This is a genomic window from Paenibacillus sp. J22R3 (genome assembly GCF_056269305.1).
This window is the reverse complement of sequence record NZ_JBWDNS010000002.1, coordinates 922,745-980,415: the sequence shown is the minus strand read 5'-3', so window position 1 is coordinate 980,415 and position 57,671 is coordinate 922,745. Positions and strand designations below refer to the sequence as shown.

Genomic DNA, 57,671 nt, shown 5'->3' with positions numbered 1-57,671 from the left:
TTATCCTGATATTTCGCAAGTGCCTGCAATGCCATGCCCGTAATATCTGGATCTGCCTCCGTACCGGAAAGTGCAAATCCGCCATCCTTCAGCTGCCGAGACAAGATTTCGTCGACGTACAACTCTCTTGTTGCCTTCGTCTTGGCCGTGCTATTGAATGGAATCGCATAATTCTTGCTGTCTAAGGCGATTAGCGCGAAGATCGGTCCGTTTATCCCCTGCCAAATGGTTTTATCGAAATCACCGAGCGGTGTCAGCAGATTGTAGCCACCTACATGGGTCGGATCCGCTCCGATGGCGGTTAGAGCCAGGATGACTCTGGAATATTCGGTATACTTCTTATCATGAAGATCGCCTTTCAGCGAAATCACGTAGCTCTCAACCGTCTTATAATAGTCGTCGAAATAACGTTGAGGGACTGGATATCCGGAACGAGCCAAACCAATGACAGCCCATTCTCCACCAACGGAGCCAACTTGAGGTTCTTGTACCGCCGCCAACAAGTAAGCCGCTGTATCCTGAATGGCATTGTCCACATCTTTGGCCGGTGAACCGTACACAGGTGTAATACTCAGTTGACCAACCATCAAGCATAAGATAACAATGGCGGATAATAATTTACTGCTTCTGTTCATAATTTCCCCTTCCTACTTCGCACAATTTCACTCCTCAATAGTAAGCAATTCATATCCTTTTCAATAAAATAGCCTTCGATTCATATAGAATCAAAGGCTGGCACTGTCCGCAGTCAAATGAATGACAACAAAAATAAGCACCGCCTCCATCATCCGTAGAGTCTGTGAACACACGTACACGTCAAGGCAGGTCTCCTGGCTTTGAGTCAACACTTCTCCATACCTTCCCGGTATTTCTACCAGTGGCTTTCATGGAGTTGCTCGTCATTAACAGTGGCGGGACCGCGCCGGATTTGCACCGGACTTCCCTTTTAAGCGATGTTTAGATGGCTAAACACGCACCTTGCTGTGGTTATTCAATTACAATGATCATATAGTGACCTACTGCGTTTGTCTATTATTCAATGTATTCTATCAATAAATGATTATGTATATTGCGTATATACGTTTTTGTCGTATAATCAGGATATAAGTCATATTATGTTAGGCGGGTGATCATTTGAAGTTCTCGATCACGAAATGCACCGAGTTGGCGCATGAAGCGAGAGGAGAAGTCGGGGAATGCATTCTATCCTTAGTTGATGAAGTATTGAATTTAAGACAACAAGTCGCAACTGGCCCAAGTTACCCAAAACTTGTCGGCAGTGCGGAGGTATCAGAGATACTGGGGATCGATCGACGCAATATGCATCATAAGAGGAAAACGAAGGGATTTCCTGATCCGGTCCTTGTCATTAAGAGCGGACCGCTTTGGATTGAAGATGTAATTATAGAGTTTAGAGATGAATCCGATGATCGCCGCAGGAAAGACGAAGATAAATAAAGGGAGCGGGCGGGGCATGAATTATTTTCTTTTCATTGTTGGGTCTACATTCGAGTATATTGGCACGCTGCTATTCTTGTTCACATTGTTTAGGTTTGGATTGGATAGAAGATTGATAATGAACGTATTATTAGTTTCCTTGTTAATGAGCCAAGCTTCTTACTTCTCGCGCTTAGATCCTGCTGTTGGTGATTTATCTTCTTATATACAGTTTGTCCTCTTTATACTGGTTCTTTGGATTTTGTTCCGAGTTCCTATTTTCCATTCCATTATCATGAATTTTGCGGGAATAGCCGCTTTATTTACAGTGCAGGGCTTAATTATTCTAGTAGCAAGTCAGGTTAGTGATACTTCATTCTCAACGATAACCAGCAATCATGCTACTGCGACAGCTGTACAAATTATCACTTGTTTAGCCAACATAGCGATTGCCAGGACCGTATACATAAAGAACTGGGGATTCGACTTTGTTCCAACTTCACGGCGAGTATATGTCGAAATTAGAGGCACTAATGCAATTCTATTAGCGATAATAGCATTCGCAATCGTATTAGCAGCCATCTTGGCAGTTGTATTCCGTAATAATTATGATGAATACGTGATTGCCGCGAGTATTGTCTTTGTACTAACTCTTCCTTTATTCCTATACTTTACACTTAGAAAGGATACAGAAGATGCTGCGTAAAATAGCCACTGACCTAAATGTACGCATGAAGGCAAATGGCGTAGCTAATACGCCATCAGTCGACGTTATCGTCTACTCATTGAGCATTATTTGGAACACTGTGTCTATTACCGCATTTTCTTTGCTAATAGGACTTTTTACTGGCGAAATTGGAAGAACTGGATTATTATTAATAGTATTCGCGACTATTCGCCTATTAACAGGCGGTTACCACTTAAAGTCTGGTTGGCTATGTATTTTTGTCTCTACACTTGCTATGTCAGTAATGCCGCATATTTTCCTGTCAGATTATTGGACTTACATCCTCACGGCAGTTGCGCTGCTAAGTGTGCTAATCTTCGCGCCGGCGAACTATGACAAGTACGCCCGGCTTTCCCCAAAATATTATCCATTGTTAAAAATTATATCCGCAGCGCTCGTTGCGACTAACTTCCTATTTGTTTCTGACCTCCTTGCAGTCGCTTTTATGGTACAAGCGTTGTTATTGCCTTTTAAGGAAAGGGGGTGAAACAAAAGATGAAAAAACTAGCATATCGTGGTGTGGCTGCTATTGTAATTGGGGTGGCATCGGTATTCGTTCTCGTGGGTTCTTACGCATTCATCAATAAACCTGAAATCCCTGCGGAACTTAGAAAGTAGTACATCGGAGGGATGTTGAAACATGCATCGCCCATATCATGTAGTTAATCGTCGCAAAGACGGGAGTTTCGATATTGTCGAAATAGACCTAAACGATGTCCGATTTGTGGGCAGTCTAAATGGCGAAAAGTATCTCCAGACGCATGAAGGAACCTATTACTACATAAAAAGTCCGGAGGAACAGGAAAAGTTTTTTAGTTTGCAGGGTTTTGTGAAAATCGACCGTTGTTTCATGGCTCAAAAAGACAAAATTGAGTTTTACGATGAAGATACGCATCAAGTCTTTTTCGAGAAAGAGCCCGTTGGAAAAGACGCCCTCCGCGCACCCGTCTCTAGAGCGCATTATAAAGAAATGAGAGACATCAAGCGGAGAGGCAGCTCACCTGCGAAAAATGGTCTTCTTAGCAATCGCAATCCTTTGACGGACTGAATAAACAAAGCTAAACTGTATCTCCTTTAACCGGGGGATGCAGTTTTTTAACATAAACAAGGTGCTGGGTTATTCTTTCGACCAGATTGCCGATAATTTCTGCAGCACCTTTGTAGAGCCGCTGTTCAAACCATAATAAAGTAAAAACAAAAAAACCCTTACGGCTGTAAGGGTTTCAGGTTATAAGTTTGGTGGAGCCTAGGGGGATCGAACCCCTGACCTCTTGCATGCCATGCAAGCGCTCTCCCAGCTGAGCTAAGGCCCCGTGTTAAATCAGTGACAAATGTTATCTTAACACGAGCTTGAATACGCTGTCAACGCATTTACTTTCAGAATGCTTGTATTCCTTTTGCCGAATAAATGAACATATAGACGAAAAGAAGCTTCGGTCACCCGAAACTTCTTTTCTCTACATCCTACTTACTACTCTCCGTTATGATATACTCTACCAGCTCATCCAGCGGAACAGTTGCCAGACCAATCGCCGTATCCGTGCAGCCATAGTAGATATAGAGCAGCCCATCCTTCACTACATTTGCTGTCGGGAATACAACATTCGGAATGAACAGGCCGAATTTCTCATAATACTCTTCCGGCTCCATAATAAAGCCCGGTGCGCGCGCGACAACTTTCTCCGGATGCTCCAGGTCAAGCAGCATTGCGCCAACACGATAGATATGATCCGGACCTACGCCATGATAGAGCGTCAACCAGCCTTTATCGGTCTTAATCGGCGGCGTGGAGCCTCCGATCTTCTTAAACTCCCATTCCTGCTCCACTTGCGCAATTAAGATCGGATCTTCCCAATGAATCATATCCTCGGAATAGGAAATCCACATGGCCGGCTTCTCAGTGCCATATTCTTCGCCGATGTACTCTTCCGGGCGACGAAGAAGAGCGTATTTACCGCCGATCTTCTCAGGGAATAGAATATTATCGCGATCATTGATCTCAAGCGGAGTGGTATCACATAAGAACTCCCAGTTGATCAGGTCCTTGGAGGTTGCAATGGACGAACGAGTCAGCCAATCCTCCGGTTTGCCCCAGCCGTTCGGGTACTCCGGCTTAGAATTGTTCGGAAGACCGACGCCTGTTGGGTAGTAGCTCATCGAGCACGGACGAAGCGCGTAGTTCATATAGAACGTATCGCCGAACTTCACGACACGCGGATCTTGAATGCTGCCGTAGGGGAAGCCAAACTGCTCCGGGTGAATAACAGGCGTGTCTTGCACATGACGGAAGTTGATACCATCATCGCTTTCGAGTAAACCTAAGAAACATTGGAACGGATCCAGACTGCCCGCAGTCCGCTCAATCATATAGAATTTATCGCCTTCGATAATAACAGCCGGGTTAAATACCGTCGCTTTGCGCCAATCGTACAGACCTGGCGTGACGATAGGGTTTGCTGCGCAGCGCGTAATCTTCATCCTGGATCAACCTCTTTCATGATGAGCTGAATGCGAATTCGCTTCTTCGTGCAATCATTCGCAAATGTCACCCCACTATATCACGCCGCCACTACCATGTGAACCGGTTTCGGGCAAGTTCAAACCAAAACAAACCCTATTCAAACATTTTTCCCCCTATCGCTTTCGATTAAAGTCTTATTCGCTCTCCTTCCATAATCGGGTGATCGCTGTCCAGTATGATCGGCTGCTGCTCGAATATCCCGCCTCGAATGGCGCTTGTCGTATCATTCTCATCAATCACTTCGATGGGAATACGCACCACATGATAAGCATTACCGAGCGGACCTTGTTTCTCCTCGTAGGAGTAGATATAGGTGCCGCTTCCGTCCTTGTGAACGGCTGCATTAGGAATGATCATTTCATCACTCGAGTTGTTTTTGGTCAGAATCACCTGAACTCGCTCCCCCCCGCGAAGCGACTTCTCCTGCACCGTGACGCCAATCGTATTCGTCGCCGAACCCTCTGTTGCTTCACCCTGAGCAACATCGCCAGCATGATCAGTTGCTTGTACCGTTCCTTTGATTTCGGCGATAACTCCTGTCAGCACCACACTCTCCTTGCCGAGCTTCAATAGTTCAAGCTTCTCTCCCACTTGCAGCAACGCGCCAAGATCAGACGGAACGGACAGCTCGAACCGGTAACCCTTCGCCGCATTCGAAATGCGAATATCCGGAGATCCATCGCCCTTCAACCCCACTTCGGCGTGGACATCTGTGACGATCCCATTGTAAGGTGCCGTAATTCGGCTGTTCGCTGCAGCGGAAGCTTGAAGCAGCTCGATCGCGAGCTTCTGATCGGCGATATCAAGCTTGGCCGTTTCAATCGCAAGCTTGGCTGCGAGCTTCGCAGAAGCATCATCAGAACTGCTGGCCTGAATGAAATTCTGCTGAAGTCCCTCGATCGACAGCTCCAGTTTCTTCAGCACGGATTGCCCCGCGGCGATTTGCTGCTTCGCTTCTGTATCGTCATATTCAACAAGCGTTTGCCCTTCGTGAACCGCCTCACCCTTCTTCACTCGTACGCTGGTGACCGTCCAGCCAGCTGGATTCGTGAGTTCTCTTTCGTCATAGGGGACCAAAGTCGCTGTACCTTCATAGACATGTGACAGCTGTCCTTTGGCAGCCTCAATCGTGTAGACCTTAGTTAACGACAACGACTGGAGCGTATTGCCGGCCAATGTTAAGCCTGCCAACAGGACTAGAAACAAGCCTGCTATCAGGCGGATTTTACGCTTCCGAGCTCGCGTGTTCTCTTCTTCCATAACCTCACTCCTGAACTATCCTTTAATGCCCGACAATTGAATGCCTTCGATGAAATAGGACTCTGCATAAAGAAAGAGCAGGATCATCGGCGTCATATACAGCGCGGAAGCGGCAAATCCGATCCCCCTCGCCTCTTGGTCGATTTGGGCGAGATAGAGGGACAACGGCTGTTTCACGGCATCCTGAAGGAAGATTAGCGGCTGCTCGATCATATTCCAATAATCGACGAACAGCAGAACGGTCAGCGCCGCTAACCCCGGCTGAACAAGCGGTAGTATGATGCGCGTGAAAATAATCCAATGGCCGCCGCCGTCCATTTTGGCCGCTTCCACGTAAGCACCGGGAATATGCGTCATGAACTGACGCATCATGAAGACGCCGAAGGCGCCGAAGATGCCCGGCAGGATAATCGCTGCATCGCTGTTCATCAGCCCAAGCTGATTCACCACCAAATAATTCGGAACCAGCGTAACCTGGAAGGGCATAAGCATGGTCATGACATAGAGCATGAATAGTTTCTCACGCCCGGGAAAACGAAGCTTCGCGAATGCATAAGCGGCAAGCGTCGATACCACTGTCTGACCGGCGATGATTGGCACAACAAGCGCAGTCGAATTCCAGAACATATGGAGAAACTTTGGCGCCAGAATGAGCACCTGCGCATATTGGCTGAACGACAGCCAATCCGGAAGCAGCTTCAAATTGACGAATTGTCGCTGTCCGCCGAGCGCCGTATCCGTCATTTTGCCGATGAGATCATAATTCAGTCCGATTTCCTGCTCCGTCATCAGCGAATTCGTAAACGTCAGCACAATCGGAATCAGCATCATGATTGCTGCCGCTGCAAGCAGCATACTCAGCAAGGCTCGCGGGAATTTCATTAACATCTTCATGGCTACCTCCCGCCTGCCTCATTCCATGAACGACCGGAAACGTCGCTCTACTTGCAGCAATCCCGTAACCAGCACCACAATGCAGCCCACCATCAGCGCCGCGGCAGCCGTCAGCTTCTGGATATCCAGCTCGAAGAACATGTTGTTCATATAATGCTGCAGCATGTAGATGCGATCAAATGGATAATTTCCTGCGAGCAAGTAGGTTTCTCGGAAGATTTTGAACGAATTGATGATTGAGATCAGCACAACGAAGATCATAGTCGGCGTCAAGTAAACAAGAGTTATATGGAACAACTGTCTGAGCCTCCCTGCACCTTCGATCCGTGCCGTCTCGTAATAATCCTTCGGGATCGATTGAAGCCCCGCCAGAAACAAGATCATATCGTAGCCGATGTTTTTCCACATGTACATCATCACGAGCACACTCATCGACCATTTGGACTGCATCCAATCGATTCGCTCGACATGTAAGACGTGCAGCCAAGCGTTCAGCGTGCCATTCCAATCCAAGAAAATTTGGCAGACCAACACAATGGAAGCAACCGGAACGACCAGCGGCAGAACAAAGGCTGTTTGGAGCCAGCTGCGAAGCCCAACCTGCCGATTCAGCACCAGCGCCAGCGTCAAGGACACCACGAGCAAGAGCGGGACGCCGATTCCGGTAAAGAGCAGCGTATTGGACGCAGCCTTGCGGAAGGAGCCGCTGGCAAGCAGCTCCTTGTAGTTGCCCAAACCAACGAATTTCCCGCCAAGCGCTTGATCCGTGAATGATTCATAAACCCCAATTATGAAAGGAATGACATAGAATATCGCAAAACCGGCCAGGCTCGGTGCCAAGAATAGCAGGGCTCTCCAGCCATCGCCACCGCGGATTCTCTTCAAGAGCTGCCTATTCATTCAGATAGGTTGTCACTTTGTTCTGAATAAGCTTGGCCACATCCTCGGCGGATTTCTGTCCGCTGAAATAAGCGGTCGCCGTTTCAACAATGACCTTGCCTACCTCGCCGCCCACCTTGGTAGAATCGCGTTCGACCGGATGAACCGCTCCGTTCACGTATGCCTCAAGCTTAGCCAGTTTCGTATGATCTACGTCGAAAGTTAATCCATGTAGAGGGCCTTCTTTATAAGCCTGCACGGTGCCTTCCTTCTTCAATTGTTCAATCTGCTTCGCAAACATCTGCTTGTTGATTGGGAATCCCGCTGATGTTGGCCGCGTTGGCACCGCATCAGACATCATGAATTTCACGAAATCCCAAGCTTCCTTCTTCACAGCTGAGCTTTCATTAATCGCAACATTCCGGTAGGTTTCAAAATACCCGCCGACTTTCGTATCCTGCGCATGCGGTTTGGCATACAAGCTCGTATTCTCGCCGACTTCGCGCAGAGAAACGAGATAATCCCATGGCGAGTTGATTTGAATGTCTTGGAAATAGGAATCCCTGCGGCCTTGCGAATCGATTAATCCGTCATCGAACATGCCCTTGACCTGTTTCATAAGTCCCGTGAAAGTTGATGAATCGAAGGATGCGCTCTTCTCGGCTGTATCGACGAACAAGGAATAGTTGTCATTAACCATGTTGGCAAGCATATATTCCGGACCGCCATAAACCAGCGCCGTGGAATAGCCGCCCTTGGAAGTCATTTGTTTGGCGGTTTGAATAAAGTCGTTCCATGACCATGATTGATCATCGAATTTGACGCCTGTCTGAGCGATGGCGCTGTCGTCGCCTGCAAAACCTTTGAGGAAGAAACTGAGCGGCATGCTGTAGAGCCCTTCGCCAATGCGCACATTATCGAGCACATTGCTGAAGTAATCCCCCTTCTTGAACGTCTGATCCGCCTCCATTATCGGAACCAGATCAGCCAGCAAATGATGGCTTGCATAGTTGTCGATAGGCAGTAAATCCGTTTGAATCAGATCGGCACCTTTACCCGCCAACAATTCGGTGTTCGTCGTGGTCACATATTTCTCCATAGCAGCTTCCAGATGCGAGTCATCTACACCGACGTCCTGCAGTTTAATGGTGATATTCGGATGCAGTGCTTCGTATTTCTTCTTGGCTTCCTTAAACCTGTCGTCAGGGAAGAAGGTCGAGAATACGATTGTTTTCTTGGCCTTGTCGTTGTCATTGGTATTCCCTCCGGCATTCCCATTGTTAGTACCGCCTTCGTTACCGACATTCGTCGTATCACCGGCGGTCCCTGTATCCTGAACAGTTCCGCCCGGCTTATTGTCTGTTTGTGCGTTAGTGCCGCTGCATGCAGCCAGATTGAAGATTAACAGCAAGCTGGCGAGCCCGTGGATTCCTTTGTTCATATCCAGTTCCCCTTCCCTTTCCCGCCGAATCCCATGTAGCTGATCATTCGACGACTTCTATACTTTAAGCCATCGATGTCACCAACACTTCTTCAACTTGTAAACAAGTTGTCACCAAGAAGGGCATACGCGTTCACGCCAAAAAAGCATCTTGTCTTAGGCAACTGCATCTCAGCTTGGATGCGTACCTTGGGCAAGATGCTTCGTTAAACCCGTCCTCATTGAAATTGAATGATTAAAGGCCCGCTGTCTTGTGTTTCGATAGCAGGTGCTGCCTGCGTTGCAGATGTTTCATATGGCTTTCGTCCTTGTACGAGCAATCTGCTGCCATCCGGACTCCAGCCCATTTCTATGGGCACCAGACCCCGATAGATCGTCTGTTCTTGCAGCACGTTATTGCCTTGCAGCTTAGCTGCTTTGATGGCGACCTGATCTGTCGTGAACGCGATCCATTTGCGATCGCTCGACAGCGCGAAGCTGCCGACACGATCATGCAGCACGTTGATCTCAGCAGTACGCAGATCATACACAAACAGGGTGTCATCCGTTCCGACGAATGCTGTTTGTTCGTTACTCAGCCATGCCGGCCGCGTATCGTGGCTGATTCTGTGCTCATACCTTTGTTCAAAGTGATCGCCCTGCCACGAGCCAATCAGAAGTCCAGAATAACCATTCTCTTCCTTCATGATACAAACGTTCCGGCCATCACCCGATATCATAACCGATTGGATGCTGTAGGAACGATTCCAGTCCGGAATCGAATAATGCTTCTGCGTGCCAAGCTTCGTATCATAGACACCGATATAATCGCCGCTGTCATCTATACCAACATACGAAACATAGTTGTCCGTACCTGACCACATCAATCGCCCTGTCCCAAGTCTCGAGAACTGCACGGTCTGAACCAGCTTCTTCCGTTGATCCGTTAATAATGAGATGATCCATAGCGACAAGCCATCCCTCGTCGATGAATACCCTGAAACATAGCCGCCACCTGGTGATAGGCCATCGGCCTGAATCGAAGCATCGTCCGTAAGCATAGGCAGCTTCTCTGATTCTGAATAAGGCGGAGCAAAACGTTCATGCGCGAGCCCAATGGTAGAGACATGATCAACGGTTTGAGGGCCGCTCCATCCGTAGCTACTTTTCTCATTAGATAATGGGAGTCGGTAGATCGTCTTCACAACAAACGGCTGGCTGTCAGGTAAGCCAGCATCCTCTTCCCCCGAATCCGGAATAATGATCGTTTCGGATTTAAGATCACGCATACAGCCCGTCAACAGGACTGCCAACAGGATGAATGCACAGCCAATGGACATTATTCGTAAGTTCATTCCGTTGCATCCTCCTCTGTCAGGTGCTGCGGCAAATTCACATAAACAACCGTTTCCCCGTTCTTACTGATCATATCGATGCTTCCGTTCATCTCGTGGACAATGGACTGGGCTATGCTGAGACCGAGCCCCACGCTGCCCGCTTCCTTCTGCTTGCTGTCCCCAAGGAAGAACGGTTCGAAGATGCGAGCCAACTGGTCTGTGGGAATGGTCTCTCCTTGATTCACGATAGCAAGACGTATGAATCCTGAATCATCCAATACAGCGTTCATGCCAATTTCCGAATGCGCGGAGCTGTACTTAATCGCATTGTCGAGCAAGTTAATGATCAACTGGCGGAGCTTGTCCGGCTGTGCCAGCACAACCAGACCTTCCCCGGCCTCTACGGCAATCGTCTTCTTGTATCGCTGTGCCTTAAATGTCATGGCTTCGCACACATCGCGTAGTGTGATACCCACGTCCACGCGCACCCGCTCCTGCCAACCTTCCTTCTCTTGCGAAACTTCCAGCAGCGAAAGCACCATACCGTGCAGCCGCTGGCTCTCCTCGACAATATGATCCATGCCTTTGCGGAAGAAAGCCTTATCGTTTTCACCATTCTCTCGAATCAATTCCGCATAACCCATTATTGAAGTAAGGGGCGTCTTCAGCTCATGGGTCACCTTGTCGAAGAAATGCTTTCGCTGCATATTGACCGTTTCCAGCCGATCCCGATCGCGCCCGATTCGTTCGATTTGGCTGCTGATTCGTCCGATCATCGCGTTGAAGTTGCCGGCAAGCAAGCCGATTTCGTCTCTGCGCTTGATCGACAGCCGGATCGCTAAATTCCCGTTCTTCACCTCTTCAGACGCTTTGGCCATTTTGACCAATGGTATGGTGATATGTCTCGAGAGCAAATACGAGAACAAGAACGCAGCGGTGAAGATCGCGAGCGCAAAGTAGAAGATTGCATCCAATATGCGTCCGCTCTGCTCATAGAGCAGGTTAAAGGATTTGGCATATCGCAGAATACCGACCTTTACGCCGTCGATCATTACGGGATAGGCATAAACGACGGATGCCGTGCCCTTGTCATACGAAATCGTATAGGCTGTCACACCTCGCAAAGCTTGTTTGAGATCATCCGTAGATACACTTTTGAAAGCGACCGGATTCGTGGAGTGCAGCAGTACGCCGTCAACCGTATAGGCGCTCACTTCGCTTGAGGTTGCGTAATGCAAATCACTTGCGATCTCCTCGGCAATTTGACCGAAATAGAGATCATTGTTCGTAAAATGATTGATCAAGAAAGCCTGACGCACATAGCCGTTACTATTCTTCTTGAGTCCAATCAGATCCTCGGTAATAATATTGCGATTACTCGTTTGGATGATTTGGGAGACCGTCTGATTAATGAGCACGAACGCGAAGCAGAAAATAAGAAAGAAGCCGACAATGAATTTAGCGCGGATCGATCGGAACATCTACGTCGTCCCTTTCTCGAATTTATAGCCGATGCCGAATACGGTCGTTATGTATTCATTCGCGTCCAGCTTCTTCCGCAGCCGCTGAATATGGTTATCGACCGTTCTCGTTTCTCCCGCGTACTCATAACCCCATACCAATTCCAGCAGCTCCTCTCGCGAGAAGATCCGTCCTCGATTGCCGCACAGCTTGATAAGCAAATCGAATTCCTTCGGCGTCAGATCGATGAGTTCTTCGCCCTTGCGGACGATTCGTTCACTCTTGACGATTACGACATCGTGGAACCGAAGTGGCTGCTCCTCTTCTGCTTCCTCCACGCGATTCGCATTCGCTAGTCGCCGAAGAATAGTACGGATGCGTGCGATGACTTCTCGCAGATCGAACGGCTTCGTAATATAATCGTCGGCTCCGAATTCCAGGCCGAGGATTTTGTCCGTAATATCTGATTTTGCCGTGATCATCACGATTGGGATGTTGGAATCTGCCGTGACGCGTTTGCATAGTTCCAGGCCGCTCTGATCAGGCAGCATCCAATCCAGTAGAAGCAGATCAGGGTTGAATTGCTCAAGCGCCTCGATGCCTGCTGCTCCGTTTGAGGCAATCCTAGTCAGGAAACCTTCTCTCGTTAATCCATATGCGAGCAAATCGGCAATCGCCGTCTCGTCCTCGATGATGAGAATTTTCGTTTTATCCATACTTGAAAGCCTCCTCTCTCCACGTTCACCTTACTATAGATGTAACGCTTTATCATCCTTTCTGTCAAACGGACAGCCCGCGCAGCTTCCTTTCCACCATGATGACAAAATAAAAATGCACCCTAATGGGTGCACCGCACTATCCCTTACCTAACACGATAGCGTTCTATAATATCCTGAATCGTCATCCCGTCCCGCTCCTTGCATAAGACAATTTCCTCAAGCCGCTGCAGCGACTGTTCCCTGGGGTATCGTCTTACAAGGCCGACATCCAACTGCTCGAACGGCAGCAAGCCGATCTCTGCATAATACTTCAGCGTGCTGTATCGCATGCCGGATAATTGAACAAGCTCGCTTATCGTGACTAGCTCGGATGACATAATCTTCTCTAAGCTTCTGCGTCTGGACATGGCTCTCTCCTCACGTCACAACAGCACCCGCACCTATGATGAGGATGCTTCCATCTCTTCGAGGGCTCTGCGAATCAATTTGATGTTCTTCCATTCCTCATGCTGCGTTTCATGCAGCTCTGAGAGCTTTCTCTTCAGCTCGCTTTGCTCATAACCTGAGAAATAAACCTTTAGCTGCTGCGAGGTCTCCATCATCATGGCCAGCATGGCGGTTTCTTTGGTCACCGGTCCGTCCTCCAACAGTTCTGCCCGAAGTCGCTGAATAACGGGATCCTTGTGCTCGGGAGTGGTGACATAACGATGATAGGGGAACATGTAGAGGAATTTCCGCTTCTCCATCGCAAGCGCGCCTTCGTCAAACAATGATTTCGTCAAGGACCCAAACATCGTTTGGCGCAGCCTATACCTCATGTAGAAGTAATGGATCCAGCCCTTTAATTTCTTAGGCCTGCGAGCATTCGACAAGCTATCCTCCAGAGGAATGAAATTCAGGTAGGAGTTGTCAACAGCATGATCGGCTATGCGGAGGTACCCTTTAGCGTCCACAAGAACACGCTCATTCAGCATTAGCTCAATAATGGCTGCACCGACCACGTACACCTCCAAATTGGTTCGATTGAAAGTATGCTTCCGATGTTCCCGGATATCTGAGGCTACGATAGCAAATTGCTCTGTAAGGCCATATTCTCGGTTCACGGAAATCCCCTCCGTCAATTTACTTACTACTTACTACTTATTACTTAGAACATACCATATCATACCAACGTCGTACACTCCTATCTGCGGATTGGACATAAAAAAACCTGCAAACCACTACGATCGTGGTTGCAGGCTTCCGATGCTCGTCCAAGCTATCTTAATTCAAAGGATGCTTGTTCAGCAGGCTATTCAATTCCTTCATAAACATGTCAATATCCTTGAACTGGCGGTATACCGACGCGAATCGGACATAAGCCACTTCGTCCACCGGATACAGCTGTGACATGACGAGCTCGCCGATTTCACGGCTCTCCACCTCGGCTTGTGCCGTCGTGCGAAGCTCTTTCTCCGCCTCGGACACGATAATTTCCAGCTGATCCACGGAGACGGGACGTTTCTCGCATGCACGGATAAGACCGCGCAAAATTTTGTCGCGACTGAATTCTTCCCGGCTGCCGTCTTTCTTGATGACGATCAAGGGCGTTTCTTCCACCATCTCAAAGGTCGTGAACCGCCGCGTGCATTTCTCGCATTCACGGCGACGGCGTATCGATTTATTTTCGTTAGCGGGTCTGGAATCGAGCACTTTCGTCCCAGCATAATCGCAATACGGACATTTCATCGTCTAAAGCTCCTCCGTCTACATGCATAGTGAATACGAAATAACACGTTATTAATCGTTTCCCAATCGTTACCTGTAATGAAAAATGGTCTAACGCACATAATACAGTTACCAACCGCAAGGAGGTGAACGACAAATGGCCAACAACGGTAGCAGTCAACTCGTTGTACCACAAGCAGGTGCTGCATTAGACCAAATGAAATATGAGGTCGCACAAGAGCTGGGTATCTCCCTTCCATCCGATGGATACTACGGTAACATCACAACGAAGGATGCCGGTTCTATCGGGGGTAGTATTACCCGTAAACTAGTGCAAATCGCCGAACAATCTCTTGCAGGTCGATAATCGAAGATTGTAATCTCCAAGCTTTGGCTGGTTGCCTGTGGGCTGCCGGCCAAAGTTATTTGTTGCTTTCCAATAAGTCCGGATAAAGGGTCTTGTACTTATTATAATAATAAATGACCCGCTGTATATAGTGCCTTGTTTCCCCGAAAGGCACCTGATCCACCGTTTCCAGCTTACCGTCCCAAGTTCCGTCCGCAAGCCACCTTCTCACGTTGCCGGGTCCTGCATTGTATGCAGCGATCACAGTATACATATTGCCATCGAACTGTTGATTTAATGCATTCAAATACCAAGCCCCGATTTCAATGCTTACATCTGCTCGATTGGAGATCGCTTCGGTTGATATTTTGCCAAAGCCGCCCTTCTGAATAATCCAGTTTGCTGTGTCCGGCATCAGCTGCATAACGCCTATAGCGCCTTTACGCGATACAACCCCAGTCTTATAATTGGTTTCTACTCTAATGATGGCGGCCACCAAATGTGGTTCAAGCTTATAATTATCCGCACTGATTACGATATCCTCCCGGAAGTGGACAGGATACATCCAGTGGCTCATCCACTCCGAACGAACAAACAGCAGTACGACAAAAGCTAACGTAATAATTAGAATGACTCTTCTTCGAAGTTTTCTCATCGTCATAGCTGCAATCCCTGCCCACGCCAAAACTGTTCCACTTGCTGCGCCGTTTCGGCTATCGTTCCACTGTTGTCAATGACGATATCCGCAAGCCGTCGTTTCTCTTCAATATCCATCTGCAGCGCCGTGCGCTCCTCAGCCTGTTCCCTCGTCAGCGAATTACGCTGCATCAGCCGTTCGATCTGAATCTCCTTCGGTACATATACGACCATCACAGCCTCATACAGCGATGCTTGTCCGGTTTCATATAATAAAGGGATATCCGCTACAATTAACTGATTCGAATCTTCCGCCGCATAGGCGTTGATTCGCTCCCACATTCGTCCTCGAATCGCAGGATGCAGAATGCCTTCGAGCTTCGTCAACCGTTCGCGATTGCCGAATACCAGCTTGCCGACCTCAGCTCGATTCATCGTGCCGTCTTCGTTCAAGACCGCTTGTCCGAATTCAGCAACAATCGCTGCCAGCGCAGGCTCGCCGGGGAGTACGACCTCCCTGGCAACCTGGTCGGCATCGATTAGCTTGGCGCCATGCGATACAAGCATGGCGCTGACGGTGCTTTTTCCACAAGCGATGCCGCCGGTTAATCCCAGTATCACTACGTTCACCTCAAGTTCTGTCCTTCACCTACATTAAACGCATAGCGCCCATTACAATCAGCATAATACCAGGCAGCACCGACAATGCACGCATGCCGCGCCAAGCTGCGAATCGGAAACCTAGCCGCATACCCGCAAGCAGGAAGACCCCGCTCGCCCCGGAAATGACCACCGCAGTCAATAGTGGATTGAAACCAACCATCGCTGCACCAAGGCCCGCTCCGAAGCTGTCGAGCGACAATGCGAATCCGAGAAGCACGGCCTCTGATGCCGAAATAATACCGGATCGATCCACGTCCGCCATTTGCGGCGTCCGCAGGATTTGAATCACAATGCCTAATCGCTTCAATTCCAGGATCACGATCGTGGATGCCGCCATCCGAATGTTGCCTGCCGCCATAACAGCGCCGGGACCATTATTCTCAGCGGAGGCGGATGATCCGGAGGCAGTTGCAGTGGATTCCTCGGAATCCGCCTCCGAGTCCCCTTCCGTTCTGCGCTTCCAATACTGGATGAGCGCCCATACGCCAATCAGCATCAGCAGGATTGCACCAATCCATTTGGCCACATCCGGCGACATATAACCGGTAAACAGCGCACCAATTTGCATGGACAGCCAAACAACTAATCCGGAACAAAAGGCGATAATGGCAATCGATGGCACCGGAATTCGGATGCGCCGAAGTCCGTACGTAACGCCAACGCCGAATCCATCCAAGCTAACGGCAAAAGCAAGCAGCAGCAATGATGCAGCATGAATGAGCAACTTGATGTCCCTCCCATGATGACGATAGCGCAGGTTCTGTGCACTCGCCTAGAAAACATGAATGGTACATCATATGCATGCCGCCCAGAGTCGTTCCTTATTTAGACAATGGCTTGACTACCTCACCGTTGCCCCGCTTCTTCGGAAGCGGCTGACATTTGAGGCATATATGCGTGCCTCTGCCGCCAACGACGGTCTTATCTATGCTTGCACCGCATTTGCGGCAAGGCTCGTTCTTGCGGCCGTAGATGAGCAGCTCATGCTGGAACATCCCCATTTCACCTTGGCCGTTCACATAGGACTTAATCGATGATCCGCCTGCATCTACCGCACGCGATAATGTCGCTCGAATCGCTTCATGAAGCTTCGTCCACTCGGCCGGCTTGATGGAATCCGCTGTCCGCTCGGGGTGAATGCCGGCCGTGAAGAGCGCCTCGTCCACATAAATATTGCCCAGCCCAACGATATATTCCTGGTTCAGCAGGAGCGGCTTGATCTTGGTCGTACGATGAGCCACTTCCTTCTTGAAAGCCTGCAGCGTAAATCCCTCATCAAGCGGTTCGATGCCCAGCTTGTTCAGTGGGGGAAGGGTTAAATCTTCACCCGGCGCAAACAGATGCATCGTGCCGAATTGGCGTACGTCTTTATAGCGCAGCTCCGTACCGTCTTCGAAATGAAAACGAACATGCGTGTGAAGTTCCACGGGTTCATCTGCTTCATAGACACCGTAACGGCCTTCCATACGAAGATGGGAGACCAGCACAAGGCCATCTAGCAGAATGCGCAGAAATTTCCCGCGGCGCTCTATGGACTCGATGGTATGACCCGCAAGTGCAGCAGCGAAGATCTCCGGCTCATGCGGTCGTTGTATAATACGCGGAAGCGACACGGTTACCCGCTCGATCCGCTTCCCCTTAATTAACTCGTTCAGCGTTCGCCGAACGGTTTCAACCTCCGGTAGTTCCGGCATTACATCGTTCCCTCCCAAGCCATGGTTCAGACCTCATTATACCTCAGCAAGGCCAAATCTCCTAGCCAAAAGCCTTCTTCCCTATAAGCCCCGCACCGAAAACTGCTTATAGTGAGTATGACTGCCAAATAAACTTGAGAATCCGACTTGTCCGTATAAGTACGGCCCATCCGTATCCTCAACTTGCAGCACTTTCTGTCCGCCGATAACGATGCTAAATTGAATGCCGAGAATAGCCAATTTGTAATGAAGAAAAAGCTCTAGAACGCCCCGCCGGCAATGTGCAGGGAGCGTACTAAAGCTTTCTCGATTTCAATGCTATTGTTGTAAATTTCTACTTCGCTTCATACCAGTTATCCCCGAAGCTGACGTCTGCTTTAAGCGGCACATCCAGCTTCAGCGCACCCTCCATGACCTCCGGTACAAGTGTCTTCATCAGCTCCAGCTCCTCGGCCGGCACTTCGAAGACGAGCTCATCGTGTACCTGCAGCAGCATGCGGCTGCGGAGACCGCGATCACGCAGCTCCTTATCCATGTTCACCATCGCCAGCTTGATGATGTCCGCCGCCGTACCTTGAATCGGCGTATTCATCGCTGTCCGTTCAGCGAATGAACGAAGGTTGAAATTCGATGCTTTGATTTCCGGCAAATAGCGGCGGCGCTCAAGCAGCGTCGTCACGAAACCATCCGTGCGGGCTTGAGCTACGATATTGTCCATGTAAGCCCGAACCCCTTGGAACACTTCAAAATATTGCTCGATAAACTTCGCTGCATCCTTGCGCGCGATGTTTAAGTTGTTCGATAGACCAAAGTCGCTGATGCCGTACACGATTCCGAAGTTAACCGCTTTGGCCTGACGGCGCATATTCGCATCGACTTGATCCGCAGTGACGCCGAAGACGTCCATCGCCGTCTTGGTGTGAATATCGGTATCCTCGATAAAAGCAGTCTTCATCTTCTCGTCCCCGGAAATATGCGCAAGTACCCGCAGCTCGATCTGCGAATAGTCGGCTGCGAGAATCGTCCAACCCGGCTCTGAAGGCACGAAAGCTTTGCGAATGCGGCGCCCTTCCTCTAAGCGAATCGGAATGTTCTGCAGATTCGGGAATTGGCTCGACAGTCGGCCGGTTGCAGCGATCGTCTGACGGTAGAAGGTATGCACCTTGCCCGTGTCGCGGCGAATCTCCTTAAGCAGACCTTCTACGTAAGTAGACTGCAGCTTCGCCAGCTGGCGATAAAGCAGAATGAGCTTCACGATTTCGTGGTAAGGCTCGAGCTTCTCCAGTACTTCTGCATCGGTCGAATAACCTGTTTTCGTTTTCTTCCATGCGGGAAGGCCCAGCTTCTCGAAGAGCACCTCTCCCAGCTGCTTCGGCGAGTTAATGTTGAACTCCATTCCGGCATGCATGTAGATATCGCTCATGTATTGCGAGATGTTCTTCTCCAGCTCTGCGCCAAGATCCTCAAGCACCGAAGCATTGACCTTGATGCCCTGCTTCTCCATACCTGCGAGCACGACAGCCAGCGGCTGCTCCAGCTCATAACAAAGCTTGCTCATGTGACCGGTTTCCAGCTCTTCGGTCAGCATCGGAACGAGTCTGCGGACGGCATCTGCTTTGGCAGCCAAATGGGCAGCCAGCACCTCTGAGGCCGGCACTTGGAACTTCGCGCCTTTTCCATAAACGGATTCATCCGTTTGAATGGCTGCCAGTCCATGACGCTGAATGAGCGCCGCTAACGTTTGGCTCGATTCGGTTGGATCCAGCAGATACGCTGCAAGCAGCGCATCGAAGGTCGTCCCGCACAGTTCAATACCAAGCCAAGACAGGACAAGCTCTGCCTTGTGCAGATCGTAGCCCTTCTTAGGCGCTTGCTCATCCTGGAGCCATTGGCGCACAGGAGCCGATATTCTCGCATCCATCAGCTCATCGTAAGTCACGACGACGACGCGTTCGCCGCTCGTCACAGCAAGTCCGATGAATCTGGCTTGATGCGGATTGTCGCCAATCGCTTCAATGTAGAAGCTCTCTGAGGTCGCGAGTATCTCCGACAACGCTCCGGCTGTCAACTCGCTCGCAGTTACAACCTCATAGTTAGCTTCTGCGAGTACAACCGTACCTCCCGCTTCCGGAAGCTGCAGCCGCTCAATCAGCGACTTGAACTCCAGCTTGCGGAACATGTCCCCAAGCGCGACTTCATCATAGCCGCTGTATACCAGCTCGTCCGCTTTGTTCTCAAGCGGCACTTCGCGATAGATCGTAGCGAGCTTCTTGCTCATAATGGCACTTTCCTGATGCTCTTCAACCTTTTCCTTCATCTTGCCTTTTATTTCGCTCGTATTGGCAAGTACGCCTTCCACGCTGCCGAACTCGTGCAGCAGCTTCAGCGCCGTTTTCTCCCCGACGCCCGGAATGCCCGGGATATTATCGGATGTATCGCCCATCAGACCCTTAAGGTCGATAATTTGCAGCGGCGTTAGACCGTAACGTTCTTGGATGCCGGACGGATTATAGCGCTCTACGTCCGTGACCCCTTTGCGCGTGAGCGCAATCGTGACATGATCGGAAGCCAGCTGCAGCATATCCTTGTCGCCGGATACGACTACCGTTTCAATGCCGCCCTCATCCGCCAATCGGCTGAGTGTCCCGATAATATCATCGGCCTCATACCCCGGCAGCTCGTATTGCGCAATTCCGAATGAGCGCAGCAGCTCTTTGAGCACAGGGAATTGCTCTGACAGCTCGGACGGTGTTTTCTCCCGACCGCCTTTATATTCCGCATAGCCTTCATGACGGAACGTGATCTTGCCCGCATCGAAGGCAACCAGCATATGCGTCGGCTTCTCTTCCTCCAGCAGTTTGAGCAGCATAGTTGTAAAACCGTACACCGCATTCGTATGCAGCCCCGACGAATTCGTAAGCGGCGGCATCGCGAAGAATGCTCTATAAATGATACTGTTACCATCAATCAATACCCATTTATCCATCCGACAAGCACACCTCACCTTATTATTCCTAGTGCTTATCATAGCATAAAGCGAACACACTTTCCCAGGCAGATTGCTGTGTGAAACCAAGTTTCAAATCATCATTCTGCCTCGGCACAGATTGCTGTGCGAAACCAAGTTTGTCGTCATCATTCTGCCTCGGCAGAGAATGCTGCGATGGCTCCACTAAATTAAAAGGTGGCATAAGGTTTCCCCTATGCCACCCTCTAACATTTTCGAATCCCTATTCCGCCATTATCTAACGAACCGTACAGGTCTTATTTCGCTCAAACTCTCGGCTCCTAGAATCTAACGAACTCCATAGGTCTTATTTGAGGTAGAGCGGCTCCAAACCACCTCAAAACCTTTAAATAAGACCTCTCTGATTCGTTAGAATTATTTTGGTGGCCAGTTGGGGACGAATGAAGCTCATTTTACGCGATACTCCCCCATTCCCATCATTAGGTTATGCAATAGAAGGCTGCGGTCTGCCAAGCAGGTACCCTTGCGCGTAGTGAACGCCAATGGACTTGATATATTGAAGCTCGCTCTCTTCCTCGATTCCTTCCGCAACCAGCGAGATGCCCATTTTGGCAGCCAGCTCCGTAAACGTTTGGACCAAATGGGCCTTCATGCCGTCCTGATGGATGCCATGAATAAGTGAGCGATCGATCTTGATATAATCCGGCTCCAGCTCTACGATGGACTGCAGCGACGAATAACCCGCCCCCGCATCGTCGATGGCAATCTGATAGCCTTGGGTACGGTAATGCTGCAGAATCTTCTTCGCCGCACCAAAATCCTCAATGGAGCTGCGCTCCGTAATTTCGAACACAACATGATGCGGAGACAGCCCATACTTCTCCAGCAGCAGCATGGTGCGCCCTGTTGTGAAGGAGGGGTCATTCATAATCTTAGCGGTAATATTGATGAATAGCTTCTGCCCGGCAGACAATCCTGCACTTCCTTCGATTGCACGCTCCCGAGCCAGTAGATCTAATGAGTAAGTCAACCCCTCCTCGGAGGCAAAATCAAACAGCTGCAGCGGTCCGTCAAACCAGCGTTTATCGGGTAAGCGAGAAAGCGCCTCATATCCGTATGCAGCCTCGGTCCCGCATTGCAGCGAGATAATCGGCTGATAGACCGGATGAATGAGCCGCTCCATGAGAATTTGCTCCAGCGCTCTGCGCTTCAAGCTGCGCTCCGTCGCGCCGGTTGGCTGTCCGTGGATAATCGCGCGTTTAATGCCATCATACAGCCGCTCCTCCTCTGACACGATGCCGCCATTCAAGAAGGAAACACCTGCATGGAGCTTTAGCTCCGGAATCGCACCGCCGAACTCAGCGGCCATAAACCGCTCTTCCCAGTCGAGCTTCAATCTGCTGCCTATCGTTAGCAGTTCCTCTTCCGGTGAACCGAACCGCGTAGGAGGGAGAGAAAGGCATACGAACAGATCATCGAGCAGCCATAGCTTCGAAAGTCCGGTTGTACTGACCGAATCTTGCTCCGTCATGACTTGTTCGGCGAAACACCGCCACTTTGCATCCAGCTTCACCTTTACGTCTTCTAGCTCGATCGCTTTGCCCTGCCAAGCAAAATATATAATGCCCATCTGATTGGTTTCTCTAGTTACTGTCACGTCATTCCCTCTCCCAGCTGCTCTCCGAATACATCGCTGGCAACATAGGCACTGCCGCGAATCCTTTTCGCCTGCTTCTTTACCCGCGCTGCCGCTTGTGAAATTATTGCTGTAGTTAATGGAATGGCCCCATTCCAGCTGAGAAGCGACAACGATAACGTGACGCCCTCTTGCTGCACCGCCACCCCGCTCCGGTCAACAACGCTCGGTACATGAGCAGTCCCATAATAAGATTTAACGCCGCTATCGAACCTTGCAAGCAGCAGACGACACAGCTTCTCCGACTCCAATCGATCAGTCAGCATGATGAAATCATCCCCGCCGATATGGCCGATAAAATCATCCCGTTTCCCGCCAACCTGCGCAACCTCTTGAAGTACGGACGCGAGAAACCGAATCAGCGCATCCCCTTGGCTGAACCCGAAGCAATCGTTAAACCATTTGAAATAATCCAAATCCGCATAAATAATCGTGAACGGTCTGCCCGCATCGATCCGTCGCTGCATTTCGCGCTGAATAGACGCATTGCCCGGCAGTCCCGTAAGCGGGTTCGCAGTCCGCGCTTCCTCGGTTCGCAGCTGTGTCATGCACTCCAGAATCGAGCGCACCGAAGCTGCCCCAACAAATTTGTCGCCGCGCGTAATAAGGACAAGATGATAGAGACGGGAGATATCCCTTGCCATTGCAAGTTGCACAACTTGCTCCACAGGCAGCTCTGCATCCACTACAAGCGCTTCCTTGTCCATAATTCTGGCAATCGCTCTATTCCAATAGAGCGGCAGACCAAACTGCCCTGCCAGCAGCTGATTCATATTTTCTTTCATCACAAGCCCGATCGGCCGGCCTTCTTGCACAACAACCGCACCTTGAATATGAGGATTGGATTCGAACATCCGAGAAAGGTCGGAAACGAGCGAACCCGGCGCAAATATAGGCACCGACTTAGCTAATGACCCGATCGTCACATACGATGGGATACTGCTAAAGTAAGTTTCCTGCTGTTGCTGTTGCTGCTGTTGCTGTTGCTCCTGCTCCTGCTCCTGCTGCTCATCCCGCTCCCCCGACCTGAAGCGGATCACCATCTCGTAGGCTTCCTTAATGGCTTCATACATACTAGCTTCAATGGAGCGGCCGTTCACCGCTGAAGGATAAGAAACAGCATGTCCTACTGCAAAATCCGGTTTCCCATCCAGCTCTTTCATATTCACGATCCGGTTTGCCTCGAAGGCTTTACATAATTTCATCTTCAACTCATTGATCCCGACTTGAAGCCTTAACTCCAGCTCCTTTGGTGCCTCCAAGCCGCAAGCTAAGAAATAAAACCGGTCGTCCCCCATCGTACTGTGCCAAATAAGCCCATCCTGTTCCATCACCCATTCATCCAAAACCAAGGCAACCGAGACAGGAGTACCCTGAAGCAGCTGCAAGGCAATCACACCAATGCCACCCTGATGCCAATTTTCCTGTAAACGATGCAGCATTGTTTTGTCTAATAATCCATAGCTGATTTCGTTCATATGAATCCCTCTTAGGCGTGAGTCTTTTTGACTATCCCTTATGTACCATTGTAGGAATAAAGTGTGATGGAAGTATTGTCCTATTGTTAACTGCACGTAAAAAAACCGCTGCCACGCCTTATGCGCAGCACCGGTTTTACCAAACTATTACAGATTTACATATTTAAATCCGGACGTTTGCCTGTCACGAGAAATACAACGCTTTCGCCGATATTCGTGGCATGATCGGCGATCCGCTCAATATAGCGGCCTACGAAGCTGATCAAGCTGCCTTGCGAGATGGTCTTCGGATTCTCAATCATGACGGCGAACAAATCACGGATAACTTCCGCGAACAGTGCATCCACTTGATCGTCGTCCTTTGCCATCTTGCAGGCGAGATTCACATTTTCCTGTACGTAGGATTGGATCGATTCGCGGATCATTTGACCGGCAATCTCAGCCATACGGGGCAGATCAACCAAAGGCTTCATGAGCGTCTGTCCTTCAAGACGTACAACGACCTTCGCGATATCGACGGTAAGATCGCCCATTCGCTCCAGATCAGCAGCCATCTTGAAGGCGATCAGAACGCGTCGCAAATCCTTCGCCACCGGTTGCTGCGTAGCAATCATACGAGCGCCGATCTCGTCAATGCTCTCTTCCAGCTGATTAAGCTTAATGTCCTCCGCAATAATGATTCGTGCCGCATCGACATCCACTTCCTCGAGCGCCTTCATCGCGCTGGCCAGTCCCAATTCGACGCGGTTCCCCATCTCAATCAGCTTCTGTCTCAGAAGCGCCAATCCCTCGTCCAGCTCTTTACGCTTGATCATCTTCGTCGCCTCCTGTGATGGATTACCCGAAACGTCCCGATATGTAATCATCGGTAGCTTTCTCGGACGGATTCGTGAAGATTTTGTCCGTTTGATCATACTCCACGACTTTGCCCATATAGAAGAACGCTGTCTTATCTGACACCCTTGCTGCTTGATGCATATTGTGAGTAACGATGACGATGCTGAAATCCTGCTTGAGCTCCGAAATCAATTCCTCTACCTTCGCAGTCGATACCGGATCGAGTGCTGATGCAGGCTCATCCATCAAGATGACTTTCGGTTTAACGGCAATCGAACGAGCGATACATAGACGCTGCTGTTGGCCGCCTGAAAGTGCAAGCGCTGAATTGTGAAGTCGATCTTTCGTTTCATCCCACAGAGCCGCTTTACGCAGGCAATCCTCAACGATTTCGTCTAGCTGCTTCTTGTTTCTCACCCCATGGTAACGCGGTCCGAACGCGATATTCTCATAGATGGACTTATGAAACGGGTTCGGGCGCTGCCAAACCATACCGATTTTCTGGCGCAGCAGAACAACATCGACACCGGCTTCATTCACATTCTCGCCGTCCATCCAGATCTCTCCGGACGTACGTACACCATCAATTGTATCATTCATTCGGTTCAAGCTGCGCAGAAATGTGGATTTACCGCAACCTGAAGGTCCGATTAATGCCGTTACTTCGCGCGGGGCGAATGCGAGCGATACGCCCTTGATTGCTTCCTTCTCTCCGTAGAATACACGAAGATCCTTGGCTACCAATCCTTCTGTTTGCATGTTCGTCACCCTTCCCTATTTGGTTGCTGTAAATCTACGATGCAAGTATCTGCCAAACCATCGTGCGGAGAAGTTGAACAATAGAACCATTAAGAGCAAGACAGCAGATGCACCAGCAGCAATTTCTGCTGCATCCGGAGCCAAGCCTTCACTGTTAATTTTCCAAATATGCACCGCCAGCGTCTCAGCCGGACGGAACGGATTCAGCGGCGAGAATGGGCTCAGCGGATTCCAATTGGTGAAATCCAGGCGCGGCGAGCTCATGCCGGCTGTGAAGAGCAGCGCAGCTGCTTCGCCGAATACACGGCCCGAAGCAAGAATCGTACCTGTTACAATCGTGGGCATTGCGATCGGAAGCATGACGGATGTGATCGTCTTCCAACGCGACAATCCAAGCGCCAAGCTGGCTTCCTTCTGCTCACGCGGTACGCCGCTGAGCGATTGCTCTGTAATCCGAACCATAAGCGGCAAGTTGAACACGGTCAGTGCTAATGCGCCGGAGAATAGGGAGAACCCGAAACCGAACAAGTTAACGATAACTAGAAGACCAAACAGACCAACTACGATGGACGGGAAGGACGAGAGCACCTCGACAACCAACCGAATGAAATCCGTCAGACGGCCCGGTTTCGCATACTCACTCATATAAATCCCGGCGCCAAGTCCGAGTGGAATCGTAATGATAAGTGTCAATACAAGCAAGAACAAGGAATTGAAGAGCTGTGGTCCAATGCCGCCTCCGGCCTTAATCGTTTGTGGTGCGGAGGTCAAGAAATGAAAGCTGATATGTCCTACTCCGCGGAAGAGGATAAAACCGAGCAATCCCGCCAAAATAAGAACGATAAGTGAAGCTACGGCGATAATAACACCTGTGGCGATACGATCTGCGGTTTTGGCGTTCATCGTTGGTTTCTCCTTTCCAAGAAGCGGACTATGAATACAAATACAAAGGTCATGCTGAGCAGTATAAGGGCGAGCGACCACAACACATTGTTGTGCGTAGAGCCCATAACCGTGTTACCCATATCGAGTGTAATGACACTCGTCAGCGTCGATGCTGATTCAAACAACGAATGCGGGATATGCGGCGAGTTACCGATGACCATTTGTACAGCCAATGCTTCGCCGAAGGCACGGGACATCCCAAGAACAACCCCCGTTAAGAGCGCTGGCAACGTAGTAGGAAGAACAGTCCGGTAAATCGTCTGCCAGCGAGTAGCACCAAGCGCGAAGGAAGCTTCCTTCAAACCGCGAGGCAATGCAGCCAGTGCATCCGTAGCAATCGTTGTTACCGTTGGCAAAATCATGAGCGAGAGCACGATGGCTCCCGCCGCAATTCCGATACCTTGGCCCGGGAATAACGCCCGGAGCGCGGGTACAACAATACTAAGACCAACAAATCCGAAAACAACCGATGGAATACCAGCGAGCAGCTCAATAACCGGCTGCAGCACTTTTTTACCGAGACCAGGCATAATTTGGGTCATGAACACGGCTGCGCAGATACCAAGAGGTGCTGCGAGCAAGGCCGCAAGAATAGAAGTACTGAATGATCCGAAGATGAATGGCAGTGCGCCATAAAGCGGAATATCACCTTCCGGATCCCATTTCAAGCCGCTAAGCAGCCCGCCGAGGCTAACGCCATCCATAATAAACGTAGTCAAACCACGGGAAGAAACGAAATAGACAATAGCAGCGATCGTGATGACGAGGACTAGAATACAAAGCGCTGTATAAACTTTACCTACCCATTCCTCCATGACATGCGGTTTCACGAATGTTCTAGTTGTCTTCCCCGTTTGAATCCGTTTCTTATTTGTACGAGCGGGCTGCTCCATGAATCTTCTCTCCTTCAACTAACATTCTCATGACAGGCAAGTAGAGGCGGAGTGTATCCACCTCTAATGACTGTGCTATTTGTTTAGGATTACTTATTTCGTGATATTGCCGTCAACATCGCGTTTCACTTGCATTTTATTCATTGGAATGTAACCAAGCTCTACAACATCACCGTTTTGAACTTCATCGCTAGTCATGTAATCAAGGAATGCTTTAGTTGCTGCATCCGGCTCGCCTTTCGTGTACATGTGCTCATAAGCCCATACCGGATAAGTTCCGGACACGATGTTTTCTTCTTTAGCTTCTACGCCTTCATATTTCACTGTTTTTACAGTGTCATCGATGTAGGAAAGGGCAAGGTAACCGATAGCGCCCGGTGTTTCTGCAACAAGCTTCTTAACTGTACCTGAGGAATCTTCTTGGATAGAGCCTTGAACATCTTCGGATTTCGTGCCAAGCGCGTATTTCTCAAACGTTTTACGTGTGCCTGAGCTGCCCGGACGGTTAACGATTGTGATTTTCTCATCTGCGCCGCCGACTTCTTTCCAGTTCTTCACTTTACCAGTGAAGATGTCAACAAGCTGTTGTTTAGTCAGGTTGTCTACTGCGATGTCTTTATTGATTACAGTTGCCATAGCTACAACTGCTACTTGATGGTCAACCAATTCTTTGGCTTTGTCTGCGTCAGCATCCGTGAACTTCTCTTCAGCGAAGATATCGGAGTTACCGATTGTTGCTTGACCGCCGGATACTTGAGTCAGCCCTGTACCGCTGCCGCCACCTTGAACTTGAACGGTAACGCCGGAGTATTTCGCGTCTTCCATGAACTTCTTGGACACTTGTTCAACCAGTGGTTGAAGTGCCGATGATCCCGTTGCAAGAATGGAACCGCTTAGTGCTTCACCTGCGCCTGCGTTATTCGTACCGCTATTTTGTGAGTTGGAGTTCGTGCTCTCCTCGTTCTTCGAGCCGCAAGCCGCCAAACCGATTGTCAACATCAGAGCTACAACAATTAGTAATGCCTTTTTCATTTCAGTTCTTTTCTCCTTCCGCTCCTGCGCGGTTATTTGTTTTACAAGACTTAGTATAGACGTCACGTATTAATCGTATATTTTCGAAGTGTTAACGGAATGCAAAAACTACATAGATGAATTGTATATAGTGAGTGGTTATTATAGAATAAATAAATAATAACTCGTTACTGGAGCGCATATATTATGAATATATTAAGATTGCAGATTTTGGTATTGATTGAGCGGCTCCGTAAGGTGACTGCCGTTGCCGATGAGCTCGGAATTAAGCAGCCAACCGTCAGCTTTCATATGAAGAAGCTTGAGGAAGAATGGGGAACGCCGCTCTTCGAGATGAAGACAGGGAAGGTCATGCTCACGGAATCCGGAAAACTGCTGTATCAGTATGCCGAAGGCATTGACCGTCTGTATCGCGAGGCACAGGAACGGTTCGCATCGTATCGCCAAGATGGGAAACATCAATATATAATCGGCTGTACGGATGCCGCTTCCTCTGTCCTATTCAGCGGAAATTGGTATCGGCTCGCTGCGGAAGCATCCACTTTACAGATCAACCTGGTCACCGGCGAAACCGACCGTTTATTCGAGCAGCTTCATGCAGGCAAGCTTGACCTTATTGTGTACGGACATTCGCCGCGTTATGAGCGTGAGCTGCAAAGCTGTCAATCGGAGCTGTTGCTTGAGGATCGGCTATCGCTATATACGACTAAGGCACATCCATTACTTGATGTGCGCGACAACAACACGTCCACGTTTCTGCTTCATGGTCAAGCTTATGTCAAGCTTGCAGATCCCTCCATTGAAGATGCGCTGAGTAACTGGTCCGCCAACGAACAACTTAAGCTCATCAGTCCACTGACTACGGATCGCATCGACTTAGCCTTGAACGCAGTTCGAGCCGGTTCTTTACTGGCCTTTCTCCCCAGCCTTGCAGCACCTCAATTGCCCGGAGGTCTTCTTCGACTTCCGCTGCCAGGTCAACCGCAAGCTTGGAAGCTGGTTGCCGCTTGGCGTTCCGATTATTGGAATCCATCGCAGCAGCAGCGCATGGTCTCTTTGCTTAAAGAGCTCCCTAAGCTGCAAAAAGCAGCCGATTCGAAGTAAAGATGCGCTTCGAATCGGCTGCTTTATGGGCATGCTATAGAGAATATTAGTGCTGCTTGATCATTAAGAATTAAGAGTTCAAATCAGGTCTTGAGCCTGTTACCAGGTATACAACCGATTCCCCAATGTTCGTTGCATGATCCGCAAAACGTTCGATGTAACGTCCTACGAAGCTAAGCAGATTGGCCTGGGAGATCGTTTTCGGATTTTCCATCATGAGCGAGAACAGCTCGCGGATGATCTGTGAATAAAGCGCATCGACCAGGTCATCGTCTTTGGCCATTTTATAAGCCATGTTGACATTCTCTTGTACGAACGATTGAATCGCTTCGTAAGTCATCATCTGTACGATCTGCGTCATGCGCGGCAAATCAATCAATGGTTTGATCAATACTTGCCCTTCCAATCTCAGCACGACTTTGGCTACGTCTACGGCCAGATCGGCCATGCGCTCAAGATCGGAGGCAATCCGGAAAGCGACCAGGATACGTCTTAAATCCTTAGCAACCGGCTGCTGAGTAGCAATTAGCATCGCACCCAGTTCCGAAATTTTCTCTTCGATCTTATTGATCGATTTGTCATCTTGAATGATTTGCTTTGCAGCAGGCACATCGATCGTTTCCAGTGCGTCCATCGCCTTCGCGATAACCGCTTCTACCCGTTGACCCATTTGTACGATCAGCTCGTTCAATTCCTCGAGTCCATGATCAAATTCTTTGCGCTTCGTCATCATCGCTTAAATGCTCTCCCTCTGTGGTTTAGGAATTAGCCGAAACGGCCGCTAATGTAATCTTCCGTACGTTGATCGCGTGGATTCGAGAACAGCTTCTCTGTCTCTGAGAACTCCACCACTTCACCGTTTAGGAAGAATACCGTCTGGTTGGAAACACGAGCCGCTTGATGCATGTTGTGTGTAACCATGACGATTGTATATTTATCTTTCAGCTCTTGTGCCAATTCTTCGATCTTCAGGGTCGAGATCGGATCAAGTGCAGAAGTCGCTTCGTCCATAAGCAGGATGTCAGGGTTGACGGCAATTGCACGCGCAATGCAGAGTCGCTGCTGTTGTCCGCCGGATAGGCTAAGCGCGGAACGCTTCAGGTAATCCTTTACTTCGTCCCACAAAACAGCGGAACGAAGGCTGGATTCCACGATTTCATCCAACTTTTGTTTGCTGCGAATGCCGTGCAAGCGCGGGCCGTACGCTACGTTATCATAAATGGATTTCGGGAATGGATTCGGCTGTTGGAATACCATGCCGACTTTCTTGCGCAGTGTCTCCACGTCCACTTCTTTCGAATAGATGTCCGCACCGCCGATTGTGATTTTGCCTTCGATTCTTGTGCCTGGAATCATGTCATTCATCCGGTTAAGCGTACGAAGCAGCGTTGATTTACCGCAGCCCGATGGTCCTATGAAAGCGGTGATCGCTTTCTCCGGAATATCCATCGATACGTCCTTCAAGGCGTGGAATTGACCATAATGTAAATTTAATTTATGAATATCGATCAAAGTCTGGGAAGCTGTTGATTGCATGGCATATTCCTCCGTATTGGGTGGACTGGTTAACCGTCCGATTCAGGCCTACCTTGAACTAGGATAGCGTGAATTTGTTTATCTAATATGTTCGTTTTGTAAACGCAGTATTAAAATTCACTCTTTCACTTGCAAATCTTGAATCAATTGCTTCATTTGCTCCGTTACACGCTGCGATTGCAAGTAGGCTTGGTTCGACAGCTTGCCGATCTCACTCGAGCTGTTGCTGCTGCCGGCAGCTGCATGGAACAGCTGTTGGAATACGTCCGCTGCTTCTTTTATGTACACTTGACTCGTATCTGCTTCCGTCTTGCCTAGACTGACCAAATGAACCGTTTCCTTGACCGCTTCCATAATGGAGCCAATCAGCCGATTAATATCCTCTGCGGATTCTTTCGTCTGCGTAGCCAATTTCCGAACCTCATCGGCCACAACCGCAAAGCCTCTCCCATGCTCACCGGCACGAGCCGCTTCGATCGCGGCATTAACCGCAAGTAAATTACATTGATCCGCAAGTCCGCGAATCAGCTTTGACACCTTATCAATCGATCCGGCACGATCTTGCAAATCGCTGATTTGACTTTCCTGAACATCTGTACGATTCGTCAGATTATGAAAGGCCTTCGACACTTTATCGAGCTCGTTCTTGCCTTTGAGCGTCAAATCCAGCATTTCTCTCGACATCGATTCGCCTAGCTGTGAAGCTTCCTGCACATGAACGATGGAACGGTCGATTTCTTCGATCATCACTTCCGCACCGTGGATCATGTTCACTTGTGCCTTCACACTTCGCTGCTGGAGTAATCGGGACATTTTCAGCAAATCCGCCATGGTCAGCATACCGATGAAACGATCATTCTCCGTTACTAGCACACAGTCGTACAACGTTTTCTCTTCACGACCTAACGCACGATCAAGCAGCTCCTGTATGGAAACGCCTTGATGCACGATGAGCGGCTGACGATCCATAAGCTTCGCAATGGAACGGCCGTAATACAGCTCTCTGCCGAATCGATGCGTCTGGATGATGGTAAGTTTATTTCGCATAACAAGTCCAATCGGTCGCTCCATGTCATCGCAAACCACAACACATTCATGATCCGGCGTTAACGCGAATTGCGAAATGACATCCTGGCAAGTGTGAGATACGTTCACGATTGCTGCTTCCCTAATGAAAGCTGTCAATAATGCATGATCTGAAGTCTTTACCTGAGCTTCTGCAGTCGGCATATTCGTAAGTAGTTCTTCAGTTGTCAGCCGTTCCAATACAGCAATAGTCATACATATCTCTCCTTTCAGTGAGGCAAGCTTGCGAAATTAACGGGATCTGCGCGCGTTCAGCCACAGCGGGACACGGAAGACAATATTAATGAGCAGGACGACGAAGACAAGTACGGCAGCAGCTTTCTCAGCGATTAGCTGTGCATCCGGGACGATGGCTTCAGACTGTACATACCAGAGGTGAACCGCAAGTGTAGCGCCGGGCGAGAACAAGCTGAAATCCCACATCTCACCGGAAGAAGAAACGCCGGCAGTCAGGATGATAACGGCACTCTCACCGAAGGCACGACCAGCAGTCAGACAGATACCGGTAATAATACCGTTCAATGCAACCGGAACAAGGACGCGGAAGATCGTTTGCAGATGAGTGCTTCCGAGGGCGAACGAAGCATGCTTCATCTCTTTCGGTACCGCACGAATCGCTTCTTCCGTTACCCGTGTCAGAACCGGCAGGTTCAAGAAGGCTAAGCTGACAGCACCGCCAATGATCGTAAGGCCAACATCAAATGCTTCAACAAACAACGCGATTCCAAACAGACCGAAAATAATCGAAGGTACGGAAGCAAGTCCTTCTACGCAAATCCGGATAAAAGCGATAAACTTCGTCGCTGGCGCGAACTCAGCCAAGTAGATACCGGCTGCCATCCCAAGCGGAATCGAAATCACCAGTGATATTGCAAGCACATAGAACGAGTTGAAGATTAACGGGCCGATACCGCCGCCCTCTTCCATCTCACTCGGAAGTCCGTACAAGAAGCCCCAATCGAGTTCCGGGAGTCCTTTTTGCAAAATCAAGAACAGCAGTCCACAAATGAATAGTATCGTGCACAACCCGATCGTCCATACAACGAAAGTAAACAGCCGGTTGCTCAGATGATTGAAACCTCTGCGTGCCGCAAACGGATTAGGAATAGAAGTCGTCCCTTTGCCTGTACTCATGTTATGATTTCACTCCTCTGCCTTGGAATAGCCTTACGATTACGATCATGAGGAGCGAGATAATGAGCAGGATAAAGCCCATCATATATAGCGCGTAGTTCCAAGTGGAATCAAACGGGACATTCGCGATTTGCATAACGATATTACTGGTCAATACAGCCGTCGGCTTGAACAGTGCATCCGCGAGCTGAGGGGTATTACCGATTACCATTACAACAGCCATCGTTTCACCGATTGCGCGTGCCATACCGAGAATAACTGCGTACATGATGCCGCTCTTCGCAGCAGGCAGTACGACTCTTACGATGGTTTGAAATCTAGTTGAACCCAGTGCATACGAAGCATCCCTGAATTTCTTCGGAACCGCTACGATGGAATCATCCGTGATCCGGCTGATGGTCGGCAATGTCATAATCGTGAGCACGATAGCCGCCGCTAGAATACCATCGCCCATATTCGTTCCTGTTACGGTACGGAGCATTGGGATAAGAACAGTCATACCAAGAAAACCGTAGACTACCGAAGGAATACCTACGAGCAAATCAAGTACAGGGCGCAGCATCGTCTTGAGCCATGCCGGCGTCATTTCGGATAAGAAGATTGCAATTATGACAGACAGCGGTACGGAAATCACCATTGTCAGCAGGGTTAAGGCGAATGTACCGAATATAAAGATAAATGCGCCGTATTGATCATTCTCAGGTACCCATTCAGTGGAGAAGAAGAAATCTTTCACGGAAACCGTCTCGAACGTAAGTACGCCCGTGCGGCCCATCAGGAACAAAATCGAGAATAGAATAACACATACGAAGACAGCACTTGCGATACAGATCATGCGAAACGTACGGTTATAGAACGAAAGCCGTGCTTTGCGGCTGAATTTGCGACCGGATGAATTCTCAAGGCTACGTCCCAATTCGCTGGATACAGGGATGTCCATCATGCTCATGACGCTGCTCTCCTTTCAAGTGTTCAAAGTTAGAGCCGGCCTCGCAATTGTTAATGCGATAAGCCGGCTCCGCTACATCTTATTTCATGGCCGAGATCGGGATAAATTTAAGCTTCTTAAGCGATCCGGTTTGGAACTTCTTGCTCTGTACGTAGTCGATGAATGCTTTAGTAGCGCCAGTTGGTTGGCCTTTTGTCATGTAGTAACCGTAGCCCCACACTTTGTAAGTACCGTTGATTACGTTAGCTTCTGTTGGAGCAACGTTGTTGATTTTAAGCCCAGTCATTTTGCTTGTCACATAGACAAGGTCGATATAACCGATTGCGTTTGGCGTCGTTTCGATGGCTGTTTTCATGTCACCGCTCGACTTCACTTCTTTATAGTTAGAACCTTTTGTCATGAAATCAGTACCATTTAGCGCCTTCATTTGGAAGTTAACGCGTGTACCGGAACCGAATGCACGGTTTACTACGATAATGTCCTTGTCTGCTCCGCCAACTTCTTTCCAGTTGGTAATTTTACCGGAGAAGATACCTTGCAGCTGCTCCGTGGACAAGCTGCTAATGCCAACGTTGCTGTTTGTGATTGCTGCGAATGGAATAACGGCTACTTTATTAGCAACTTGACCTGTGAAAGCTTTGAAACCCGGTACATCTTTCGTGGCATCCCAGTCAACAGCGCCGATGTCAGCAATACCTTTACGAACCGATTGAGGACCCGTGATGGAACCTGCAGCCGATGCGGAGATTCTAACTTTCGGGTTCAGCTTCTTGAACTCGTTAGCAGCTTGCAGTGTCAATGGCAGAAGTGCCGATGAACCATTGATTACGATGCGGCCGCTCAATTTGCTGGAAGCACTCGCAACGGATACGGAACCGAATGCGACTGTAAGTGCGATAAGGGCGAAGCTTAAACTTTTAAACCATTTTGTTTTCATCTGTGGAAGTTCTCCTCTCAATTTAGAACACTGGAATTGAATTAGTTCGTTACTTTCTTAAGGCCGCTCTCCGATTTCACATAAACTGCATCGTCCATCACGAAAGCAATTGGTGTTCCTGCTGCAGCTACAACTTCACTTACGTTGCCTTCTACTTTGCCAAGCGTTGTTACAGCGCCAGTTGCGATGTTTACTTCATAAGCGCTTGTAACGTCCGCGGAATCAGCAAGTACATAGATTTTGTCGCCGGCTTGTGTAGCTTGAAGGACGTCTTTATCGCCGATCAGCTTCGTTACGGTTTTGTCCAATGCTACGGCTACAAGGGAAGATGGCTTGTTGTCTTCAACGCTCACATAGAAAGCTTTGCTGCCGTCTGCTGCTGCGCCTACGAACACTTTGTCATCTGTTGTTGTTGTCAATTTCACGGGCTTGTTTGTACTTGCCGAGAAATCAAAGCTGTAAAGCTGCGGCTCCGTACCTGTGTTGTCGATTGCTACATCATCAGCATCAACCGGCTTATTAGCATCAGCAGTTACTGCACCCGGTTTGATAACCGTGTAGAAGAACTTCTTGCCGTCAGCGGAAACAGCCAGTCCGGATTTGTAATCGACTTTGTCATCCAATACTTTCGTAATGGAACCATCAGCAACGTTCATCTTAGCGACCACGGAGCCTTTGTCACCTTGCAGGAAGTAGATTGCGGAGCTGTCCGCCGACCAAACCAACTCAGGTTTAATGGAGTTATCTGACGATACCACTTTAGCAGCTGGGAACTTGCCAGCAAGATCGATGATATTTACGATGCCATCGCCGTCTGTGTAAACAGCAAGCTTACCGTTAGGAGATACAGTCAGATCAGAAGCCGTTGTAGAAACCAACAATTGTGTATATGCACCTGTGTGAGCGTTAACGATATAGTCAATACGGCCTTCTTCAGTCAATTGGGATGCCAGCAAACGATCCGCATCAATCCAGCGGATGTCATCCGCGTGGATCTTAGCTACGGCATCAATTGCGATCTTGCCGGAAGCATCTGTCGAAGAATCAACGCCAAACGCGCTTACGAAGTCTTCAAGAGATACATAATAGCTGCCATTTACGCTTTGTACAGCTTCTTGCAAACTTACTGCTTCGCCATCAACCAATGCTGCGTTCGAACCTGCATGAAGCTCGATTGCGTGGTTGTTGAAGTATGCCGTTACGCCCGATTTAACATTGACCATGAATTGCACGCCTGCCGCTGTTCCCAAATCTCTCAGCGCGTATAGCACTGTGTTGTTTGCTTGGATGGAACGGACATGGAATGCCGTGTCATTGATTGTGAGATCTACCGTCGATGCGTTTGTTACGGATGCGGCGGAGACTACACTCACTGCCGAAGTACTCAGTGCTGCGGCAAGTGCGGAAATCATTAGCGTTTTTTTCATAGACATTTAGCTCGTATCACCCTTCTGGAATGGTTTATTGTCGTTTTCGTTATGTACAATTCTGATTATAAGTACCCATTGTAAAGCGGCAGTTAATGGTGCGGCTGGTATTGTAAAGCAGCGGTTAATGTATTGTGAAGCATTTGTTAAGATGTGCCATTTGGCCTAATGGATCGGTTTAGACAATCAAAAGATTGGGTAAACAGCTTTCAACTTTCGACCGCGCCAAAAAAGCCGCCTCTCCCAGCCTGTCGGCATTGGAGAAACGGCTCTGTTATAAGTAATGGAATCTCTTAAGTGGGTCTCGACTTTGTAAAGTTAATAATCTTACTCGTTAAATAACCCCCGTTGCTGATCCCGATTAACCCAACAAGCTCTTCCGGCAGTGCGGGAAACCGATCTATTGCTGCGAGATCTTGCGTCATCAGGGTTGAGTAAATGGTCACAGAATAGACCGTCAATGCCATCATTGTAAACAGAAACATCTGCACTTTGGCGATATCGATGTACGCATGGTTTTGCATTTCTTCCCCTTCAAATATATCGCTGAACTGCGCGTCTTTGTAAGAGGGATTCGCATAAAGGGTACCTTGCATGCTCGTTTCGATTTCTTGCGTGCTCTTGTTATAGGCCTCAGCGGCGCTTTGCACAAGTTGAACCTTAAGGGAGTCATCAATTGCGCGGTTCTTCTTCGCTCCATTAATCATGGGGCTGAAGATCGCTGACACACTGCTGATGCCCATCAGAGCAAGGACAGTCGAATCAAACTTAAGCTGCAGCGGATGTTCCGGATGGAGTGCGAGATTCCCTACAAGGACGGTAAAATAAGTCGATGTGAAGAGCACCGTCCATAGCGTGATTTGCAGCCTGGACAGACTCATGAGGTTGCGTTCATTAATGAGGATGCCAAGCGGATGGTTCAGCTTGCCTTTGCCAATGGCGAAGATCATATATAGCTCGGATAGAATGACGGCAGACAGATTATACCCTTTAGGCAGAAACCAGGCACTGAGGAACGCAAGCACAAGTGCAATTGTCAAGTGAATGGTTACTTGTGTAGAATTCCATTGGGGCGGTGAGCTCGGCAGCGGATTGTGTCCACTTATTGTGGAGCTTGTTTGCGGCGGCACTGCATTGTCGGGCATAGATCCCCTCCTCCTTTGGTCCTAAATTTACCAGAAGGAGGGCGAATATACTGTCAGTCGGTGAAGTCGAATTCAGTCGATTGGGGGACCGGAGTTTGACGGCTAATCGGTCTGATCAATCAGCCATTCGTTGTTTTCTTGCTTCAAGACGTACATGATCGTTGTAATCATCGGCTTCTTCTCTAATTTACTGTCCACATCTACATATGCCACATATTCGCCACTGCGGTTTTTGCCCACGTTGCGTAATTTAGCTTCAACTACACGAAATCCAGGCGTGAACTCGCTGACTCTGGCTTTATAGCCGGATGTCAGAATTCCCTTATTCGCGGCATTATCCTCTTCATTCATATAATTGATATTTCTATTAATAAGCTTCACGCATTGTAATAGCTCACCTTCATAATCACGCTCATCAATATAGATGACTTGCTTGCCTTCCGGAGATGATGTCGAAGCCGGCTCGGCTTGTGCGCTTTGTCCTAAAATCGCCGCGATGAGGATGAAGGTCATCAGCGCGGTTGCTACTCTATTGCCTTTCATATCTTTATTAGCCTCCCTTTGTTATTCAATATGAACAAGAAGAGAGTATCTTAATCCTGTGAAGTGATAATAGCTGCAAGCAGCTGCTTCAGCTCTGATCAGCTGATTGTTGCCTTTTATGCAACATTTCTCGAGAAAAAGAGGGCTCATTGCGAAATTATTGCCTATTCTGCAACATATACTCCCGTTATCGCCATTTGGCGGCCAATCTGATTAGAATTGTTGCATTTCCTGCAACATATAGGTACGTATGAACGCTTAGTAGGGGGAAATGTTGTCTTTAATGCAACAATTCATTAGCAAGTCTGCACAGACCACTCAATAAAAAAACTGCCTCAAACGTCGCAAGTTGCGCGTTTTGAGGCAGCTCTGTGTTAATTAATGCGAGGATGAGCCGTATTCACTGCTCTCCGCCATAGCGTCGAGCTTCTGCCGTCCCATGAAGAACGCGAATGCAAGGGCAAGCACGGATGGAATGATCGCCCACATGAAGGTGTAGGTGATCGAAGATGACAATGCACCTACGATCTTATCCAGCACATCAGCCGGGATCTGCTCCCTCGTTTCCGGTGTCAGAATGGCACGCGGGTCGCTGAGATCAAGACCTGCCGGCAGTGCAGCCCCGTCGCCTCCCGCTCCGGCGAAGGAGTCCTCCAATTTATTCGTCATCACATGGCTTTGGACGATACCGAATACGGTAATTCCGATGGTCATCCCAAGCGAGCGGAGGAAGTTAAGCGTTGCACTCGCCGCACCGCGCTCCCTTGGCGAGAAGGAGTAGATGGCTGCGTTGCTAAGTACCGAGAACGATGCTCCGATACCAAGACCGACCAATATCATAAACAACGTCACGATAAACCGCGTTGAATCAACGCCAAGGGTCGTCAGAAGCACGTTGCCAGCAACAAGAATTCCGAGGGTTGGAATCATAATGGAACGGAAAGTCATCTTCGTCATCAAGAAACCGCCGCCCGTCGCCGTAACGACCGTACCGAGCATCATCGGCAGCAGGACCATACCGGCATTCGTCGCTTTACCGCCGAGTACGCCTTGAATGAAGATCGGAATGTACACGGAAGCCGTAATGAAAGCGGCACCACTGAACATCGCTATGGCATTACTGCTCCAATACAGCCGTTTACGGAACATGTTAAACGAGATAATCGGCTCCGATACTTTACGTTCGATCATAATGAATGCAATCAGCAAGACGGCGAAGCCTGCAAACAAACCGATTATCATGGAAGAATCCCATGCATACTTCTTGCCGCCCAGCTCAAGCGCGAACATGAGGCACACGATACCGCCGACAAGAGTGAATGCGCCGCCCCAGTCGATCCGCTGTTTGGCATGCTCAACCGATTCTTTATAGAAGATAGCAATCATAAGGAAAGCAATCAGGCCAAGCGGCAGGTTGATGTAGAATATCCATTCCCATGCGATATAGTCCGTAATATACGCACCGAGAAGCGGTCCAAAGATACTCGACATACCGAATACGGCACCGAATAGGCCCCCCAGCTTACCGCGGCTCTCAAGAGGCACGGCATCGAACATGATGGTAAAAGCAATTGGCACCAGCGCGCCGCCGCCAATCCCTTGAATGGCACGGTAAATGCTAAGCTCGATAATCGAATGTGCGGTACCGCACAGAATAGAACCGAGCATAAAGGTTAATATCCCGAAGATAAAGAACCTTTTGCGCCCATACATATCGGACAGTTTACCGAAGATCGGCATGCCTGCCATTTCCGCAACCATATAAGCGGAAGTTACCCATACAAATTTGTCCATGCCGCCCAGGTCATGAACGATCGTACCCATCGCCGTTGCTACGATGGTGTTATCCATGGATGCCATAAGAATGCCAAGCAGCAAACCAGCGACAACAATACCAACATTACTTCGTTTTGCCATCATTGTGAGTTGTTCCCCTCCATTGTGTACATCATTGTTCTGTCTAGCCGGTTCATCTGTCATGCATCTGAGTCTTCGTCATCCATAGGTGTCGTATCGATCCACACCTGCTCCCCATCCTCCGGCCTCGTCAAGCTGCCATCCTTGATCTCACGGATAAATGATCGCAGCCAAGCAAGCTCTGATTCCAACTGGTTGACGATAAACTCCTGCTCAATAATGAATATCCGTGCAAGTCCTTGCGAAACCGCATAGTCGTTCCCGGCACGTCGCTGCACGATATCTTGCTGCACGAAGTTGATTCGCTGCTCCAAGAGAGCAGCCGTTTCCTTCGGTGAAATATGGCCGATAAACGATAATGCCACCGGTAATTGCGGATATTCTTTCACGGGGGCATAAATCAGCTCTCGGATCCAATCGTGAAACTCCGCAACGCCGGCATCCGTAGGTGCATAAATCGTCCGCTCGGGATGCTTCCCTTCCCGCTGGGTTTCCAGCGGCACGATCCACGCCTGCTTCAGCAGCGAATCTACTACCGAATAGAGCGAGCCGTTGTTGAGCTTGATCACATCCGGAATTCCGCGCTGTTTCATCGTGGCGGCAATTTCATACGGATGCATCGGTCGTTCATTAAGCAGCGATAAGACGGCTAGAGCCAGCATGTTACTTACTTTTCGTTTGGCCATCCTTCATTGACTCCCTTAAGTAACGATTCGATCTCGTATAGTCCATTTCGACTATACGGAATAGAATGCTTTCTGTCAACCGCCTGCAGCATGAGAAAATAAAAAAAACCTTGGGCTGATGAGCTATAGGATTAAGCTCCCCCAAGGTTTACATGTTCTATAGAGACAGTTTATAGAAAGTCGCCGCATTGCTGCCGTATAACGCCTCGCGTTCGCTTTGACTAAGCGTTGTTGGAAGTGCTTCATCCAGCACATCGCACACATCCTTGTAGCTTCCGGCGAGCAGACATACCGGCCAATCGCTGCCGAACATGATTCGTTCCGTGCCGAAGACCTCCACGATATGTCTTACGTAGCTCATAAATTGCTCCGGCTTCCAGTCATCATGCGCTGCTTCCGTAATCATGCCCGACAGCTTGCAATATACGCCCGGATATTGCGCAGCGATCTCGCTCATTTGCGTGGCCCAAGGCTCGAGTATGCCCTCGCGGATTTGCGGTTTACCAATATGATCGATAACGGCATGCAGATCCGGTACTTGCTTAAGCAATGCGAGCGTCGCAGGCAATTGATGCGAAACAATGAGCAAATCAACAGGAAGCTTGATCTCTGCCAAGTAACGAAGCGCCTCCAGCGATTGCGGATTCAGCGCCTCGAACGGATCGCTCATATCTTGAATCATCACGCGAATACCGACAAATTTGGGATGCTCTCGGAATTCGTCCAAGACGCTGCGCCAATTCGGATCTTGGAAATCCAGCCAGCCAACTACGCCGGCAATCGAATCCGCATCATCGCTGAGCGATAGCATAAAGGCTGTTTCTTCGTGGGTTGCCGCCGCTTGAACGACGATCGTACGCGTTACGCCGGCAGTCTTGAGCTCCGGTTCTAAATCCGCAGGTCCATAATCGCGGAATAATATCGGACCTGCTGCCGGTGTCAGCCAGCCATAGTCGCCGCGATCTAATTTCCAATAATGCTGGTGGGCATCAATTCTAATCATCGTTAACGGGCTCCTCTTTATATGAAATTTAGTTGAGAGTTGAAACGCTTCCATGTTATATTTTGGTTTCTTGGATCATCCATTTCATTGCTATTGATTGGAGGAATACGAACGTGAAGATCATGACGTTTAATCTGCGAGTCCATGTTGAATCCGATGGCGACAATGCATGGCCCTACCGGATTGAGGAAGCAGCCCAAGCGATTAAGCAAGCGGATGCGGATGTCGTTGGCACGCAGGAAGGTACCGCTGCGATGCTGCAGGATTTGCAGGCGCTGCTGCCTGATTATCGCTGGCTTGGCATCAGCCGCACCGGCCAGCTTGAAGGCGAATATTGCGCGATATTTTATCGGCATGCAAGGCTTGAGCCCGTAGAAAGCGGACATTTCGGATTGTCTGAGAATCCGCAGCAGCTAGGCTACACCAGTTGGAACTCCGCTTATCCCCGTATGTGCACCTGGACCAAGCTTCGTCAACAAAGCGGCGAGGAATGGGTCGTTTACAACACCCACTTGGACCATATCAGCGCTGAGGCTCGAACGAACGGCGTTAAGCTGATTGTGGAGCGAATGAAAGAGTCGTCTGCGCTTGCAGGTAATATCCCTGCCGTACTTACAGGAGATTTCAATTGCGGGCCTGACAGCGATGTCATCGGCGCCTTGAATGAGCTCGGACTTCTAAACGCCTACACAGCGCTTGCCGGAGATGCTGTTGGCCTCACCTTCCACGACTATCAAGGAGGAGAAGAAGGCGTACCGATCGATTATATTTTTGTCACGCCAAATGCCCTTGTTCATCAGGTTCATATTGACCGAAACCGCTATAATGACCGCTATCCTTCGGATCATTATCCGGTCGTAGCCACTGTCGAACGGCGTTAAATGGTTTCGCTCAGAAGAATTTCTTCAAAAAAGGAGTGCCGAGGCACTCCTTTTCACTTTATTCGGTGTCTGCTACGAAACGGTTCGTCAACGCACCCAGCTTCTCGATTTCAATCGTTACTTCGTCGCCCGGCTTCAAGTACACTTGCTGCTCCACCGGAAGTCCAAGCACAACCCCCTCAGGCGTCCCCGTCAGAATAACATCGCCCGGCACAAGCGTCATATGCTGCGACACATAGCTGACAATCTCATCGCAAGCGAAAATCATATCCGACGTATTGGAGTTCTGGCGCACTTCACCGTTTACGGTGGACTTGATCCACAGATCGTTCGGATTGCCAACTTCATCGGCAGTCACAAGGTAAGGACCGAGCGGGCTGAAATCATCGCAGGACTTGCCGAGCAGCCATTGCTGCGTACGGAGCTGCAGGTCACGCGCGGACAGATCGTTCACGGCGCAGTAGCCGAATACGTGGGAGAGAGCGTCTTCTTTGGCCACATACTTTGTTTTCTTACCGATAACGATAACAAGCTCCGCTTCGTAATCCAGCTTCTCCGTTACCTTCGGAACGGCGATATCTTTCAAATGGCCTGTCAGTGTGTTGTTGAATTTATTGAACAGAATCGGATAGGCCGGAATCGGCGCATTCGTTTCTTCTGCATGCTTGCGGTAGTTGAGCCCGATGCAAATGATTTTGTTCGGATGTGTGACGCATGGTCCCCATTCGATGTCGCTTTCTTGACGAACATAGGCTTCTCCGCCGGCCACTTGAAGGGATTCGATGTAGTTTCTAAGTGAAGCCGTTGCAGCGTCTCCGCCTTCAATGACGGCCATCACCGATGAAGGCACTTCTGCGTTTGCGCTTCCGGCAGCTGCCTGAAGAGCTGCTTCTACGTCGACAACACCGTTCTCTGTTACTACGCCAAGCGCATTACGACCTTGTTTGGAGATGCTAATGAGTTTCATAAGTGAATTGGCCTCCGATCTCATAGTGGGAATAAATTTAGAATTAGTTCGATAGAATTAAGCGTTCTTGCCGAAAACAACGCCGCCGTCCACGTAGAACGGAGAGCCCATCACGAACGAAGACTCATCAGATGCCAGGAACAACGCAGCTTTGGCAACATCCTCCGGCAAACCAAGCTCTTCGCTCAATTGGCGTTTCTTCAAACCTGCGATTGCCTGTTCGGGATCGGCATAAGAGGTTTTCAAGTAATTTTCTACGAATGGCGTCATGATTGTACCCGGTAGAAGGGCATTAACGCGAATATTGTATGGCGCGTAGTCAACTTGCATGGACTTCGTAAGCGCAAGGACAGCACCTTTAGTTGCGGCATAAGAAGCACGGCGTGCCAGTCCGATCTCCGCAATGCACGAAGACATGTTGATGATCGAGCCGACGCGACGCTCCATCATGTGAGGGATGACATATTTGGAAGGCAGGTAGACGCCGCGAATATTAACGTTAATGACGCGATCCCATGCTTCCGGCTCTATCTCATGCAGCAAGCCTACTCCGCTGATGCCCGCATTGTTGAAAAGCACGTCGATGACGCCATAATGAGCGATAATTTGATCGACCATGGCAGATACTTCAGCCGGGTTGGTGACGTCTGCACGGATGAAGATCGCTTCTCCGCCCGCTTCTTGAATCTCCTTCACCGTATCTGTCCCGTTCTGCTCAGACAAATCGTTAATGACCAGCTTTGCACCTTCCCGTGCAAACAATAATGCAGTGCTCTTCCCGATGCCCGAGCCCGAGCCTGTAATGAGAATTACTTTATTGTGCAATCGCATTCTCTCATCTCCCTCATAGGTTGTGGCTCGGCAGCGATAGTCGCTGCGCAAGCCCCTTCATTTCTTCGATGGCTTGGTTCGACTTGACTTCCCATTGGTGAAGCAGCATGGAACAGCTAACCGCAGCAGCTTGGTTCGCGTTCGTGCCGGCCATAATCGGAGCGGCCACACAGCGGAAACCCATGACTGACTCTTGGTCGTCTAAAGCGTAACCTTGCTTGCGAATGACATCCAATTGAGCAAACAGCTCGTCGCGATTGTCAATCGTATGGGGCGTCAGCTTCGGCAGATCAACCTGCGGGTACAGTGCGAGTCTTTCGTGCTCGCTTAGCTGCGAGAGCATGGCTTTGCCGAGTGCCGTAGCATGTGCGGGAAGCCGCATCCCCGGCTCGGATTGCAGCCGGACCGGCGAATTCGCTTCCACTTTGCCCATATACAGCACCTGGTCGTCGATGCGCTTCGCTAGCTGAATCGTTTCCTGCAGCCGATCTCGAACCGACACCGCTTCGTCCATGAAAAAAGGATGCAAATCATACTGCTTCAAATACGAGGAGCCGAATTCGGCAAAGGTATGTCCAAGCGTATACGTATCGCCTGCCGCCCGCTTCACCCAGCCGAGAGTTTCCATCGTGCTCAGCAAGGAGAACATCGAGCTCTTGTTGATTTCAAGCTTCATCGATAAGTCGATCAGCTTATGCTTGGCTGGCTCCTGTGCCAGAACAGTCAGCACTTTATCTGCTTTCTCCAGCGCAGGCACCCAGTATTTGCGTTCCTCAGACACGCCAATCGCCTCATCCATTGTTGATGAGTTGGTTCTGTATACAAAACCAACTTCTTTATATAAAACCCAATTCCTACTATCACTATAGCTCGCCCAGTAGGGAATTTCAATAAGAAATTTGGAGTTTTTAAGCACAAAAAAAGAGAGTGGATTCTCCACTCTCTCTCAGTCTGTCGAGAAACCCGTGTTGATACAACGTCGTTTTTTAGCTTCCCGTACGGTAGTTCTAAGTACCTCCGTGATGAGTGCATATTTTGTCGTCGCATTCTAACGCTAACGGTTGTGGCAGTGGTTATTTGCCATAAATTAGCCCTTTTTATAGTCTAACGGTTGCCAGCGAGCTTATTTAATCATTTTCCCCTTGGAATCGATCCATTTGTTGCAAATAACGACTGTGGCAACCGTTAGATTTTCAAAAAGGCTTATTTGTATGAAATAGCCACGCTGGCAACCGTTAAAATGTTATTCATGATGTATAGACAACAAAGCGGCTGCCCAGCGGATGCTAAACAACTCCACGGGTTTCGCTATTGCCGTTTGCGGGGATTACAACGTGATGGAACAAGCGTTGGTGACTGCCGCCCTACGGAACATGAAAAAGATCGCCCTCCATCTAGAACGGAGGGTTTAGGGGTAAAACCGTCCTTATGCTTGTATTTTTCACTCCAAAAAAACAAAGAGAAACCCACCGTTTAAAAAAACAGCAGCTTTCTCTACAATCTGAGAGTGGATACTCCACTCTCGCTGCTAACGCGGCCAACACATTACCTAAACGGACTCGGTTCCTGATTCAGTTTGAAGGTGCTGAGGAGGCGTTCCTGATCGATTTTATAGAACAGCTGGTTGTTAATCACTTCTGTTATTACGGTATAAGCCTTCGTGATCTGCTTGTACGTACTATCATCCCCGGGGTTGATGACATTGTAGCGTACCGCGACTTCATAGATCGGCCTGTTCGCTGAGTCTTTGCCCATCGTCCTGCCGTCTATGATCTTATAGCTCGAAATGCTGCGCATCGAAGAGCCGACCATCCCTGAGAATGGATGCCACACACGCACATCATCTTGAATTGCTTGCGCCGAGAGCAGTAATTTGAAATCTTCATCCGCATCATAGGAACTGGAAAACGCACCTTGAAGCGCAGCCATGTAGCGGTTCACTACATTAATAACGCTATTATATTGGATATAGCCGGGGAAGGAATCATCCTTCCATATCTCAACCGCACCGCTGCCTCCGCCCGTGATGCTGACTTCCTTCTTGGCCGAATTCCAAGCAACGTCACCGCCTAACTGTTCCGATACAATACGAAGCGGCACATATACGCGATCATCACGCAAGTATGCTCCGCTGTCTTTTACAGTTACCCCATTTATCTTCAACGACAATTGACCGGCAGCGTATACAGCAGTTCCGGTTACAAGTGAACAGACGACGCACAATATGGCGATCCATTTCTTCTTCATCACGACAACTCCTCGAAATTAATAATTCCTTTCTACTATGGACGCTTCTCAGCATCAAACAGTTGCGAGCCAATGCGCAAAACTATTGCACGGAATGCAGTACCTCAGCAATAATATACCCAAAGGACGCCGCAGCCCCTACGCGCCTAATCGCAACCACCGCAGAAAGGAAGTCCGCCGGATGCTGCCTAATCAAAGCGGTTTACCCACCATCAACAGTATTGGCGATATTATCGTGCAAGCGGGCGGTCACCAGCTTGGACCACGCACGATAGTCGACTATGAGCTGGTCTATTTTCCAGAAGGCTCCGGTACGATGTACGAGGTTCAAGGGATGCAGCCCATCCAGCATAGGCTGAGCGCACCTTGTTTCGTATTCACGCAACCGGATACTATGCACCGGTATTTGTTTGACCGCGACCGCAATGTGCGGCATCTATTCGTTCACTTCGACTACGACCTCCTGCGGGAGAAGGATCCGCGTTTCACCGCCCTGCTCAGCACCATTCATGTGGTTCCGGCCGCACAAAGCAGCTTGATCGGTGCCATTATCAATCAGATTGTCGTGGTCGCCAATTATCAATCCCACCACTGGCGGCGCAGGCTCGCCTCCCTGTTAACGACAGCCATCGAGGAATTAGCAGCGTTCGCCGATAAAACGCCGGAATTTGCAATCAGCAGCTACCCCGTCCAAATCGCCAATAGCATCGCCTACATGGAAGAGCATCTCACAGAGCCGATTACGATCGAAACGATTGCTCAGCGGTCCGGTTGGTCTCATGCGCATTTCACGCGAATGTTCGTCGAAGCTGTGGGCATGTCGCCTAAACGAATGCTCCTTGAACGCAGGCTGCATCGAGCTGAGGAATTGATGATGAGAGGTGCGGGGACAGTCAAGCAAATATCGTACTTAGCCGGCTTCGGCGATGAGCATCATTTCTCCAAAATGTACAAACGTATCCGCGGCATTACCGCAACCGAATATATAGAGCGCTGCAAAGGGCCGATTTTCCGACATACGGCAATTGGCGTCGATCCGGATCGAACTTTCGTCAATCGACATATCGTCGTCAACCCAGATATCAAATAAACACATCGAAAATCATTTCCATCCATTGAAACCGCTCTCTTAATATTGCACAATTAGAGCATATCATCTCGTTACTGGAGGAATAGAATCGATGGCAACTTACTATACGCCTAAGTCCCGTGAGCGGGTTGACCGTTATTTGGTCAGTGTGGAGGAATATGCGCATTATCATCGCAACGGTTACCTCATTGTAAGAGGCTTGGTGTCAAAAGAAGACATCGCCGAGCTCTACGAGCTTGCCGAGAATACAAGAACGAAGAATAAGAAACCGGCTCGTGAATCCCACAGCCATAATCCGCTGGACGAAGAATTCCTAGATGCTACACGCGTGCATATGCTCTCGCGCATTGAACCTGCCGCTGAACGCGGTTTGCTGAACCCACGCATCCTCGATGTCACCGAAGCGCTAATCGGACCGGATGTATATGCCGTACAATCCATGATGTTCCTGAATCCACCCGGCCGCGGCGGTCAGGGCTGGCATCAGGACGCTTGTTATATCAAGACCCATCCGGACACGCTGATCGGCGCATGGATCGCGCTCGAAGAAGTCGACGAGGAGAATGGCTGCCTCTGGGTAGCTCCGGGCTCCAACCACGAACCGATCTATCCGCCAGACGGTATGGGCGGCGGCAATGTGCACGCCTTGGATGCCTTCTCGAATTTGAACGGTGTTCAGAACGTGAGCCATCTAGACGATGAAGTGAACACCTTATCGAAGGTGGTCGCCAAATACCCACCTCCGATCTCCGTTCCTATGCAGCCGGGCGACGTCCTATTCTTCCATTCGCATCTGTTTCACAGGTCATTTCCGAATAAGACAACAGACCGCTTCCGCCGCTCCTACGTCTGTCACTATTGCAATGCCCGCTCCTGGGTACCTTGGGATCATGACGGCTACGAAGGCGATTCCGGCAACTACCGCCAAATTCTCGCACGCGGCCGCACTCATCTTCCTTATGCCGAGCCTGCATTCGGCACCGAGGTTTATCTATACGAAGGCGATGACACGGACGGCAGCGTCAGCATGATGGGCATGGACAACGGCATGATGATGCCGATCGGCCAGAAGAAATAAACGAAGAACGGCTTACCCTCACATGAAAGGTGACGGGGGCCGTTCTTTTTATGCCAGCTATGTTGCGGATTCGCTTCAATAAAGGTACTATCAGAACATTGAGTATTGCCTATACTTACTAATACGAGACAACCGTATGAGAGGAATTGAACAGACACACATGATTATCAAACCAAGAACACGCGGTTTTATCTGCACGACCGCTCACCCAACGGGCTGTGCCCTTCAAGTGCAGGAACAAATTCATTATGTCAAAGAACGCGCAGCCATCTCCGGGCCTCGCAACGTGCTCGTCATCGGAGCATCGGCGGGTTATGGGCTCGCAGCTCGTATTGTCGCGGCATTCGGTGCCGGCGCTAATACGGTTGGCGTCTACCGCCAAAGCGAGAGCAAAGCGAACCGCACGGCATCGGCTGGCTGGTACAACTCCGCTGCATTCGAACAGGCAGCGCAGCAAGCAGGCCTCAAGTCGTTCAGCGTGACAGGTGATGCTTTCACCGATGAGACGAAGCACAAAGCAGTTGACCTGATCAAGCAGGAGCTGGGTCAAGTTGACTTGGTCGTATACAGCGTCGCTTCCGCTCGCAGAACGGATCCGAAGACAGGCGAAACGTCAAATTCCGTCCTGAAGCCAATTGGCGAGACATACACCAACAAGACCGTCAACTTCCATAGTGGCGAAGTGACAACGATTTCGATCGAGCCTGCCACTGAGCAGGAAATTCAAGATACAGTAACGGTTATGGGCGGCGACGACTGGCAAATGTGGATTGATGCGCTTCAGCAAGGCGGCGTGCTCGCAGAAGGCGCAACAACGATCTCCTACTCGTATATCGGATCGGAGATTACGCAAGCGATTTACCGTGAAGGCAGCATCGGTCAAGCTAAAGATCATTTGGAAGCTACAGCGAAGAAGCTCAGTGAACAACTAGCTGCAATTGGCGGCCGTGCATTCGTTACCGTCAGCAAAGCGCTGGTAACGCAGTCCAGCTCCGCGATCCCTGTTGTACCGCTCTATATCTCCGCACTTTATAAGGTTATGAAGGAGAAAGGGCTGCACGAAGGCTGTATCGAGCAAACCTACCGTTTGTTCACCGAGCGCCTATATGCGGGCGGCGAGGTTCCGCTGGACGCGGAAGGCCGCATTCGCATTGACGACTGGGAGCTTCGCGAGGATGTTCAAGAAGAAGTGGCGAAGATTTGGGATGCCATTACGACGGAAAACATTGAGCAGCTCTCGGATCTTGAAGGCTATCGCCAAGAGTTCTTCCAGCTGTTCGGCTTCGAAACCGAAGGCGTCGATTATGAAGCGGATACCGATCCGAACGTGGACGCACCTAATATTGTTTAATCAAGAAGGCCGGGTACCTCGCCACCAGCGAGGCACCCGGCCTTTCTATCTAACGTACTTTTACTGATTATAAACCTCAAACTCGTAGATGATCGGCGCATAGCTGGTTCCCGACGTGTAATAGATGCGGGCTTTGCTGCCTGTTACCGCACTGAACGTAATGACCTTCGGCACGCCGCTTGCTCCGATCGTCGTGCCCGTGTAAGCTGTCACCCACGAGGAGCCGTTCCAATACTCGATGCGGTATCCCGTCGTTCGGCTGTCATACTCGGTGAGCACCACTTTATTAAAGGTGGTATTCGCACCGAAGTTGACCTCCAGCCACTGGCCGCTCCAGCAGCCGCTGCATGCCTGCCAGTTTGTCGCAGTAGTGCCGTCGAAGGCTTTCGGCGCTTGCTGATTGGCATCCCACGAGGAGGAGCTGGAATACGTCTTGCCGAGCGCTAGGTTCGGAACATCATAATAAACCTCGAATTCATAAATAATCGGAGCATTCGCCGTTCCCGAGGTGAAATATATTCTGGCTTTGCTGCCTGTCACTGCACTGAACGTAATCGTCTTCGGCACGAAGCTCGCGCCGATACTCGTACCGGTATAGGCAGTCTGCCATGTAGAACCGTTCCAGTATTCAATCCGATACCCTGTTGTCCGGCTGTCATACTCGGTGAGCACCACTTTATTGAAGGTGGTGTTCGCACCAAAATTCACTTCCAGCCACTGGCCGTTCCAGCAAGTATTGCATGCCTGCCAGTTCGTCGCCGTTGTGCCGTCGAAGGCTTTCGGCGCTTGCTGATTCGCATCCCACGAGGAGGAGCTCGAATACGTCTTGCCGAGCGCCAGATTCGTTAAGTTAGGCGCAGGCGTCGACGTCTTCTGAACTAGCAGCACCCAATCGTTCGAGTCCGGCTTGGCCGGTATGTTCCATTGTCCGGATGAAGCCTGCGCACTGCTGCTAATCGTGGTGTAACCGCCGGTTCTCGGATTGTACCAACGGGCATTGTACAGGAATGCGTTATCCATCTGCTTCAATGTGCCGGTGCTGGTTGTGCCGTTAAAGAAGAATACCGAATACACCGAATTACCGTCGGAGGATAACAGCGACCTCGAAGTATCGCTGAATGCTCCCCAACTGGCATCATCGAATCGAGGAACGAGCTTCCACCACTCCAGCGACGTATAGTAGCTTTTGAAATACGTCAATTGGTCACCCGTCACATAATTCGCGCCATCATACCACCAGGTATACCGCGCCGGGAGCTCATAGCCGGTCCCGAAATCATCTGCAGCACCTGATACGGAATACACATCGTTCCATGTGCCCGAAGCTCCATACCCGTACCCGTAAATACCGTACTGGAACGACTTGTACGCAGCGCCCAGTGCACCGCGAGAATCCGTCCAGAAGCCATCGTATGCGCTTTCATACATGACCGAAGGTTTGGCTGTCGCAAAGTTCCAGAAGTCCTTCGCCGTGCTCATGCCGGTCATATCTCCTTGCCATTGAACCGCCCAGCCGTCATGATAGGCTTTGCTCGCCCAAGTGGAGTTCGATGCAACCGATGTGCCGGTATTCTCCATATGCGGCATAAGCGGCTGGTTATACGCATCATTATCCGAAATGCTCTGCCCGACGGCATACCATTTGCTCATCGTCGTCGTGTTGTAGTTGTTGTACATGTTGCGGTCAATCTCCTGTGCAATCGTCCAGATCACCGGATAGGAGCCATATCTCGCAACCCAATATTTAGCGACTCGTGCCATGTAGGCATCGGTATATACACCACTGTAACTCGCCGGATCCAGTGCCCAAGTTACTTGCGCATTGGCATGGACGAGTCCTTGATCGGCGATATACTTGAATTTCTGATCCAAGTTAGCAAACCCGGGCAAGTCTGTGCTCGAGAAACCATCGCTGAGGTTCGCTACCGCTTCTTCATCCGCTCCCGTATGCGTGCCTCCGCCATGCGGCTGCCAGATCGGCTCGGATTGATACACAGTAAACCCTTGGCCTACGCGTTTGTCCACCACATATTTGAACTGTGAGGCAACCCCTGATTTATTCGAGGTCGAGAACCGTTCATGCGGCAAAATCCAATGCGTATCGCCTAAGTAGAAGAACGGTGTGCCGTCATTGTACGTGAGGTAGCGCCCATTGCTGCTTACCTTTAGGAAACCTTTCTTATAGATCGCTTGGCTTCCGGTATAGGCATCGGCTTGAATCGTTTTCGTTACATTATGCAATCCGGTATCCGTCGTATCGTTTGCGGCTGTCGTCATCGTCCAAGCACCGGTCACCGTCGGGGCAAATCGAACCTTCCAAACGGCTCCGCCGTTCCAGAAAGCCGGACGGGTAATCGTAACTCCGCCGGGCCCGCTGAAAGTCGCGGTCACATCCACATCTTGAAACGGGTTTGTGTACGTCTTGGAGCTGGTTAATGAAATCTCGACAGTCTGCCATTTCTGCACGGTGTAATCTGCTGCGAATGCTTGCTGCGGAATGACAAGTGCCCCCATCATGATGGCGAAGGCCAGCAGTAACGAGCTGAACCGCCGCTTTCTCAAACCTACGCGTAAACCGGTTAACATATCATACACTCCCTCTCGGATCATATGGTAATACTTCGGTTTCCAGCCGCTCACTTGCGGACGCCGCTTCCCTCCTTTCCTGCATGCCGACCAGCCTGCTTTCTTATCTCCATCGCAGGCACTCCCCTCCTATTCTCAGTATAGAAAATCGTCGGCCGCCGGAACATTGCTGCATTTTTCTATTTGTTTGCTTGATTCGGCTTCTTCTGTTTACTCTGCCTTCCCGGTATTATTTATGATCACAGTGAAGCTGCAAGTTGCCTTTACTGAAGGATAAGATTCCGGCCAGTTCAGCTTCTTCCAAGCGGCATAACTCATATGGTTACGTATCGGAATGCCCATTCCAAGGCTGTCAACACGGTTCTTCTGCATATACGCAATCAACTTCTGCCCCCGCTCGGTCAGCTTCTTCGCAACCTGCTGCTCAATTCGTTTCCGGTCACTAGGTTCAGCGAGCGAGAGCTTACCGGTATATTCAAGCACCGATCCTTTGAGCTTAATATGAATGTGAACCGAAGGAGCTCCGGTTGAACCACGGCCAATCTTCACTTTCCGGCGGCTTATGAGAGAGCTGAACATAATGGTATCGCCCGTACTCTGCTTGCCATTCAATTGGACGCTGACCTCTCCTTGTTTGAAGGAACCCCTTAGAAATGCAAAGATGAGCCCTTCTTTAGCAGGAATCATCGTTATGTATCGATCATCTCGAAACAAGCCCACTCCGTCGATATTAATATGCTCACCGGAATCTCTGAGAATAGGCATAACGGGATCAATTCCGTCATCATATAGATCTCGTGTAAAGGAGTAGAGCGACGTTAAGGGAATCGTCCTTCCCATCGCTTCCTTTTCCAGAATGCCATCGATGTATTTACCGGTAATGGGATGCTGCTTATAATCCTTTTGCAGCATCTGTTTGGCATTCCCGTTCACGATGGATAATTTGAGACGCGGAGAAATAGAAGGATCACGTAGAAAAGTGTCCAAATGCTTGATCATTCCGCTTTTTGCAAGTGTCATACTAAATAAAGCATTACGCAGCTGACCGCTGACCAGCAGCAGATTGGTCAGTTTCGCAAGCTTGGTTCTGGCCTCCTTCCCGCTCGCTGCGATCGCACTCAGCACCTCGCGCTGCGTACGTGCCTGCGGATCCGCCTTCGGCATGGAAACGGCAATCTCAAGCCTATTGTTATCCACCAAATCATAGCTGCTCGTTTGGGAGAAACCGAGCTTCTCGAGAATCCGCTGATCGCCGCAGCCCGTTAAGGTCATTGCAACAGTCAGTATAACCAGCAGCAGCATTATTTTTCTCATGTTCAGCTTCATGCGGACGCCACTTTCTCCCGCGTGAGTGCCAACACTATAATGAGCAGCAGCGGCAAGGTAAACGCAATGATGCACTCCACGGCACTGAACACCTTGAACCATGTCTGCACATCGCTTATCGTGTCAGGGACATAGGCGACAATATAGCACAGCAGCACAATGATGCCGGCAAGCACATTTTCTTTCATTTTCGGAAATATTCTGCGGCCCGTCTCCTTTGCCGACCATAAATACATGACGACTGTAAACACAGTTGTGAATAGGAAGAACCCGCAGAATAAACTCTCCAGCCGCTCGACGAATGGGAATTTTATATACGCCATGAGGTCCAGCAGTGGATAAAGCATTCGGTTCAATTGTTTCGGGCTTAAGAAGCCGAATGCGACAAAGCAAATATAGGTATAGATTATCGTTGTCAGCAGACTGCCGAGGATGCTTGAGCGGAGAAATTTAGTCTTGGCATCGGTCGAAGGAAAGGTAAGCATCACTAGCTCATAGCCGAGATAGGCCGAATATATGCCGACAAAGTCTGCCAAAGAGCCTGTTCCGCCTTTAAGAAAGAACGGCGTTAACCTCGCAAAGCTGAATTCGCCATAGAAGAAAAACACCAGCAGCAGCATCCACACTGAGAACCAGAAGAACATCGTGGCGGCTTTTGAAATATTGTACAGCCCTTTGATCATCAACCAGAATATCAGCACATCCATGACAAGCTTGAACACCATCGGATTAGTCGTAGGAAAGGCCAGCATTTGAAAAATAAGCACGTATTCCTTGCCAACCAAACAACCCAGCATAGCCCACACGCCGACAAGAAACAAATAAAGCGGCATCAACAGCATTCTGGGAATCGCATGTTCCAAAATATCGAAGATCGATTTACCCTTGCCGAGCTTATAAACAGCCCCGATCAGCAGCAAATTGATGATGACAATCAGCCCATAGCCGGGCAGTACAATCCACCCATTCGTACCGAAGGTTTTGCTCAGCATCTGCGGAAGCATGAAGATAACGACTCCAAACTGCATCATGTAGACAAGTATGGTCATATGAAATGCAGACAGCTTCTCTGACCCATTCATAGGCAGCTCACCTCTTCATCTTGTTTCTGATCTTATTCTTCGTCCGCGTCTGAGAAGGACGGTAGTACAGTTTGTTGAATGGAGCACGGAAGAGCACATCACGCCACTCGCTGGGCTGAGAAGGTGCGATCGGAGTCAAGTAAGAAGAACCGAAGCTGGTCATACCGCTCAGGTGAATAATGACAGCAGCCAGGCCCAGTGCCAGTCCGAGATTCCCCCAGAATCCGGCCAACAAGATCAGACCGAATCGGATGAGACGTATCGAAGCGCTCATGGTATAGTTCGGGATAACGAATGAAGCAATGGTCGAGGAAGCAACTGCAATAATGAGAATATTACTGGTTAAACCTGCTTGCACGCCGGCTTGTCCGATAACGATACCGCCGACGATACCGATGGTTTGCCCGATTTTTGTCGGCAATCTGGCGCCGGCTTCTCGGAGTAGCTCGATTGTAAGCTCCATCAGCAACGCCTCGTACACGGGAGGGAAAGGCACCCTGCTGCGGGATTCCGCCAGAGTCAAAATGAGGTTTTGCGGTATCATTTCGTAATGATAGGTTGTGACCGACACATAGAGCGCCGTGAAGATCATCGTGATGAAGAGGGCAATGAACCTTAATATTCGCGTCGCCGAGCCGAGCATCCAGCGCATGTAATAATCGTCGGAAGAGGAGAAGAATTCAACGAATGAAGCGGGTATGCTGAATGCCGTCGGACTTCCGTCCATCAATCCGACCACGCGTCCGGCTACAAGCTTGGAAGCGATAGCGTCGGGACGTTCAGAGGTCAATATTTGCGGGAAAAGTGCGTAAGGACTATCGTCAATAAGCTGAATAAGCATGTTTGTATCCAGCACGGCATCGATTTCAATGTCCTCGATTCGTTTCTTGAGCTCATTGATATACGATATATCGGCTAAGTCTTTGATATAGAGCACATAAACATCAGCTTTGGTAACTTCTCCTACGGAGAGCTTAATTACTTTAAGATGGGAGCTTTTGATCCGCTTGCGAAGCAAACCAAGGCTGACACCGGCATCCTCCGTGAATGCGTCATGAGGCCCTGTAATCGTTGTTTCCTGTTCCGATTGGGAAACCGAGCGCCCTTCGTTGCCGGAAACATCGACGACATAAGCGTTGCCTTCATAGAATATAGCTGCTCGCCCGGATAAAATGCTGACAATGAGTTCTTTGCTGTCTGTCATCGGAACAAATTTCGAGTGCTTTACGAACTGCTGCATCTGCTCTTGATCCGCAGTTTCGATCAAATTGATCAAATCTCTGTACAGCTTATCCCCTGCTATCAGGTTGCCGATAAAAACAAGATCAACCCCGAGGTTAGGAATCGTGTGGTGAATGAGATCACTGCAGTCCTCGAACTCATGCAGGGTATGTGATAGCGTTGGCAAAGTATGCTTTTGAGTTGAAGTCATAGTTATACCTCCGCTGGATGGTTTTTTCCGTTATTATGTATCGAATGGGAGGACTCTAACCGAATAAAAAAGAGAGCCGCCATAGTGGCAGACTCTCTCTTCGTTCCAGCTTGTATATTACAATTTAATCTTCTGTCCCAATCGCGCACTCTCGACTGCGCCGAATACCATCGCAACGCTCTTAATATTGTCATGACAGTTCGTTTCGGCCGGACGATTTTCCTCCAGCGCAGCGAACATTTCATCCATGCAGCCGAAATGACCTTCACGCCCGCTCCATTCTTGACTGCCTTCCACTCTCTTCATCTCGAGGGTGAAGCCTTCCGGCTTAGAACGGTCAATGCATTCGCCGTACGGCATCGTTGCTCCGTCCCAGCGTGCACCACCCTCGCTGCCGGTGACGCGCCAATTCGATTCCCATGAGGTGTTCAATCCATCCGCGCACCAGGAACCGTTATAGGTAAATACCGAACCATCGCTCATTTCAAAGATACAAACGGCAGATGCGTTTCCTTTGTACCAGGAGCCCGGAGGGTTATATTCATGGCAATAGACCGATACCGGATCTGCGCCGCTCAGGAAGCGGGCTTGATCGAAGGTGTGAATCGCCATATCCACGATCAGCGGATTGTCCATCAGGTCACGGAAACCGCCAAAATGGGGTCCGAGGAAGAAATCCGCATGTATCGCGCCTACTGTCCCGATCGCTCCGGAGCCGATCAAATCGCGGAATGAACGGATTTGCTTATTATAGCGGCGATTCTGCATTACGGCGTAGCTTCTGCCTGTTTCTTTGCTTACCGCTACGATCTCTTCCGCGTCAGCATAGGATTCCGCCATCGGCTTCTCGCCTAGTGCATTACAGCCTGCGCGCATTGCAGTCGTTACGATCTGTTTATGACTGGCCGGTATGGTTACATCAAATACAAGATTCGCATCCGTTGCGGCTAAGGCCGTTGCCAGATCTGTGAAGGTCGGTACTTGCAGGCCGCGTTTAGCTGCCTGTGCCTTGGCGCTCTCTTCA

The 57,671-nt window shown here is 49.6% G+C and carries 55 protein-coding genes, 1 tRNA gene, 2 pseudogenes and 1 riboswitch (2 of these 59 running past the window's edge); of the genes and pseudogenes, 11 read left to right on the top strand and 47 right to left on the bottom strand.

From position 1 onward, the window contains the following. A protein-coding gene (locus tag AC0YN4_RS12500) for an S-layer homology domain-containing protein (protein ID WP_475835913.1) crosses the window boundary here: on the bottom strand, window positions 1-635 show its start. 997 nt of this gene lie to the left of the window's left edge; the window shows 635 of its 1,632 coding nt (coding positions 1-635); it begins with the start codon at window positions 633-635; its stop codon lies beyond the left edge, outside the window. Between the two features lie 168 nt (window positions 636-803). Then, a riboswitch (cobalamin riboswitch) is annotated at window positions 804-996 on the bottom strand. A gap of 138 nt (window positions 997-1,134) precedes the next feature. Between AC0YN4_RS12500 and AC0YN4_RS12495 the strand changes: the two genes are divergently transcribed. The 5 genes from AC0YN4_RS12495 (at window position 1,135) to AC0YN4_RS12475 (ending at window position 3,212) form a co-directional block, all read left to right on the top strand. Then, window positions 1,135-1,458, top strand: a complete 324-nt coding sequence (locus tag AC0YN4_RS12495) for a hypothetical protein (protein WP_475781781.1) — start codon at window positions 1,135-1,137, stop codon at window positions 1,456-1,458. A gap of 118 nt (window positions 1,459-1,576) precedes the next feature. Then, entirely contained in the window at window positions 1,577-2,143 is a 567-nt protein-coding gene (locus tag AC0YN4_RS12490) for a hypothetical protein (protein WP_475781780.1), read from the top strand. A gap of 25 nt (window positions 2,144-2,168) precedes the next feature. Further along, window positions 2,169-2,651, top strand: a complete 483-nt coding sequence (locus AC0YN4_RS12485) for an accessory gene regulator B family protein (RefSeq protein WP_475835912.1) — start codon at window positions 2,169-2,171, stop codon at window positions 2,649-2,651. An 8-nt stretch (window positions 2,652-2,659) separates the two neighbouring features. Continuing rightward, window positions 2,660-2,782, top strand: a complete 123-nt coding sequence (locus AC0YN4_RS12480) for a hypothetical protein (protein ID WP_475781778.1) — start codon at window positions 2,660-2,662, stop codon at window positions 2,780-2,782. 22 nt (window positions 2,783-2,804) lie between these two features. Further along, entirely contained in the window at window positions 2,805-3,212 is a 408-nt protein-coding gene (locus tag AC0YN4_RS12475) for a LytTR family transcriptional regulator DNA-binding domain-containing protein (RefSeq protein ID WP_475781777.1), read from the top strand. A 189-nt stretch (window positions 3,213-3,401) separates the two neighbouring features. Here AC0YN4_RS12475 and AC0YN4_RS12470 read toward each other — a convergent pair. The 12 genes from AC0YN4_RS12470 to nrdR all read right to left on the bottom strand — a co-directional run bounded on the left by AC0YN4_RS12470 (window position 3,402) and on the right by nrdR (window position 14,383). Then, window positions 3,402-3,477, bottom strand: a tRNA-Ala gene (locus AC0YN4_RS12470). A gap of 151 nt (window positions 3,478-3,628) precedes the next feature. Then, the gene (locus AC0YN4_RS12465; protein ID WP_475835911.1) at window positions 3,629-4,642 is read right to left on the bottom strand and encodes a glycoside hydrolase family 130 protein; all 1,014 of its coding nucleotides are present in this window, start codon (window positions 4,640-4,642) and stop codon (window positions 3,629-3,631) included. A 169-nt stretch (window positions 4,643-4,811) separates the two neighbouring features. Beyond that, window positions 4,812-5,945, bottom strand: coding sequence for an efflux RND transporter periplasmic adaptor subunit (locus tag AC0YN4_RS12460; RefSeq protein WP_475835910.1), 1,134 nt, complete (start codon window positions 5,943-5,945; stop codon window positions 4,812-4,814). 15 nt (window positions 5,946-5,960) lie between these two features. Beyond that, a complete protein-coding gene (locus AC0YN4_RS12455; RefSeq protein ID WP_475781894.1) occupies window positions 5,961-6,833 on the bottom strand; it encodes a carbohydrate ABC transporter permease in 873 nt (290 codons plus the stop codon). Window positions 6,834-6,857: 24 nt separating this feature from the next. Further along, entirely contained in the window at window positions 6,858-7,739 is an 882-nt protein-coding gene (locus AC0YN4_RS12450) for a carbohydrate ABC transporter permease (RefSeq protein WP_475835909.1), read from the bottom strand. Beyond that, window positions 7,732-9,159, bottom strand: coding sequence for an ABC transporter substrate-binding protein (locus AC0YN4_RS12445; RefSeq protein WP_475835908.1), 1,428 nt, complete (start codon window positions 9,157-9,159; stop codon window positions 7,732-7,734). Before AC0YN4_RS12445 ends, AC0YN4_RS12450 begins: the two co-directional genes overlap by 8 nt. Before the next feature lie 218 nt (window positions 9,160-9,377). After that, window positions 9,378-10,493, bottom strand: a complete 1,116-nt coding sequence (locus AC0YN4_RS12440) for a hypothetical protein (protein ID WP_475835907.1) — start codon at window positions 10,491-10,493, stop codon at window positions 9,378-9,380. Then, a complete protein-coding gene (locus AC0YN4_RS12435; protein WP_475835906.1) occupies window positions 10,490-11,956 on the bottom strand; it encodes a sensor histidine kinase in 1,467 nt (488 codons plus the stop codon). Before AC0YN4_RS12435 ends, AC0YN4_RS12440 begins: the two co-directional genes overlap by 4 nt. Further along, complete coding sequence (locus tag AC0YN4_RS12430; protein WP_475781770.1) at window positions 11,957-12,652, bottom strand: response regulator; 696 nt, start codon at window positions 12,650-12,652, stop codon at window positions 11,957-11,959. A 146-nt stretch (window positions 12,653-12,798) separates the two neighbouring features. Then, window positions 12,799-13,062, bottom strand: coding sequence for a MerR family transcriptional regulator (locus AC0YN4_RS12425; RefSeq protein WP_475781769.1), 264 nt, complete (start codon window positions 13,060-13,062; stop codon window positions 12,799-12,801). A gap of 33 nt (window positions 13,063-13,095) precedes the next feature. After that, window positions 13,096-13,758: a GOLPH3/VPS74 family protein gene (locus AC0YN4_RS12420; protein WP_475781768.1), complete on the bottom strand. Its 663-nt coding sequence runs from the start codon at window positions 13,756-13,758 to the stop codon at window positions 13,096-13,098. A gap of 160 nt (window positions 13,759-13,918) precedes the next feature. Next, window positions 13,919-14,383 carry a transcriptional regulator NrdR gene (gene nrdR / locus AC0YN4_RS12415; protein WP_091214235.1) on the bottom strand — a complete coding sequence of 155 codons (465 nt, stop codon included), beginning with the start codon at window positions 14,381-14,383 and terminating at the stop codon, window positions 13,919-13,921. A 136-nt stretch (window positions 14,384-14,519) separates the two neighbouring features. Between nrdR and AC0YN4_RS12410 the strand changes: the two genes are divergently transcribed. After that, on the top strand, window positions 14,520-14,729 hold the full coding sequence (locus AC0YN4_RS12410) for an alpha/beta-type small acid-soluble spore protein (RefSeq protein WP_090981608.1): 210 nt from the start codon (window positions 14,520-14,522) through the stop codon (window positions 14,727-14,729). Between the two features lie 55 nt (window positions 14,730-14,784). Here AC0YN4_RS12410 and AC0YN4_RS12405 read toward each other — a convergent pair whose 3' ends face one another. From AC0YN4_RS12405 to AC0YN4_RS12350, 12 genes are all read right to left on the bottom strand, one after another. Then, window positions 14,785-15,369, bottom strand: a complete 585-nt coding sequence (locus tag AC0YN4_RS12405; RefSeq protein WP_475781767.1) for a lytic transglycosylase domain-containing protein — start codon at window positions 15,367-15,369, stop codon at window positions 14,785-14,787. Beyond that, window positions 15,366-15,965, bottom strand: coding sequence for a dephospho-CoA kinase (coaE, locus tag AC0YN4_RS12400; protein ID WP_475781893.1), 600 nt, complete (start codon window positions 15,963-15,965; stop codon window positions 15,366-15,368). Before coaE ends, AC0YN4_RS12405 begins: the two co-directional genes overlap by 4 nt. A 28-nt stretch (window positions 15,966-15,993) precedes the next feature. Beyond that, window positions 15,994-16,731 carry an MntP/YtaF family protein gene (locus tag AC0YN4_RS12395; RefSeq protein ID WP_475781766.1) on the bottom strand — a complete coding sequence of 246 codons (738 nt, stop codon included), beginning with the start codon at window positions 16,729-16,731 and terminating at the stop codon, window positions 15,994-15,996. A gap of 97 nt (window positions 16,732-16,828) precedes the next feature. Next, on the bottom strand, window positions 16,829-17,701 hold the full coding sequence (gene mutM / locus AC0YN4_RS12390) for a DNA-formamidopyrimidine glycosylase (RefSeq protein WP_475781765.1): 873 nt from the start codon (window positions 17,699-17,701) through the stop codon (window positions 16,829-16,831). A gap of 334 nt (window positions 17,702-18,035) precedes the next feature. Continuing rightward, entirely contained in the window at window positions 18,036-20,687 is a 2,652-nt protein-coding gene (gene polA / locus AC0YN4_RS12385) for a DNA polymerase I (RefSeq protein ID WP_475781764.1), read from the bottom strand. A gap of 466 nt (window positions 20,688-21,153) precedes the next feature. Further along, window positions 21,154-22,326, bottom strand: coding sequence for an EAL domain-containing protein (locus AC0YN4_RS12380; protein ID WP_475781763.1), 1,173 nt, complete (start codon window positions 22,324-22,326; stop codon window positions 21,154-21,156). Continuing rightward, on the bottom strand, window positions 22,323-23,843 hold the full coding sequence (locus tag AC0YN4_RS12375) for a GGDEF domain-containing protein (RefSeq protein ID WP_475835905.1): 1,521 nt from the start codon (window positions 23,841-23,843) through the stop codon (window positions 22,323-22,325). Before AC0YN4_RS12375 ends, AC0YN4_RS12380 begins: the two co-directional genes overlap by 4 nt. 155 nt (window positions 23,844-23,998) lie before the next feature. Then, a complete protein-coding gene (gene phoU, locus AC0YN4_RS12370) occupies window positions 23,999-24,658 on the bottom strand; it encodes a phosphate signaling complex protein PhoU (RefSeq protein WP_475781761.1) in 660 nt (219 codons plus the stop codon). A gap of 22 nt (window positions 24,659-24,680) precedes the next feature. After that, complete coding sequence (gene pstB, locus AC0YN4_RS12365; protein ID WP_090981590.1) at window positions 24,681-25,439, bottom strand: phosphate ABC transporter ATP-binding protein PstB; 759 nt, start codon at window positions 25,437-25,439, stop codon at window positions 24,681-24,683. Window positions 25,440-25,454: 15 nt separating this feature from the next. After that, window positions 25,455-26,342 (bottom strand): phosphate ABC transporter permease PstA, encoded by an 888-nt coding sequence (pstA, locus tag AC0YN4_RS12360; RefSeq protein WP_475835904.1) that lies wholly within the window; start codon window positions 26,340-26,342, stop codon window positions 25,455-25,457. Beyond that, the gene (pstC, locus tag AC0YN4_RS12355) at window positions 26,339-27,199 is read right to left on the bottom strand and encodes a phosphate ABC transporter permease subunit PstC (protein ID WP_475836099.1); all 861 of its coding nucleotides are present in this window, start codon (window positions 27,197-27,199) and stop codon (window positions 26,339-26,341) included. Before pstC (AC0YN4_RS12355) ends, pstA (AC0YN4_RS12360) begins: the two co-directional genes overlap by 4 nt. A gap of 171 nt (window positions 27,200-27,370) precedes the next feature. Next, entirely contained in the window at window positions 27,371-28,309 is a 939-nt protein-coding gene (locus AC0YN4_RS12350) for a phosphate ABC transporter substrate-binding protein PstS family protein (RefSeq protein ID WP_475781758.1), read from the bottom strand. Window positions 28,310-28,495: 186 nt separating this feature from the next. On the opposite strand from AC0YN4_RS12350, the gene AC0YN4_RS12345 reads away from it, so the two are divergent. Continuing rightward, window positions 28,496-29,413, top strand: coding sequence for a LysR family transcriptional regulator (locus AC0YN4_RS12345; protein WP_475781757.1), 918 nt, complete (start codon window positions 28,496-28,498; stop codon window positions 29,411-29,413). A 70-nt stretch (window positions 29,414-29,483) separates the two neighbouring features. On the opposite strand, the gene phoU (AC0YN4_RS12340) is transcribed toward AC0YN4_RS12345, so the two are convergent. The 13 genes and pseudogenes from phoU (AC0YN4_RS12340) to AC0YN4_RS12280 form a co-directional block, all read right to left on the bottom strand. Next, window positions 29,484-30,143: a phosphate signaling complex protein PhoU gene (gene phoU, locus AC0YN4_RS12340; protein ID WP_475781891.1), complete on the bottom strand. Its 660-nt coding sequence runs from the start codon at window positions 30,141-30,143 to the stop codon at window positions 29,484-29,486. A 35-nt stretch (window positions 30,144-30,178) separates the two neighbouring features. Next, on the bottom strand, window positions 30,179-30,949 hold the full coding sequence (gene pstB, locus AC0YN4_RS12335) for a phosphate ABC transporter ATP-binding protein PstB (protein WP_090981581.1): 771 nt from the start codon (window positions 30,947-30,949) through the stop codon (window positions 30,179-30,181). 117 nt (window positions 30,950-31,066) lie between these two features. Then, a pseudogene (locus AC0YN4_RS12330) lies at window positions 31,067-31,474 on the bottom strand (methyl-accepting chemotaxis protein); the annotation flags it as partial. A 300-nt stretch (window positions 31,475-31,774) separates the two neighbouring features. Beyond that, window positions 31,775-31,918 (bottom strand): annotated as a pseudogene (locus AC0YN4_RS12325) (CBS domain-containing protein); the annotation flags it as partial. Between the two features lie 348 nt (window positions 31,919-32,266). Beyond that, on the bottom strand, window positions 32,267-33,169 hold the full coding sequence (pstA, locus tag AC0YN4_RS12320; protein ID WP_475835903.1) for a phosphate ABC transporter permease PstA: 903 nt from the start codon (window positions 33,167-33,169) through the stop codon (window positions 32,267-32,269). Between the two features lies 1 nt (window position 33,170). After that, window positions 33,171-34,118: a phosphate ABC transporter permease subunit PstC gene (gene pstC / locus AC0YN4_RS12315; protein WP_475781755.1), complete on the bottom strand. Its 948-nt coding sequence runs from the start codon at window positions 34,116-34,118 to the stop codon at window positions 33,171-33,173. Between the two features lie 79 nt (window positions 34,119-34,197). Then, entirely contained in the window at window positions 34,198-35,055 is an 858-nt protein-coding gene (locus AC0YN4_RS12310; protein ID WP_475781754.1) for a phosphate ABC transporter substrate-binding protein, read from the bottom strand. A 41-nt stretch (window positions 35,056-35,096) separates the two neighbouring features. Then, window positions 35,097-36,488, bottom strand: a complete 1,392-nt coding sequence (locus AC0YN4_RS12305; RefSeq protein ID WP_475781753.1) for a stalk domain-containing protein — start codon at window positions 36,486-36,488, stop codon at window positions 35,097-35,099. A 287-nt stretch (window positions 36,489-36,775) separates the two neighbouring features. After that, window positions 36,776-37,627 (bottom strand): hypothetical protein, encoded by an 852-nt coding sequence (locus tag AC0YN4_RS12300; protein ID WP_475781752.1) that lies wholly within the window; start codon window positions 37,625-37,627, stop codon window positions 36,776-36,778. Between the two features lie 102 nt (window positions 37,628-37,729). After that, complete coding sequence (locus AC0YN4_RS12295) at window positions 37,730-38,170, bottom strand: hypothetical protein (protein ID WP_475781751.1); 441 nt, start codon at window positions 38,168-38,170, stop codon at window positions 37,730-37,732. A gap of 378 nt (window positions 38,171-38,548) precedes the next feature. Beyond that, window positions 38,549-40,090: an MDR family MFS transporter gene (locus AC0YN4_RS12290; protein ID WP_475835902.1), complete on the bottom strand. Its 1,542-nt coding sequence runs from the start codon at window positions 40,088-40,090 to the stop codon at window positions 38,549-38,551. A gap of 56 nt (window positions 40,091-40,146) precedes the next feature. Beyond that, window positions 40,147-40,773: a PadR family transcriptional regulator gene (locus AC0YN4_RS12285; protein ID WP_475835901.1), complete on the bottom strand. Its 627-nt coding sequence runs from the start codon at window positions 40,771-40,773 to the stop codon at window positions 40,147-40,149. Window positions 40,774-40,930: 157 nt separating this feature from the next. Beyond that, a complete protein-coding gene (locus AC0YN4_RS12280) occupies window positions 40,931-41,776 on the bottom strand; it encodes an amidohydrolase family protein (protein ID WP_475835900.1) in 846 nt (281 codons plus the stop codon). A gap of 122 nt (window positions 41,777-41,898) precedes the next feature. On the opposite strand from AC0YN4_RS12280, the gene AC0YN4_RS12275 reads away from it, so the two are divergent. Continuing rightward, window positions 41,899-42,657: an endonuclease/exonuclease/phosphatase family protein gene (locus AC0YN4_RS12275; protein ID WP_475781890.1), complete on the top strand. Its 759-nt coding sequence runs from the start codon at window positions 41,899-41,901 to the stop codon at window positions 42,655-42,657. Window positions 42,658-42,715: 58 nt separating this feature from the next. Here the strand turns inward: AC0YN4_RS12275 and AC0YN4_RS12270 are convergent, their stop codons facing one another. From AC0YN4_RS12270 to AC0YN4_RS12255, 4 genes are all read right to left on the bottom strand, one after another. Next, a complete protein-coding gene (locus AC0YN4_RS12270) occupies window positions 42,716-43,624 on the bottom strand; it encodes a fumarylacetoacetate hydrolase family protein (protein ID WP_475781747.1) in 909 nt (302 codons plus the stop codon). Between the two features lie 57 nt (window positions 43,625-43,681). Further along, window positions 43,682-44,455 (bottom strand): SDR family NAD(P)-dependent oxidoreductase, encoded by a 774-nt coding sequence (locus AC0YN4_RS12265; RefSeq protein ID WP_475835899.1) that lies wholly within the window; start codon window positions 44,453-44,455, stop codon window positions 43,682-43,684. A 13-nt stretch (window positions 44,456-44,468) separates the two neighbouring features. After that, window positions 44,469-45,254: an IclR family transcriptional regulator gene (locus AC0YN4_RS12260; RefSeq protein WP_475835898.1), complete on the bottom strand. Its 786-nt coding sequence runs from the start codon at window positions 45,252-45,254 to the stop codon at window positions 44,469-44,471. 746 nt (window positions 45,255-46,000) lie between these two features. Further along, entirely contained in the window at window positions 46,001-46,702 is a 702-nt protein-coding gene (locus AC0YN4_RS12255) for a stalk domain-containing protein (RefSeq protein ID WP_475781744.1), read from the bottom strand. Between the two features lie 181 nt (window positions 46,703-46,883). Here AC0YN4_RS12255 and AC0YN4_RS12250 point away from each other — a divergent pair, with 181 nt between their 5' ends. The 3 genes from AC0YN4_RS12250 to fabV all read left to right on the top strand — a co-directional run bounded on the left by AC0YN4_RS12250 (window position 46,884) and on the right by fabV (window position 50,221). Further along, window positions 46,884-47,792, top strand: coding sequence for a helix-turn-helix domain-containing protein (locus AC0YN4_RS12250; RefSeq protein ID WP_475781743.1), 909 nt, complete (start codon window positions 46,884-46,886; stop codon window positions 47,790-47,792). A 91-nt stretch (window positions 47,793-47,883) separates the two neighbouring features. Then, a complete protein-coding gene (locus AC0YN4_RS12245; RefSeq protein WP_475781742.1) occupies window positions 47,884-48,870 on the top strand; it encodes a phytanoyl-CoA dioxygenase family protein in 987 nt (328 codons plus the stop codon). Between the two features lie 160 nt (window positions 48,871-49,030). Beyond that, window positions 49,031-50,221, top strand: a complete 1,191-nt coding sequence (gene fabV / locus AC0YN4_RS12240) for an enoyl-ACP reductase FabV (RefSeq protein ID WP_475781889.1) — start codon at window positions 49,031-49,033, stop codon at window positions 50,219-50,221. A gap of 60 nt (window positions 50,222-50,281) precedes the next feature. On the opposite strand, the gene AC0YN4_RS12235 is transcribed toward fabV, so the two are convergent. From AC0YN4_RS12235 to AC0YN4_RS12215, 5 genes are all read right to left on the bottom strand, one after another. Next, window positions 50,282-52,807 (bottom strand): discoidin domain-containing protein, encoded by a 2,526-nt coding sequence (locus AC0YN4_RS12235; RefSeq protein ID WP_475835897.1) that lies wholly within the window; start codon window positions 52,805-52,807, stop codon window positions 50,282-50,284. 210 nt (window positions 52,808-53,017) lie between these two features. Then, window positions 53,018-54,121, bottom strand: coding sequence for a Ger(x)C family spore germination protein (locus AC0YN4_RS12230; RefSeq protein WP_475835896.1), 1,104 nt, complete (start codon window positions 54,119-54,121; stop codon window positions 53,018-53,020). Window positions 54,122-54,129: 8 nt separating this feature from the next. After that, complete coding sequence (locus AC0YN4_RS12225; RefSeq protein ID WP_475781739.1) at window positions 54,130-55,215, bottom strand: GerAB/ArcD/ProY family transporter; 1,086 nt, start codon at window positions 55,213-55,215, stop codon at window positions 54,130-54,132. 7 nt (window positions 55,216-55,222) lie between these two features. Continuing rightward, on the bottom strand, window positions 55,223-56,647 hold the full coding sequence (locus AC0YN4_RS12220; protein ID WP_475781738.1) for a spore germination protein: 1,425 nt from the start codon (window positions 56,645-56,647) through the stop codon (window positions 55,223-55,225). A 117-nt stretch (window positions 56,648-56,764) separates the two neighbouring features. Then, window positions 56,765-57,671 carry the 3' portion of a Gfo/Idh/MocA family protein gene (locus AC0YN4_RS12215; RefSeq protein WP_475781737.1) on the bottom strand. 107 nt of this gene lie beyond the right edge of the window, so only the last 907 of its 1,014 coding nucleotides appear in the window; the start codon falls outside the window, past its right edge; the stop codon is at window positions 56,765-56,767.

Bases quoted from the DNA above. Each gene is read 5' to 3' on its own strand.
- AC0YN4_RS12490 (WP_475781780.1), top strand. From the start codon at position 1,577: ATGAACGTATTATTAGTTTCCTTGTTAATGAGCCAAGCTTCTTACTTC.
- AC0YN4_RS12485 (WP_475835912.1), top strand. From the start codon at position 2,169: ATGAAGGCAAATGGCGTAGCTAATACGCCATCAGTCGACGTTATCGTC.
- AC0YN4_RS12480 (WP_475781778.1), top strand. From the start codon at position 2,660: ATGAAAAAACTAGCATATCGTGGTGTGGCTGCTATTGTAATTGGGGTG.
- AC0YN4_RS12475 (WP_475781777.1), top strand. From the start codon at position 2,805: ATGCATCGCCCATATCATGTAGTTAATCGTCGCAAAGACGGGAGTTTC.
- AC0YN4_RS12465 (WP_475835911.1), bottom strand. From the start codon at position 4,642: ATGAAGATTACGCGCTGCGCAGCAAACCCTATCGTCACGCCAGGTCTG.
- AC0YN4_RS12460 (WP_475835910.1), bottom strand. From the start codon at position 5,945: ATGGAAGAAGAGAACACGCGAGCTCGGAAGCGTAAAATCCGCCTGATA.
- AC0YN4_RS12455 (WP_475781894.1), bottom strand. From the start codon at position 6,833: ATGTTAATGAAATTCCCGCGAGCCTTGCTGAGTATGCTGCTTGCAGCG.
- AC0YN4_RS12450 (WP_475835909.1), bottom strand. From the start codon at position 7,739: ATGAATAGGCAGCTCTTGAAGAGAATCCGCGGTGGCGATGGCTGGAGA.
- AC0YN4_RS12445 (WP_475835908.1), bottom strand. From the start codon at position 9,159: ATGAACAAAGGAATCCACGGGCTCGCCAGCTTGCTGTTAATCTTCAAT.
- AC0YN4_RS12440 (WP_475835907.1), bottom strand. From the start codon at position 10,493: ATGAACTTACGAATAATGTCCATTGGCTGTGCATTCATCCTGTTGGCA.
- AC0YN4_RS12435 (WP_475835906.1), bottom strand. From the start codon at position 11,956: ATGTTCCGATCGATCCGCGCTAAATTCATTGTCGGCTTCTTTCTTATT.
- AC0YN4_RS12430 (WP_475781770.1), bottom strand. From the start codon at position 12,652: ATGGATAAAACGAAAATTCTCATCATCGAGGACGAGACGGCGATTGCC.
- AC0YN4_RS12425 (WP_475781769.1), bottom strand. From the start codon at position 13,062: ATGTCCAGACGCAGAAGCTTAGAGAAGATTATGTCATCCGAGCTAGTC.
- nrdR (WP_091214235.1), bottom strand. From the start codon at position 14,383: ATGAAATGTCCGTATTGCGATTATGCTGGGACGAAAGTGCTCGATTCC.
- AC0YN4_RS12410 (WP_090981608.1), top strand. From the start codon at position 14,520: ATGGCCAACAACGGTAGCAGTCAACTCGTTGTACCACAAGCAGGTGCT.
- AC0YN4_RS12405 (WP_475781767.1), bottom strand. From the start codon at position 15,369: ATGACGATGAGAAAACTTCGAAGAAGAGTCATTCTAATTATTACGTTA.
- mutM (WP_475781765.1), bottom strand. From the start codon at position 17,701: ATGCCGGAACTACCGGAGGTTGAAACCGTTCGGCGAACGCTGAACGAG.
- polA (WP_475781764.1), bottom strand. From the start codon at position 20,687: ATGGATAAATGGGTATTGATTGATGGTAACAGTATCATTTATAGAGCA.
- AC0YN4_RS12375 (WP_475835905.1), bottom strand. From the start codon at position 23,843: ATGAACGAAATCAGCTATGGATTATTAGACAAAACAATGCTGCATCGT.
- phoU (WP_475781761.1), bottom strand. From the start codon at position 24,658: ATGATCAAGCGTAAAGAGCTGGACGAGGGATTGGCGCTTCTGAGACAG.
- pstB (WP_090981590.1), bottom strand. From the start codon at position 25,439: ATGCAAACAGAAGGATTGGTAGCCAAGGATCTTCGTGTATTCTACGGA.
- pstA (WP_475835904.1), bottom strand. From the start codon at position 26,342: ATGAACGCCAAAACCGCAGATCGTATCGCCACAGGTGTTATTATCGCC.
- pstC (WP_475836099.1), bottom strand. From the start codon at position 27,199: ATGGAGGAATGGGTAGGTAAAGTTTATACAGCGCTTTGTATTCTAGTC.
- AC0YN4_RS12350 (WP_475781758.1), bottom strand. From the start codon at position 28,309: ATGAAAAAGGCATTACTAATTGTTGTAGCTCTGATGTTGACAATCGGT.
- AC0YN4_RS12345 (WP_475781757.1), top strand. From the start codon at position 28,496: ATGAATATATTAAGATTGCAGATTTTGGTATTGATTGAGCGGCTCCGT.
- phoU (WP_475781891.1), bottom strand. From the start codon at position 30,143: ATGACGAAGCGCAAAGAATTTGATCATGGACTCGAGGAATTGAACGAG.
- pstB (WP_090981581.1), bottom strand. From the start codon at position 30,949: ATGCAATCAACAGCTTCCCAGACTTTGATCGATATTCATAAATTAAAT.
- pstA (WP_475835903.1), bottom strand. From the start codon at position 33,169: ATGAGTACAGGCAAAGGGACGACTTCTATTCCTAATCCGTTTGCGGCA.
- pstC (WP_475781755.1), bottom strand. From the start codon at position 34,118: ATGAGCATGATGGACATCCCTGTATCCAGCGAATTGGGACGTAGCCTT.
- AC0YN4_RS12310 (WP_475781754.1), bottom strand. From the start codon at position 35,055: ATGAAAACAAAATGGTTTAAAAGTTTAAGCTTCGCCCTTATCGCACTT.
- AC0YN4_RS12305 (WP_475781753.1), bottom strand. From the start codon at position 36,488: ATGTCTATGAAAAAAACGCTAATGATTTCCGCACTTGCCGCAGCACTG.
- AC0YN4_RS12300 (WP_475781752.1), bottom strand. From the start codon at position 37,627: ATGCCCGACAATGCAGTGCCGCCGCAAACAAGCTCCACAATAAGTGGA.
- AC0YN4_RS12295 (WP_475781751.1), bottom strand. From the start codon at position 38,170: ATGAAAGGCAATAGAGTAGCAACCGCGCTGATGACCTTCATCCTCATC.
- AC0YN4_RS12290 (WP_475835902.1), bottom strand. From the start codon at position 40,090: ATGATGGCAAAACGAAGTAATGTTGGTATTGTTGTCGCTGGTTTGCTG.
- AC0YN4_RS12285 (WP_475835901.1), bottom strand. From the start codon at position 40,773: ATGGCCAAACGAAAAGTAAGTAACATGCTGGCTCTAGCCGTCTTATCG.
- AC0YN4_RS12280 (WP_475835900.1), bottom strand. From the start codon at position 41,776: ATGATTAGAATTGATGCCCACCAGCATTATTGGAAATTAGATCGCGGC.
- AC0YN4_RS12275 (WP_475781890.1), top strand. From the start codon at position 41,899: ATGACGTTTAATCTGCGAGTCCATGTTGAATCCGATGGCGACAATGCA.
- AC0YN4_RS12270 (WP_475781747.1), bottom strand. From the start codon at position 43,624: ATGAAACTCATTAGCATCTCCAAACAAGGTCGTAATGCGCTTGGCGTA.
- AC0YN4_RS12265 (WP_475835899.1), bottom strand. From the start codon at position 44,455: ATGCGATTGCACAATAAAGTAATTCTCATTACAGGCTCGGGCTCGGGC.
- AC0YN4_RS12260 (WP_475835898.1), bottom strand. From the start codon at position 45,254: ATGGATGAGGCGATTGGCGTGTCTGAGGAACGCAAATACTGGGTGCCT.
- AC0YN4_RS12255 (WP_475781744.1), bottom strand. From the start codon at position 46,702: ATGAAGAAGAAATGGATCGCCATATTGTGCGTCGTCTGTTCACTTGTA.
- AC0YN4_RS12250 (WP_475781743.1), top strand. From the start codon at position 46,884: ATGCTGCCTAATCAAAGCGGTTTACCCACCATCAACAGTATTGGCGAT.
- AC0YN4_RS12245 (WP_475781742.1), top strand. From the start codon at position 47,884: ATGGCAACTTACTATACGCCTAAGTCCCGTGAGCGGGTTGACCGTTAT.
- fabV (WP_475781889.1), top strand. From the start codon at position 49,031: ATGATTATCAAACCAAGAACACGCGGTTTTATCTGCACGACCGCTCAC.
- AC0YN4_RS12235 (WP_475835897.1), bottom strand. From the start codon at position 52,807: ATGTTAACCGGTTTACGCGTAGGTTTGAGAAAGCGGCGGTTCAGCTCG.
- AC0YN4_RS12230 (WP_475835896.1), bottom strand. From the start codon at position 54,121: ATGAGAAAAATAATGCTGCTGCTGGTTATACTGACTGTTGCAATGACC.
- AC0YN4_RS12225 (WP_475781739.1), bottom strand. From the start codon at position 55,215: ATGAATGGGTCAGAGAAGCTGTCTGCATTTCATATGACCATACTTGTC.
- AC0YN4_RS12220 (WP_475781738.1), bottom strand. From the start codon at position 56,647: ATGACTTCAACTCAAAAGCATACTTTGCCAACGCTATCACATACCCTG.